This window comes from Streptomyces sp. NPDC058665 (assembly GCF_042714995.1).
In the GTDB taxonomy this organism is placed as follows: Bacteria; Actinomycetota; Actinomycetes; order Streptomycetales; family Streptomycetaceae; genus Streptomyces.
The window spans coordinates 1-56,518 of record NZ_JBHXRX010000039.1; the positions used below are offsets into that span (position 1 = coordinate 1).

The following is a 56,518-nucleotide window of genomic DNA, read 5'->3' on the forward strand; positions in this document are numbered from 1 at the left end:
CACCTAGGCCGTGTCTTCGAAGTCCCGCCTGGCCTGCGACGTCTGGCACGGCACCTCGCCGCGTTGTCGGAGTCGTGCGAGTACGTCCAGTACGAGCACGATCCTCCGCCTTGCGATGCACCGCACCAGACGCCGCGGGCCCCGCCTCGCAGGCGGACGGCGCTACTTCGAAGGCACGGCCGCGCCCGTCCCGCGCGCCGCCGTGCGATACGCCCGGAACTGGCTGTTCCTGGAACGGACCGCTCAACTGACCGTTGTCCGCCCCGTGCTGGCCCTGGCCAGGGCACTCGCCGTCTTCGACGACCGCGTCATCGACGGCGCCGTACGGCAGACCGCCCGGGGCGGCCTCGCGGCGGCGCGCCTCGCCCGCCGCCTGGACGACGGCGGCGTCGACGCGGCCGTACGCGCGATCGCGTCCGGCGCCCGGAGCCTGGGCCGCGCGGCGCGCCGCCCGCAGACCGGACTGCTGCACCAGTACTACGCGCAGGCCGCCGCCGGCTTCGCCGTGCTCGTCCTGATCATCCTGTCGGTGAGGTAACCCCTGTGCTGAGCGTCGTCACGTTCCTGCCACTGCTGGTGTGCGCGGTGCTGCTGCTCCTGCCGCGCACCCTTCCCGACAGGGCGTACCTCTGGATCTGGACCGTCACCGCAGCCGCCGATCTGGCCCTGGTCGTCGCGGTGTGGGCGGGGTTCGAGGCCGGCGCGGGGATGCGGTACGAGGAACGGGTGCGCTGGATCCCCGGTGCCGGTGTCGGCTACCACGTGGGCGTGGACGGCCTGTCGCTGCCCCTGGTGGCGCTGACCTGTCTGCTGTTCCTGGCGGTCGCCGTCTTCTCGCTGCGCGAGCGGCGCCGGGTGCGCGCCTACGTCTGCCTCTTCCTCTTCCTGCAGACCGTCTGTGTGGGCCTGTTCGTCGCCCTCGACCTGATCCTGTTCTTCGTCTTCTTCGACCTGTCGATCGTCGGCATGTTCTTCGTGATCGCCGGCTGGGGCCACGGCGAACGCGCCCGCGCCGCCGCGCTGAAGTTCTTCCTCTACACCTTCACCGGCTCCCTGGCCCTGCTGCTCGGTTTCATCGGCCTGTATCTGGCAGCGGACCCGCACACCTTCGACATCGTCGACCTCACCAGGAGCAACCCACTGGCCGGCCGCGGGACTTACGCGGGTCTGGTGCTGCTGGCCATCGGCGCCGGGCTCGCGGTCAAGACCCCGACCGTGCCGTTCCACACCTGGCTGCCCCCGGCCCACACCGATGCCCCCGCCACCGGCTCGGCGATCCTGGCAGGGGTGCTGCTGAAGATGGGCACCTACGGGTTCGTACGTATCGCGATGCCGTTGCTGCCGGGGAGCTGGCGCCACTACGCGCTGGTCGTCGTGGTCGTCGGAGCGGTCTCGGTGGTGTACGGGGCCCTGGTGGCGCTGGCTCAGACCGACTTCAAGCGCATGATCGCGTACACCTCCGTCAACCACATGGGTTATGTCGTCCTGGCCGTCGGCGCCGCCGGGACACTCGCCGGCACGGACGCCCAGGCCCGCTCGCTCGCGGTGACCGGGGCGGTCACCCAGATGGTCAGCCACGGCCTGATCACCGGCGCGCTGTTCCTGCTCACCGGGGTGCTGTACGACCGCGGCCGTACGTACGCGATGGACGCGTACTCGGGTCTGGCCGCCCACACACCCCGTTTCGCGGCGGTCACGGCCGTCGCCGCGTTCGCCGCGCTCGGTATCCCCGGTTTCTCCGGATTCATCGCCGAGTTCCAGATCTTCACCGGCAGCCTGGCCTCCCAGACGATCGCCACCGCCGTCGCCCTGACCGGCATCGTGATCACCGCGGCCCTGTTCCTGACCGCGCTGCGGCGCGTGTTCCTCGGTACGCCGCGACTGCCCGGGGCCATGCCCGCCGGCGGCGTCGCGGACCTCAGAGGCACCGAGGCGTGGCCGACGGTGATCCTGCTCGCCGTCGCCCTGGTGATCGGCGTCGCGCCGCGCTGGCTGCTGGACGTCATCGAACCGGCCGGCCGCACCCTGACCGGACTGGTCGCGCGGTGAACCAGAACCTCACCGCCCTCATCCCCGAACTCGCCCTCCTGGGCGCCGCCGTCATCGGCCTCCTCACCGGCTCCTGGCTGCCCCGCCGGCGCCAGTGGATCGTCGCCGCGCTCGCCGCCACCGCGTGTACGGCCGGTCTGACCGCCACCGCCGTCACCATGGCCACCGGCCGTGAACAGACCGTCTTCTCCGCCGCGTTCGCGGTCGACACCGCCACCGGCATCGGACGGCTGACCGTCCTCACCGCCCTGCTGCTGGTCATCGGCATGTCCGTGGAGACCGTACGGAACCACCCGCGCGAAACCGAGTACTGGGTCCTGCTGCTGATGTCGGGCGCGGGCACGCTCGCCATGACGGGCGCCAACGACCTGCTCATGCTGTTCGCCGGCTATCTGCTGGCCAGTGTGCCCGCGTACGCGCTCGCCGCCTTCGCCAAGGACGCGCGGGGTACCGAAGCCGCCCTGAAGTACTACCTGTTGGGCGCCCTGCTCGGTACCACCATGCTCGCCGGTACGGCGCTGCTGTACGGCGCCGGCCACGCGACCGGCTACGGCGAGCTCAACAGGGCCCTGCCCGGGGCCGGTTACGGACTCGTCGCCGTCGGTCTCGTCGGCGTCCTGGCCGGTCTCTTCTTCAAGATCGGTGCCGTACCCGCCCACTTCTGGGTGCCCGACGTCAGCGACGGAGCTCTCGCGCCGGTCGCCGCCTATGTCACCACCCTCCCCAAGATCGGCGGGCTGATCGCCGCGTACCGCCTGCTCCATCAGGCACTGGCCGGCACCGACGTCAACTGGCCGCTGCTGCTGGCGGTTGTCGCCGCCGCCACCATGACCCTGGGAAACCTGGCGGCGTTCTTCCAGACCTCCGTCAAACGGCTGCTCGCCTACTCCACCATCAGCCAGGTCGGCTACCTTCTGATGGCTCCCGCCGTCGCCACCCGCAGTGAACTCGCCCAGCAGAGCCTGCTGTTCTATCTGGCCGCGTACACCGTCACCAACCTCGGCGCCTTCGCCGTCGTCACCGAACTTCCCCGGGCCCGTTCAATCGGCGACTACCGCGGTCTGGCCCGCTCGCGCCCCGGACTCGCGGCCGTACTCGTCGTCTGCCTCCTCGGTCTGGCCGGCACCCCGCCCACCGGCGTCTTCCTCGGCAAACTGGAGGTCTTCAGCGCGAGTGTCGACGGCGGGCACACCTGGCTCGCCGCACTGGCCGTCGCCAACACCGTGGCGTCGCTCTTCTACTATCTGCGCTGGCTCGGCCCGCTGTTCGTCACCGCCGACGCCGCGCCCGCCGCCGCGCACGCGGTACTGGGACGGTCGGCGGCCGTCACCGCCTATGTGGCAGCCGCGCTCTCCCTGGCGCTCGGCCTCGCGGGGCAGGCTGTCCTCATGCTCGCCGACGACCCACTGCTGCCGTGAAGTCCCCCGCGCGCCAGGCCACTTGAGCGGGGCGACCGATCCGGGCCGGGTGGACCCATTGACCTGTCCTGTTCATGGTTCTAACCTGAGTTCTCATACATGGACAGCATTCATAAGAGAAAGCGGGACCGGACTGATGGCAGGGCTGAGCGTGGAGACCGGGGACGCGACGAGGCGGTTGCGTGACGCGATGGCGGGCGGCGTCCTGTCCTTCCCCCTCACGAGCTTCCAGGAGGACGGCGCTCTCGACCTGCCGGCCTACCGGGCGTACCTGACCGCCCAGTTGGCCGCCGGGCCCGGCGGGGTCTTCGCCGCCTGCGGTACCGGTGAGTTCAGCGGGCTGGCTGAGGACGAGTACCGCGCGGTGGTCACGGCCACCGTCGAGGTGGCCGACGGCCGGCTCCCCGTGGTGGTCGGCGTCGGCTACGGCTGGGCACAGGCGGTGCGGTTCGCCCGGATCGCCGAAGAGGCGGGCGCCGACGCCCTGTTGGTGATGCCGCACTATCTGGTCGAGGCCACCCAGGACGGTCTGGTGGAGCAGCTGCGCCGGATAGCCGCCGGCACCCGGCTGCCGCTCATCGCCTACCAGCGCGGCCCGGTCACCTTCACCCCCGAGGGCCTTCGCCGGATCGCGGACATCCCCACGGTCATCGGCCTCAAGGACGGCCACAGCGATCTCGACCGGCTCCAGCGACTGACCCTCGCGGCACCCGACGGGTTCCTCTTCTTCAACGGCGCGGCGACCGCCGAACTCCAGGCGCGCGCGTACGCGACGGTCGGCGTCCCCGCCTACTCCTCCGCCGTCCACGCCTTCGCGCCCGAGATCGCCGACGCCTTCTTCGCGGCGCTGCGCGACGGCGACGAGGCGACCATGCACAGGCTCCTGCGCGGCTTCTACGTCCCGTTCGTCGAACTGCGCGACCGGGTGCCGGGCTACGCCGTCGCCCTGGTCAAGGCCGCCGCCCGGCTGCGCGGTCTGCCCGTCGGTCCCGTACGCGCCCCGCTCATGGACCCCGGCCCGGCGGACCTCGCCGACCTGGAGAAGATCCTCGACGACGGCCTGAGCCTGGTCGGCGCCGTACGACGACGAGGCTGAACGCCCCCCCCGAAGAGGACGCGCCCGAACGCCCCCCGTCCGTAAGGATTTCTTGACCATGAGCACGAGCACGAGTTCGCGGAACCGGCCGACCGTCACCGCGTTCTCCGTCTATCCGGTGGCCGGCCGGGACAGCATGGAGCTGAACCTCTCCGGCGCGCACGGGCCCTACTTCACCCGTAACGTCGTGATCATCGAGGACTCCGAGGGACGGACGGGGCTCGGCGAGGTGCCAGGCGGGGAGAAGATCACGCGGACGCTGCGGGACGCCGAATCCCTCGTGGTCGGCGCGAAGGTCGGCGACTTCAAGCGGGTCCTGAGGGAGATCGGGGACCGGTTCGCCGGCCGGGACTCAGGAGGCAGGGGCGGTCAGACCTTCGACCTGCGTACGACGGTGCACGCCGTCACGGCCGTCGAGTCGGCGCTCCTCGATCTCCTGGGGCAGCACCTGGACGTGCCCGTCGCGGCACTGCTCGGCGACGGGCAGCAGCGCGACTCCGTGCGGGTGCTGGGCTACCTCTTCTACGTCGGGGACCCCGGCCTGACCGACCTGGAGTACGTGCGTGAGCCCGGCGCGGCCGAGGACTGGTACCGCATCCGGCACGAGGAGGCCCTGACCCCGGAGGCGATCGTCCGCCAGGCCGAGGCCACCCACGACCTGTACGGCTTCCGGGACTTCAAGCTCAAGGGCGGTGTGCTGCCGGGCGCGGAGGAGGTCAGGGCCGTACGCGCGCTCAAGGAGCGCTTCCCGGAGGCCCGGATCACCCTCGATCCGAACGGCGCGTGGTCGCTGCGCGAGGCGGTCGCGCTGTGCTCGCCGCTGGTCGGCACGCTCGCCTACGCGGAGGACCCCTGCGGGGCCGAGGACGGCTACTCCGGGCGGGAGATCCTGGCGGAGTTCCGCCGCGCCACCGGTCTGCCGACGGCGACGAACATGGTCGCGACCGACTGGCGCCAGCTCACCCAGGCCCTGGCGCTGCAATCGGTGTCCATACCCCTCGCCGATCCGCACTTCTGGACCATGCAGGGGTCGGTCCGCGTCGCGCAGCTCTGTGAGGCGAGCGGTCTGACCTGGGGCTGTCACTCCAACAACCACTTCGACATCTCCCTCGCCATGGTGACCCACTGCGGGGCCGCCGCGCCCGGCGAGTACAACGCCCTTGACACGCACTGGATCTGGCAGGAGGGCCTGGAGCGGCTCACCACGGCGCCGCCGCGCATCGTCGGAGGCGAGATCGCCGTCCCCGACGCGCCGGGCCTCGGCGTGCGGATCGACATGGACCGACTCCTCGCGGCCCACGAGCTCTACCGGGAGAAGGCGCTGGGCGCGCGCGACGACGCCATCGGGATGCGGTATCTCGTCCCCGCCTGGGAGTTCGACGCGAAGCGGCCCTGCCTGGTGCGCTGAGACCGCGTGGGCGGGGCTCCTGCCGCCGCCGATGGGCGCCGTCGCCCCGCCGGTGCCGGGGGAAGGGGGAGGGGGAAGGAGGACACGGCCCGCGACAGCGCCGCCGCGGGCCGTGCCCGGTTCAGACGCCGACGCCGAAGTCGGAGGCGATGCCGGAGAGACCGGAGGCGTAACCCTGGCCCACCGCGCGGAACTTCCACTCCGCGCCGTTGCGGTACAGCTCGCCGAAGACCATCGCGGTCTCCGTCGAGGCGTCCTCCGTGAGGTCGTAGCGCGCGAGTTCGGCGCCGCCGTCCTGGTTCACCACGCGGATGAACGCGTTGCGGACCTGGCCGAAGCTCTGGCCGCGCGACTCCGCCTCATGGATGGAGACCGGGAAGACGATCTTGTCGACCTCGGCCGGGACACCCGCCAGGTTGACCTTCACCGACTCGTCGTCGCCCTCGCCCTCACCGGTGAGGTTGTCACCAGTGTGCTCGACCGAACCGTCGGGGCTCTTCAGGTTGTTGTAGAAGATGAAGTGCTGGTCCGAGGGGACCTTGCCGTCCGCCTTGACCAGCAGCGCGCTCGCGTCGAGGTCGAAGTCGGCGCCGGTCGTGCTGCGTGCGTCCCAGCCCAGGCCGATGAGCACCGCCGTCAGGCCCGGGGCCTCCTTGCTGAGCGAAACGTTGCCGCCTTTGGAGAGGGAAACTCCCACGATCTTCTCCTGGTGCTCGATGGTGTGCTCACACATGTGGACCCTTCGAAATCTACAACACTGTAGAAGTTGGCGGGGTGTTGCCTCAGGCATCCACATGGCCCGCCGCGGACCGACCCGGGAGCCCAACTCGCTTGCCCCGCAGGGGAGAAAGGGCTTGCTTCCGGTGTACTGCGAGCGGCCTAAGGGCAACTTCGTCATGAAACTCGACAGCGTTGTCGGGTTTATGGCGTCCGCTGTCACGTCCGTCTCAATAAATTGCGCCTGCCGCCCCGCTCTCCGATGGGGCGGCGGGGGTGGGGACTGACATGACGGACACCGGTGGCATGGACGGTGGCGACAGACCGGACGCGGGCGGGGCCCGTTGCCGGATAGACGTCGATGCGGACGGGGCGTACAGCTGGCGGGTGGTCGCGCAGAACGGCCGGGTGGTCGCGGTCTCCGCGGAGCCGTTCGGCGAGTACGGCCAGTGCCGCAGCGCCTTCGAGACGCTGTGCCGCAGCCGCGCGGAACTCGCGGGCGCCGTTCAGCACACGGCGGGGGGCAACGGCTGGATGTGGTTATTACGTGACGCCGGCGGCGGCGTGGTTGCCGTCTCGGCGCGCCCCTACGAACGGCACTCGACCTGCCGTGCAGCTTGGCAGAGATTCCACGCGTTGCTGAGGGAGATGGAGGAAGTTACCGGAAGTTGCCCTTAGGGCACACCTCGTTCACATCTCGGTGCGCGCTCGTCAATCGCGTATCGAGAGCGTCGGCCGCGTGACGAGAAAAGCGAGTGGGGCGGAAGCCGATGTGCCCCGGAAGCTCTACGCGGACCCGGGCCTGCCCGACCGCGTCTTCCGGGGCGTCGCCCGTGGCGGGGGCGGTTTCGTTCTCGCCGTCATGCTCATGGTGGGCGGATTCCTGCTCTACCGCGCCTGGCAGGCGCTCTCCAAGGCCGGCTGGTCGTTCCTGACGACCGAGACCTGGGAACCGGAGGCCGGCCGCTTCGGGATCGCGGCGGTGCTGGTCGGGACCGTGCTGATCGCACTGGTCGCGATCGTCGTCGCGGTACCGCTGGCGGTCGGCGGGGCGCTCTACATCTCGGAGTACGCGCCGCCCCGGCTGCGGCAGACGCTGATCGGTGTGGTCGACCTGATGGCGGCCGTGCCGTCCGTCGTCTACGGCCTGTGGGGGCTGTTCTTCTTCGAGGGCCAGATCCTGCCCACCGCCCGCTGGATCGCCACCTATCTGGGCTGGATACCGGTCTTCAGCGTGCCCGGGGCCGATCCGGCCGACCCGCTCGCGCCGGAGACCGTCTACACGTCCTCGACCCTCATCGCGGGCGTCGTCGTCGCCCTGATGGTGGCTCCGATCGCGTGCTCCGTGATGCGCGAGGTGTTCTCGCAGGCGCCGGTCGGCGAGCGCGAGGGCGCGTTCGCGCTGGGGGCCACCCGCTGGGGAATGATCTCCAGCGTCGTCCTGCCGTTCGGCAAGGGCGGCATGATCGGCGGCACGATGCTCGGGCTCGGCCGCGCGCTGGGCGAGACCATCGGGGTGTACCTGATCATCTCGCCGGTCTTCGAGATCCAGTGGCATGTGCTCCAGAGCGGCTCCAGTTCGGTCGCCGCGCTGATCGCCCTGCGCTACGGCGAGGCAAGCGAGTTCGGCATGTCGGCGCTGATGGCCGCGGGCTTCGCGCTCTTCCTGATGACTCTCGTCGTCAACTTCGCCGCCTCCTCGATCGTCGCCCGCAGCCGCTCCGGAGCGGCGAGCGAATGAGGCCGGGGCGAGCGGTGCCGGAGCGAATCAGGCCCACGTGAATGAGGCCGGGGCGAGTGACAGAAGTCCACAAGTCGACGAGGGGACACCGCAGATGACCATCGCGCCGGAGAGACCGGCCGCGCCGGGCACCCCCGGTCCGCCCCCGCGCGCCCCGTCGGTGGGGGAGGAGCGGCGCTCGCCGAGCCAGCTGCGCGCCACCGACGTGTACGCGCTGCTCGGCGCCGCTGCCGCCGCCCTGTCCTTCACCGGGCTGCTCTTCACCCGGCTGCTGCCGTTCAGCGGCGCCGTCGGCTTCCTGGTCGTCGCGTACCTCCTGTTCCTGCTGCTCTACGGCCTGTTGGTCTCCTTCGACGAGGCGGGGCCGGCGGTACGCGACCGGCTCGCGGCCGTCGTCGTACAGAGCCTCGGCCTGGTGATGGTCGGCGCGCTCGCGTGCGTCGTCGTCTACACGCTGTGGGAGGGCCGCAAGGCGCTGCCGCACCTGAACTTCTTCACCCAGGACATGGCCGAGGCCGGCCCGCTGGATCCGCTGACGACCGGCGGCATCGTGCACGCGATCCTCGGCACCCTCGAACAGATCACCATCGCGCTCGCCATCACGGTCCCGACCGGGCTGCTCTGCGCGGTCTTCCTCAACGAGGTCCCGGGCCGCTTCGCCCGGTTCGTACGGACCGTCGTCGAGGCGATGACCGCGCTGCCGTCGATCGTCGCGGGTCTGTTCATCTACGCGACGATCATCCTCGCGCTCGGCTTCGACCGGTCCGGCTTCGCGGCATCCCTCGCGCTCGCCGTGATGATGCTGCCGATCATCATCAGGGCCGCCGACGTGGTGATCCGGCTGGTGCCGGGCAATCTGCGCGAGGCGGCGTACGCGCTCGGCACCTCGCGCTGGCGCACCGTCTGGCACGTGGTGCTGCCGACCGCGCGCTCCGGTCTGACGACCTCCGTGATCCTCGGTACCGCGCGCGGGGTCGGTGAGACCTCGCCGGTGCTGCTCACAGCCGGATTCACCGCCGAGATCAACGCCAACCCGATCGAGGGGCCGCAGCTCTCCCTGCCGCTGGCCACCTTCGAGTTCGTCAAGTCGCCCGAACCCACCATGATCGCGCGCGGTTTCGGTACGGCGGCGGTGCTGATGGCCCTGGTGCTGCTGCTGTTCGTGATCGCCCGGGTCATCGGCGGGCGCGGCCCCGGTCAGCTGACGCGCCGTCAGGAACACCGCAGGGTACGGGCGTCGCGGCAGGACGCCGAACGGATGGCGGCCCGCGCCGCGGCCCGTCCCGCAGGCGCCGGTCCCGCAGGCGCCGTGCCGCCCCCGGGCCCCGGCCCGGTTCCCCTCACCAAGCAGCCGAGTCCACCCCGTACACCCAGAAGGAGTGCCCCGTGAGACCGGCCACCGTCTCCCGACTGACCATGGCGGTAGCCGCGTTGCTCTGCGCGCTGCTCGCCTTCCACCCGCCGGCCGCCGAGGCGGCCTCGTACACCAAGATCAGCGGCGCGGGCTCCACCTGGAGCTCCAACGCGCTCGACCAGTGGCGCCGCAACGTCTCCTCCAACAGCGGTATGACGGTCAACTACGCGGCGCTGGGCTCCTCGGTCGGCCGTGAGCAGTTCAAGAACGGCACCGCCGACTTCGCCGTCTCCGAGATCCCGTACGGGCTGACCGAGGCCGGTGCGACGGACGCCCCGCCCAAGCGCGGCTACGCCTACATGCCGATCGTCGCGGGCGGCACCGCCTTCATGTACAACCTCAAGATCGGTGGCAAGAAGGTCACCAATCTGCGGCTCTCCGGCGACGTCGTCACCAAGATCTTCACCGGGAAGATCACCATGTGGAACGCGGCGGAGATCCGGGCCGACAACCCCGGGCTCAACCTGCCCGCGCGCCGCGTCGTCCCGGTCGTGCGTTCCGACGGCTCCGGTACGACGGCCCAGCTCACCACCTGGATGGCCAAGGAACACGGCAGCCTGTGGAACGACTACTGCCGCCGTGCGGGCAGGTCCACGCCGTGCGGAATGACCTCGTACTTCCCCGTCGTGCCCGGGTCCTCGCACATCGCCAAGTCCGGTTCGCTCGGCGTCTCCGGCTTCACCAAGCAGGGGCACGCCGACGGGGCGATCACCTACGTCGAGTACTCGTACGCGATCACGACCGGCTTCCCGGTGGCGAAACTGCTCAACGCGTCCGGGTACTACGTCGAGCCGACCGCGTCGAGCGTCGCCGTGGCCCTGATGCGGGCCCGCATCAACGAGGACAAGAGCTCGCCGAACTATCTGACGCAGATCCTCGACAACGTCTACCGGTCGCCCGACCGCCGCACGTACGCGCTCTCCAGCTACAGCTACATGATCATCCCGACCAAGGCCGAACAGCCCTTCACCACCGCCAAGGGCAAGACACTCGGCACCTTCGCCAACTACTTCCTCTGCGACGGCCAGCAACAGGCCGAGGAGCTGGGGTACTCGCCCCTCCCCAGGAACCTGGTCGAGGCCGGATTCGCGCAGGTCAAGAAGATCCCGGGAGCGCCGTCCGGCAGCACCGACATCTCGAAGTGCCGTAACCCCACCTTCTCCGCCGACGGCTCCAACACCCTTGCCAAGAACGCCCCTTACCCGAAGGCGTGCGACAAGCGCGGACCGACGCAGTGCGCGGACGGCACGGCAGGCGCCAAGGAGAAGACACCCGTGAAGCCCGGTGCGACGGGCGGCGGCTCCGGCGGCGGGACCGGCGGCGCGGCCACCGGCGGCACCGGGGGCGGTGGCACGGGCGGCGCCTCGGGCGGCGCGGCCACGGCCGGCACGGGCGGCGCCTCCACCGAGGGCGCCACGGGCGCCGGCGGAACCTCCGGCGAGACGGCGGGCAGCGCGGCCGGCGGTGCCATCGACCCGGACACCGGCGAACTGATCGCCGACGAATCCCTCGGGGACTCCTCGGTCGCGGCCAACCCCGTCACGCTCGCCTCCGGCGACTCCGGTGGTCTGCGCGGCGTCCTCATGGCCCTGTCCGCAGTGCTGCTGCTCGGCGTCGTCGTCGGGCCGCCGCTCACCGCACGCGCCCTGGCCGCGCGCACCCGACGCAAGGAAGGCTTCCGATGAGCAGGCCCACGGCCGTACGCGTACGGCTGACGACAGGCATCGCCGCGCTGTTCGCCGCCCTCGTGGTGGCACTGCTCCCGCTGCCCGCCGCGACCACCCCCGCCGAGGCGGCGCCCGCCGGCTCGGCGGTGACCGTGAGCGGTAAGAAGGGGAAGTACGACGACTTCTCCGGCCTCAAGGTCACCGTCCACCAGACCAGGCAGCTCCGCGCCCAGGGCGTCCGCGTGAGCTGGACCGGCGCCAAGCCCACCGAGAGCGGCTTCAGGCACAACTACCTCCAGATCATGCAGTGCTGGGGCGGCTCCGGGGGACCCCGGCGCGAGCAGTGCCAGTTCGGCGGCAGCGGCGTACGGCAGGGCGGCTCCTGGACGTCGCTCAGGCAGATCGGCGCGGTGCCCGACCCGGCGGAGACGGAGTACGTCGACAACGGGGAGCGCGAGTCGTACGTCCCCTTCGAGCCCGCCAACGGCCAGCCGAAGACCACCGGGTCCCGGGACTGGACCTACTTCGGCACCCTGAACACCAACGAGGAGCCGTACGCGGTCACTCACGCGGACGGCACCGGCGAGTTCACCTTCCCGATGCTCACCGATCAGGAGGCCGACCAGCTCGGCTGCGGCGCCCCGGTGACGCAGGGCGGCGTCGTCAAGGGCCGCTCCTGCTTCCTGGTGATCGTCCCGCGCGGTGAACACGACGTCGACGGCACGACGGGCGCGGGCAACCCGCTCCAGTCGTCCCCGCTCTCCGCCTCCAACTGGGCGCAGCGCATGGTCGTTCCGCTGGAATTCCTGCCTGTCGGCAACACCTGCCCGGCCGACCGGGAGGAGCGCCGGGTCACCGGCTCGGAGCTGGTCACCGACGCGATCTCGTCGTGGCAGCCCGCGGTCTGCTCGGCGCCCGGCGGCGCCAAGTTCGCCTTCAGCCAGAGTGGTGAGGCCGGGGCCAGGGACACGATCTCCCGCCCGGCCGCCGGATCGCCGGGACTCGCCTTCACCGTCGACCCGGTCGAGGCACCGGCGGACGGTCCCGACGTCGTGCACGCGCCCGTGGCCGTCAGCGGTCTCGCGGTGGGCTACTTCGTCGAACTGCCCGGGGCCGGACAGCTCACCTCGATGAAACTCACCCCCAGACTGCTCGCGAAGCTGCTCACCTCCTCGTACCAGAAGGATGTGACCCGCAGCAGGCGTGAAATACCCGAGCATGTCAAGGACAATCCGCTCAGCCTGTTCCACGACCCGGAATTCAAAGAGCTGAACCCTGAATTCAAGGACTGGAAAGCGACCTCGCAGCCGCCCATGAGTCTCATGGTCCAGCTCGCGAATACGGACACCACGAGAATGGCCTGGCAGTGGCTCAGGTCGGACCGCGAGGCGAAGGAATTCCTCTCGGGCACCGCGGACCCCTGGGGAGCGAAGATCAATCCCTTCTTCGCCGACCTCGGTCTCGCCACGGACGAGTCGCTGTCCGACTTCCCCAAGGCGGACCCCACCAAGACCGAGGTGACGATCGGCGAGGAGACCCTGGAGTACAGCACCACCGAGGTCGCCCCGTACGTCCAGGACATGCACGACGGCGCGCTGCGCACCCGGCGCGGCAACAACGGCGCCACCACCACGGCCGACGCGGGCAGCAACGGCTCGCCCGCCAAGCTGATCAACACCCCGCCGCTGCCCGGTCAGCGGATGGTCCTCGCCCTCGTCGACGCCGCGTCCGCCTCGCGCTACGGCCTTCAGACGGCCGAACTGCGCAACGCCGGCGGGAAATTCGTTCCGCCCACCGAGGACTCGCTGCTCGCCGGGGTGGCCGCGATGAAGAAGTCCCCGGTGGCGGGGGTGCTCGGGACCGACCCGGGCGCGGCGAAGGGCGGCGCCTACCCCCTCGCCTCGGTCGTGTACGCGGCCGGATTCACCAACACCGCCGCCGCCGACCGCAAGGACTACGCTTCCCTGATCCGCTACGCGGCCGGTGCGGGTCAGGCCCCCGGAGTCTCGCGGGGACAGCTTCCGCCCGGATACGCCCCGCTGCCCAAGGCGATGCGCACCCAGGCGCTGGCCGCGGCCGACCGGCTGCAGAACGCCAACGAGGCCGGCGGGGAAGGCGATTCCGGCGGCGGCAGCGGTGGCGGCGAGGGCTCTGGCGGAGCCGCCGGGGGCTCCCTGGCGGACGACGGGTCCGCCGGCGGCGGCGCGGCCGGCGGAACCGGCGGTTCCGGCGGGGCGTCGGGCTCCGGCGATCCGTCCGCCGACGCGGACGCGGCGGCGCCCAAGGTCTCCGCGACCTCACCGGACCCGGAGAAGCAGAACGTGGCCGAATCCGGCGGTCTGACTCCCTCCACCATTCTCGGGATCATCCGCTGGGTGCTGCTCGGTGTGCTGGTCGCGGGCGGAATCGCCGCTCTGTCGGGTCCTGTTCTGCTACGGCTTTCGGCCCGGAAATCGGTGGGTGGCTGATGTCTTTCGCCGGGTTCTCCAGGAGTCGTCCAGTCAATCGATTCGTAACCTGATCAACGGTACGAGTTGGTGGCCGCCCGTAACCGGATGCGGAAAGGTGATGCACATCCGGTCGACGGGCCGGTGGTCGAAAGAATCCGGAATTCTGAATTTCGCGTTTCCGCTTGAACGTCCATTCCTCATATCCGTAATCACGGAGGAGAACAGAAGTGAACGTCAAGTCCCGCGTACGTATCGGTGCCCTGGTCGGCGCCACCGCTCTCGCCATCGGCGCCCTGGCCGTTCCGGCCCAGGCCGACCCGCCGCCCGGCGAGTACCGCGTGCTGGCCGGTGTCGGCTCGGACACCACCCAGGACGTGTTCAACGGTCTCGGCAACGCCGTCGCCTCCGGTGACCTGATCGCCTCGTACAACGCCACCGGCCCCGCCATCAAGACGCGCGAGGTGAACTGTGACCTCACGCGACCGAACGGCTCGTCGGCCGGTATCAACGCGCTGCGCAACGCGGTCGACAACAACACGGGTTGCCTGGACTTCGCGCGCTCCTCGCGCGGTGTCAACAACGACTCGACGACCGACCTGACCTGGATCCCGTTCGCCAAGGACGCGGTGACCTTCGCGGTCCGCGGCGACAGCGACCTGCCCACCGCGCTCACCACGCAGCAGCTCACGGACATCTACACCTGCGACCTCGATGAGCTCAACGGTGTCGCGCTCACCCCGCTGCTGCCGCAGGCCGGCTCCGGCACCCGCTCCTTCTTCCTGGGCGCCCTGGGTCTGACCGAGGACACCTTCGGCCCGTGTGTCGACGACACGGTCCAGGAGCACAACGGTGAGGAGCTGGACAGCGAGGGCGACATCGCCCCGTACTCCATCGCCCAGTACATCGCTCAGGGCAACCAGCCCGGCGATGTCATCGACCGTCGCGGCTTCTCCGTGCTCGGCTCGGTGGACGGCGCCCAGCCGACGCTGGCCGACGGCAAGCTGAACACCGCGTTCCCGTTCAACCGTGACGTCTACAACGTCGTCCCGACCGAGAACCTGGACCTCCCGAACATCGAGGCGGCCTTCGTGACCGGCGACTCCCTGGTCTGCGACCAGGACGCCGTCATCGAGGAGTACGGCTTCGGCACCGTCGCCAACTGCGGCAGCACCGTCCTGAAGGGCGAAAGCTGATCACCACCGACTGACCGGCACGACGGCCGGACACCCCTCGGGGTGTCCGGCCACCCGGCGTACCCGGCGACGGGCACGCCACCGACCACGCTCAACTCAACTGACCCGACAGACAGTCCTACTGGGGGGCAACCCACCATGAGTAACACCGCACCGCCCGGCTCGTCGTCCAGAACACCCACGCTCCTGCTGATCGGCTCGCTGCTGCTGGCAGTGGCCGCCGCCGTGCTCGGTATCGCCCCCCAGGCCCGAGCGGCCGGGGACATCGGTGAGCTGACGTTCCCGGCGACCTCGGGCAAGATCGCCGACAACCCGACCTTCCCCAAAGTCGCCACCGAGGCCGCGTGCCCCACCGCCACAGCGGCGCAGCTCGACCTGACCCTCGTCCGCGCCTCGGGCGGCACGCTCCTGCTCGGCAGGACGAAGGAGGGCGCGCCGTACGACCAGGGGCCGGTCACGGCGGACATCCCCGTGGGGACCGCACTGGAGACGCGACTGCGCACCGTGACCCCCACCGGTTCGCTCGACGGCACCTACGAGATCCGGCTCTTCTGCCGCAACGCCACCAACGTCGGATTCGACTACTTCAGCGCCCAGATCCAGGTCACCGGTGACTCCTGGGCGGTCAAGGCCGCCGCGGCCGAACCGACCACGACGACCCTCACCGCGACCCCGGCGAACACCTCACCGGCGGGTACGGAGGTCAAACTGACGGCCGCCGTCACGCCCGCCGGAGCGGCGGGCAAGGTGACGTTCCTCGACGGCGCCACCGAACTGGGCGCCGTCGATGTCGCCGCGGGCGCCGCCGAGTTGAAGACGAAGACGCTCGCGGCGGGACCGCACACCCTGACGGCGAAGTACGTTCCGACGGACCCGGCCGCGTACGCCCCCTCGGACTCGGCGGCCGTCTCGTACACGGTCACCCCGGCAGGCTCATCGCCGCCGCCGAGCTCCGACCCGGACCCGGACCCCGACCCGGACCCGAGCGAGACCGAGCCCGCCGACCTCGACGTCACCGACCAGGACGGCAACACGCTGGACGTGAACCCGACCCTCACCGCCGGGCAGACCGTTCTGATCACCGCCCGCGGCTACACCGATGACGCCAAGGTCAAGGTCGCGCTCGCCGACAGCGAGGAGCCCTTCCCGGACGCCACGGCCGACGGTGAAGGCACCGTGAGCGACTACGAGTTCAAGGTCCCCGACGCGCTGGCGGACGGCTCGTACACCCTCACGCTCACCGAGGACAAGGCGGACGGCCACAGCGTCGAGTTCGTCTTCACCCTCGGCGAGGCACCGGATCCCGACCCCAGCCCGAGTGACACGGCGGGTGCCGACGGCGGCACCGCAGACGGCGGCTCGACGGACGGAGCGAGCGGGGGGTCCGACAGCGGCGGTTCCGGTGGCGACGGCGGCGGCTCGGGTGGGCTCGCTTCGACCGGCGGCAGCGCCCTGTCGCTGGCTCTGGCCGCGCTCTCCCTGTGCGGTCTCGGCGCGGCGTTCGTGCTGCGCGCCCGCCGCGGGGGACTGCTCAGGTTCTGACGTACGGGGGGAGGGGCGGCCGGGACCGCACCCGACCCCGGCCGCCCCGCCCCGTACCGAAGCCCCGGCCTGATCCACAAGACACCCCCCTTGGGGGCGCCTTGTGGCTCAGGCCGGGCTCGCTGCGACCGCACGCACCAGCCCCTGCTCCCTCATCCCGCCTGATCCACAGCACACCCCCATCCCAGTCCCGCCCCGCGAGGAGCGCATCCGACGTGACGACCGTGTTGACACCGCCACCGTCTCCGCCACCGCCTTCATCGGCCGTCCCGCCGCCGCCCGCCCCGGCGACCGCGCCCCCGCCGGGCCCCGGGGGCGGGCGGCCCCCGGCCCGCCCCGGGCTCGCGTTCGCCGGGGCGGCGCTGTGCGTGCTCGCCGCCGTCCTGCTCGGCTTCGCCGCCAACCTCACCGTCGTCGGGCATCTCCAGCACGCCCGCGACCAGCAGACCGCCTACGACGAGCTGCGCAAGCAACTCGCCCTCGGCACCGCCCCGGTGGGCCAGCGGACCTATGACGGAAAGACCCTCGCCATGGGCGCGCCCGTCGCGCTCCTGCGTATCCCCTCCCTCGGGCTGCGTGAGGTGGTCGGCGAGGGCACCACGTCCGGCGTACTCATGTCGGGGCCCGGCCACCGCCGCGACACGGCGCTGCCCGGCCAGGAGGGCACCAGCGTGATCATGGGCCGCCAGTGGGGTTACGGCAGCCCGTTCAACGCGCTCGGCAAGCTCCTCCCCGGCACACCCATCGAGGTGACGACCGGTCAGGGCAAGGCCGTGTACGAGGTGTTGGGGGTACGGCGCCCCGGCGACAAGCTGCCCGCCCCGCTCGCCCAGGGCCGGGGCCGGCTCACCCTCATGACCGCGTCCGGCGCCCCGTACACCCCCGCCGGGGTGCTCCGGGTCGACGCCGCGCTCACCACCCCGGTCCAGCCCAGCCCGCCCCGGCCGCTGCGCAGCGGCTGGATCGGCCCCGCCGAGGAGGCGCTCGCCGGCGACAACGGCGCCTGGCTCGCGGTCTTCCTCTGGTCGCAGGGCCTGCTGATCGCCGCCCTCCTCACCGTCTGGCTGCACCGGGTGTGGGGGACCTGGCAGACCTGGATCGCCGCCGGCCCCGTGCTGGTCGCGCTCGGTATCGCCGTCTCCGGCGCCGCCACCCGGATCCTGCCCAACCTGCTCTGAACAGCCTGCTCTGAACAACCTGCCTTGAAAGAACGGGAGTTGGTCACCATGACCGCCGTCACCACAGCCCTGTCCACGGCTGCCACGAGCAGCCGCGCGGCGTCCCCCGCGACGCTCGAAGCCGAGGAGATCTCCGCCTGGTTCGCCGACCACAAGGTCCTCGACCGGGTCTCGCTCACCATGCCCGCGCTGGAGGTCACCGCCCTCATCGGCCCGTCCGGCTGCGGCAAATCGACCTTCCTGCGCATCCTCAACCGGATGCACGAACTGATCGGCTCCGCCTCGCTCGCCGGCCGGGTGCTGCTCGACGGCGAGGACATCTACGACCGGGGCCGCCGCATCACCCGCGCCCGCCGCGAGATCGGCATGGTCTTCCAGAAGCCCAACCCGTTCCCCGCGATGTCGCTGTACGACAACGTCCTCGCGGGCCTGAAGCTCAACGGCATCCGCGCCAACAGCTCAGGCAAGGACGACCTCGTCGAGGAGTGCCTGACCAAGGCCGGCCTCTGGCGCGAGGTCAAGGACCGGCTCCGCCAGCCCGGCGGCGCGCTCTCCGGCGGCCAGCAGCAACGCCTGTGCATCGCACGGTCGTTGGCGGTACGCCCCCGGGTGCTGCTGATGGACGAGCCCTGCTCCGCGCTCGACCCGACCTCCACACGCCGTATCGAGGAGACCATCGCCGACCTCAAGGAGGAGGTCACCATCGTCATCGTCACCCACAACATGCAGCAGGCGGCCCGCGTCTCGGACAACTGCGCGTTCTTCCTCGCAGAACAGGGCGCACCCGGCGTGATCGTCGAGCACGGGACGACTGACGCCATGTTCAACTTCCCCCAGGACAGCCGGACTTCGGACTACGTGAACGGCCGCTTCGGATGACGGCACGCGGGCGCCGACGCCGGCGCGCAGCGGCCCTGTGCACGCTGCTCCTCGCGCTCACCGCGTGCGGTACGGCCCCGGGCCCCGGCCCCTCGGACTACGAGGCCGCGCGCCACGCCACGTCGTCCACCGCGCCGCCGGCCGTGGAGCCGCCCCGGCCGGAGCCGCCCGCGCCCCGCCCGACAACGCCGCCGCCTCCCTCCCCGCGTACGACGGCCGCGCTCCCCGGCACACCGCGCGTCCCCTCCCGCACGCGCGAGCCGTCGGCGCCCCGCGCCCCGGCCCGCCCGACCCTCGGCCCGAGCACCCCGAAGTCCCCGCCCCCCAAGTCCCCCTCCGCGAAGCCGTCCGCCAGGCCGAGCACGACCGCCCGGCCCACCGGCACCACGCTGCGGATCGGATCATGGTCGGCCAGGATCGTCCGCGGGGGCCAGGAAGCCGTCGACGCCTGCCGCGACGCCGTCCAGTGGACGGGCCCGGACCTCGGCACGGAGGACGGCTACGCGATGCGTACAGCGGTCGTCGTCGGCCATGACTTCTGCGGCTTCGGACAGCTCGCGACACTGGCGATCGGCACCGTGGTCACCGTGGAGACCCCACGCGAGTTACTGCGCTACCGCGTCTACGCCCGCCACCTCACCCCCGGCCGCGGCGCCCCGGCCCACGGCCTCTACTGGGGCGATCTCACCCTCCAGTCCTGCGTGGGCCCTGACACGGGCTTCACCTATCTGGAACGGCTCTGAGGACGGCGCCCCCCCGGGCCGTCCGATTCGTTCAAGACCCGCCCCGGGCGCCCCGCCTACGGTGGCCGCATGAGCAGAGAAACGGACCAGTGGCAGGAGGGGCCCCGATGACCTCGTACGACGGATCCGACCTCACCCGGCTGGCCAACGTCGGCCGCTCCGTGGCCGGTCACTTCGCAACCATCGGCATCACCAGGGTCGCCCAGCTGGTGGACCAGGACCCGGTCGAGCTGTACGAGCGGATGTCGGCCGCCGCCGGCCGCAGGCACGACCCGTGCCTGCTCGACACGGTGATGTCCGCGGTGGACCAGGCGGAAGGCCGCCCCGCCCGCCCGTGGTGGCACTACACCCCGGAACGCAAGCGCCTCCAGGCGGGACAGGAAGCGGGGCAGCGAGGCTGACCCGGCGACGGGGCGCTCACGCTCACGGCGCGAACGCGCGCCGCACGACGAGCGTCAGTGCCGTCCGGCGGCGGTCGTGGTCCGACTCCGGGTCGTCCCCGCTCGCGGTGAACATCACGCTGGCCGGTGACCAGGTCATCGACATGGCCGTGACCATGGCGAGCACCTCCGGCGCCGGGATCGTCGCGTCGACGAGGCCCGCCTCCTGGGCGTCGGTGATCGAGCGCAGCTTCTCGGTGTCGTGCCCCGGCATGAAGTGGTACAGATCCCCGGTGGGGGTGCGTTCCAGCCGGGCCCAGGTGGCCAGCCGGACGAGCTCGGGATGGACGAGGTGCGCGTCGTAGAGCCGTACCGCGTAGCCGGGGAGATCGTCGCCGGTGACGGGGACCGTACCGACGATCATCTCCAGATGCTCCGCGAAGACGGCGTCGAACAGCTTGTCCTTGCTGCCGAAGTACGCGTACAGCTGCGCCTTGTTGACCTGCGCGGCGGCGGAGATCCGGTCCACACGGGCACCCGCGATGCCGTACGCGGCGAACTCCGCCGTCGCGGCGTCGAGCAGCCGCCGCCGGGACGCCTGCCCCGCGCTGGTGATCTGTCCCGTCTTCATGACCTCAGGCTAAACCAACTGGTTTGTCGCATCACCGGCGCCGTCGCCCGCCGTCATGTCCAGGACGAAGCGGTACCGGACGTCGTTACGTGCCAGCCGGTCCAGAGCCACGTTGACCTCGTCGGCGCGCATGACCTCCACATCGGCGACGATCCCGTGCTCGGCGCAGAAGTCGAGCATCTCCCGCGTCTCGACGGTCCCGCCGCTCCCCGCGCCCGCCAGGGTCTTCGCACCCTGGATCAGGCTGAGCGGGCTGACCGCGAAGTCCTCCGGCGGTATGCCCACGACGCACAGCGTGCCGTCCACCGCGAGCGCGGACAGGTACGGCTCCAGCGAGTGCGCGGAGCCGACGGTGTCGAGGATGAGATCGAAACGGCCCTCCTGCTCCGCCATCTGCTTCTCGTCCGTGGACAGCACCACCTCGTCCGCACCGAGCGCACGCGCCTCGTCCGCCTTGCCGGCCGTCCGCGTGAACTGGACGACCTCGGCGCCGAGATGATGCGCGATCTTCAGCGCGAGATGCCCGAGCCCGCCCATCCCGACGATGCCGACCCTGCGGCCGGGCGCGGCGCCCCACCGCTTCAGCGGCACGTACGTGGTGATGCCCGCGCACATCAGCGGCGCGACACCGGCCGGGTCGAGCCCCTCGGGCAGGTGGTACGTGAACTTCTCGGGCAGTACGTACTCCGAGGAGTAGCCGCCCCGCGTCGTCATGCCGTCCTTCGGGTCGGTGTTGCCGTAGGTCAGCGTGGGGAACCGCAGACACCAGTTCTCCCGGCCCGCCAGACACGGCGGGCACTCGCCGCACGAGTCGATGATGTTGCCCACCGCCACCTTGTCGCCGACGGAGAACCGGGTCACGGCCTCGCCGACGGCGGTGATCTCACCGACCATCTCGTGGCCGGGCACGACGGGGTACTCGCCGCCGTGGGCGACCGCGGAGTTGTCGGTGGCGCAGACGCCGCAGTAGTCCACCCGTACGGCCACGTCGTCGCCGCGCAGGTCACGGCGGGTGAAGTTCCAGGGCTCCAGCGGTCCGCCCTGTCGGTGCGCGGCCCATCCGGTGACGTTCCTCATGCCAGAGGTTCCTTTCGTGCCGTCTGCCGCCCGCCGCCCGAAAGCTGGACGGATCGCGGGCGGGCATGGGCAACTAACCAGTTTGTTGTCGCATGGGGAAACGTACCTACACGGACCCTCGATAGTCAAACAAACTAGTTTGTTTATCCGTGCCCACCGCGGAGACGGGCCCCGGATCTCAGCGCAGGATCCCCGCCTGCCTCGCTTCCCTCAGCCACGACGGGAACTCCGACAGAAGCCGGTCGTACAGCTCCGGATCGGAGACGCTCTCGATGTCGTCCACGGCGAAGAAGCCCACGTTGTCGACGCGGCGGCCCGCCATCGTGTCGAAGCGTTGCAGCACCCCGTAGTTGGCGCGGCCCAGCCCGACGAACTGCCAGAAGATCGGCTCCTCGACGGCCGCGCGCAGCTGCTGCTCGATCTCGCCGTCGCGGTACACGCCGCCGTCGGAGAAGAACAGGACCAGCGTCGGCGCGGGCACGGGATTCGCGCCCACATACGCGCGGACCTCCGCGATGACCTTCTGCTCCTCGTTCTGGAAGCCGACCGCCCGCATGTCGACCTGCCCCGCCACCAGCCCCTTCGGTGGCTTCTTCCGGCCGAAGAGGCTCATCTGCCCCACCCGTACATGCAAGTTCAGCCACTCGGGCAGATCGCCGATCACCAGGTCGGGCAGCCGGGCCGGATTGGTGGCGAACGTCCACGCCTGCATCTCGCCGTCGTCGTCGAGCTGCGCCGCCACGGCCGCCATCCGCTCGGCGACGTTCTTCACCACGCCGCGCGAGTAGAGGGCGGACATCGAGCCCGACGCGTCGAGGACGAGGATGACGCGCGCGACGACTCCGGTGACGCCGTGCTTGTCCAGGCTGACCGCGACCTGCTCCTTGCGCAGTGAGAGGCGCTTGCGCATGTCGACGGGAAGCCGCTCCTCACCCTTGGTGAGCCTGGCCGCGGGCCGGCCGGCGGGGGCCGGCTGAACCCTGGGCGGCGCCGGCGCCGGAGCGGGGGGCCGTACGGGCGCCGCCACCGGCGCGGGCGCCGGCTCAGCGTCCACCGTGATGCCGAAGTCCGTCGCCAGCCCCGCCAGCCCGCTCGCGTACCCCTGCCCGACCGCCCGGAACTTCCAGCCGCCGGCCCGCCGGTACAGCTCCCCGCTGACGTACGCAGTCTCCGTACCCGCCGCCATGTCGAAGCGGGCCAGCTCCCGCCCCGACGCCACGTCCAGCACCAGCAGCCGCAGACCGGGCACCTGCCCGAACGTGCCCCCGTCGGCGGACGCGCACAGCGCCACGCGGTCGATGCCCGGCTCAAGACCGGCCAGGTTCACCTCCACCGAGTCCGCGCCTGGCTGCTTGCCGAGATGGCGTACGGCGTCGGAGGCGTGGCGCGGCTGGTTGTAGAAGACGAAGTCGCCGTCGGAGCGGACCTGTCCGGCGGGGGTCAGCAGCAGCGCGGAGGCGTCCACGTCCGGGACGCCCGGCCCTGCCGACCAGCTCAGGACGGCCCGGACAGCGGGGACCGTTATCGGAAGATTGGCGCCTTTGCTCAGTGTCGTCACGGCAGCCAGTGTGCCCGCCGCCGCACCGGAAGTCTGCCGTCTTCACGGACTTCGTGGACTCCGGGCCCGCCCGCCCGGCGGAGCCCGTAAGGCTTCCGTACATCCCCTCTTCACCGTGCTGACGGCGGCCCCGCGCAGTACCCTCGGCGGCATGGGTACATGTACAGATCTCGCCAACGCGAATGCTGACGTGGCGCCCCTCTCGCCCGCGGACGAGTGCGTCGACTGCGTCGCGCTCGACCGCAGGGACTGGGTGCATCTGCGCCTCTGCCTGACCTGCGGTCATGTCGGATGCTGCGACAGCTCGCCGCTTCGGCACGCTTCCGAGCACTTCACACAGACAGGTCACCCCGTCATGCGCTCCCTGGAGCCCGGCGAGGACTGGCGCTGGTGCTTCACCCATCAGCTGCTGGGCTGACCGCCCCCGGACGTCCGGCCTCCCGAGTCGCGCTCGGTCGACGGCCCCTGCTCGGACACCTGGCCGGTCGGCTCCTGCTGGATCGGCAGGCAGACCTGGAAGCGGGTGTCTCCCGGGCGTGAGCTGACCCTGAGATCACCGTGGTGCTTGTTGACCACGATCCGGTAGGAGATGTCCAAGCCGAGCCCCGTCCCCTCACCCACCTGCTTCGTGGTGAAGAACGGCTCGAAGATCCGTGGCCGCACCTCGTCCGAGATCCCCACCCCCGTGTCCGCGATCTCCACCAGCAGCCGCTCGTCCTCGCGCCAGGTGCGCAGCGTGAGCGTGCCGCCGTCGGGCATCGCGTCCAGCGCGTTGACGATCAGATTCGTCCACACCTGGTTCAGCTCCGCGCCGTACGCGGGGATCGACGGCAGGTCCCGGTCGAACTCCCGCACCACCCGCACCGACTTGGGGATCTTGGCCTGGAGCATCGTCAGCGTGGCGTCGAGCAGGGCGTGCACATCGACGATCTGCAACGGTGTCCGGTCGAGCTGCGAGTACTGCCTGGCCGCCCCGACCAGCTCCGAGATCCGCTCCACGGAGTCGTCGATCTCGCCCATCATCAGCTCGGTGTCGATGGTGTACGTGATCCAGCGCACCGCCGCGTCGAGATGCTCGGAGCCGACCGTCCTGGCCGCACCCTCCAGCCACTTCACCTCGATGCCCGCGGCCACCAGCGACGGCGCCAGGTCCCAGGCCCGCGCGACATCGTGCTCCTCCAGCCAGTCGCTGACGGTGTCCTCGGCGTCGGCCGCCTCCATCGCGGTCATGCTCACCCCCGCCGCCGCCTGCTGCACCGCGTCGTCCTGGAGCCCCACCAGACGGTGCAGTCCTGCTCCGTCGACCCGGCCGTCGGCGATCATGGCCAGTTTGTGCCGCATACCGGTGACCCGCTCGCGCAGCCCGGCCGTCGCCCGCAGCGCCGCCGCCGCGGGATTGTTCAGCTCATGGGTGAGACCGGCGGAGAGCGACGCCAGGGCCAGCAGCCGCTCCCGCTCGCTGACGATCGCGTTGGCCGCGCGCGTACCGAAGAACAGGCCCTCCAGCAGATGCAGCGCCATCGGGAACCAGGTGCGGATCGCCCACGCGAACTCCTCGGCGGGCAGGACGAAGAACTCGGCGTCGCTGACGGCCCGCATGGTGTGCTGATAGGTCTGCTCGACCCGCTCGCCCAGATACGAGCGCGTGGCGCCGCTGTAGACGCCCCGCTGGTCTGTCCTGTTGACCTCGACGTCGTCGCCGTGCAGGACGCGGTGGAGCGAGAGGGCCCCGCCGAGCAGGACGTAGAAGCAGATGGCCTGCTCGCCCTCCCGGTAGACCACCTCACCGGCGTCGAACCGCTCGACCCGGCCGCGGTCGGCCAGCCAGTCGAGCTGTTCGAGGCTGAGCGCCTCGAACAGGAAGAGGGTGCGCAGCTGGTCCGGTGTCAGCCGGCCCTCCGGGGGTGTGGTCACTGTGCCTCCAGATATCGGTGCACCAGGGAGACGGCCATGGCGCCTTCGCCGACGGCCGAGGCGACGCGCTTGACCGAGGCCGCGCGCACGTCGCCGGCGGCGAAGACGCCCGGGACGCTCGTCTCCAGGTGGTACGGGTCGCGTGGCAGCCGCCAGCCCGGTGGGCGCTGCCCACTCGTCATGAGGTCCGTCCCGGTCAGGACGAATCCGCGCTCGTCGCGCGTGACACAGCCGTCCAGCCAGTCCGTACGGGGCTCGGCGCCGATGAAGACGAACAGCCACGACGTGGGCACGTCCCAGCTCTCCCCGGAGCGGCTGTCGCGCAGGGTCAGGCTCTGCAGATGGCCCTCGCCCTCCGCGCAGGTCACCTCGGTCCACGGGTGGACCTCGATGGCGGGGATGTCATGGATCTGGTCGATCAGATAGCTCGACATGGAACGCGTCAGATCGCCCTGACGGATCAGCATGTGGACGCGGCGCGCGTAGCGGGAGAAGTAGACGGCCGCCTGGCCCGCCGAGTTGGCGCCGCCGACGATGTAGACGTCCTGGTCGGAGCAGTTGATCGCCTCGGTGACGGTCGACCCGTAGAAGACCCCCGTGCCGGTCAGCTCCTCCACACCGTCCGCGCCCAGCCGCCGGTAGGAGACACCGGTGGCGAGGACCACGGTGTGTGCGGTGACGGAGTTCGACTCGCCCAGCCGCAGCACCCGGCCGGAGCCCGCCGCGGCCAGCGAGACGGCCCGCTGGGTGCTGAGGATCTCCGCCCCGAACTTGAGCGCCTGCCGCCGGGCCCGCTCCGTGAGCTGCTGCCCGGAAACGCCGTCGGGGAAGCCCAGATAGTTCTCGATCCTGCTGCTCTGGCCGGCCTGCCCGCCCGTGGCCTGCTGCTCCACCAGCAGCGTACGGAGCCCTTCGGACGCGCCGTAGACGGCCGCGCCGAGCCCGGCGGGGCCGCCACCGACGACGACCAGGTCGTAGAAGTCGGAGGCCGGTACGGTGCTCAGCCCGACGTGCGCGGCGAGTTCCCGCTCGGAGGGGTTCACCAGCGTCTTGCCTTCGGAGGTGACCACCATCGGCACGTCCGCCCCGCTGAGCCCGGCGGCGCTCAGCAGCTGGGTGCCCTCCGGCTCGTCGGAGAGCAGCCACCGGAAAGGCACCAGATTGCGGGCCAGGAAGTCGCGCACGGCGAAGGACGGCGCCGACCACCGGTGGCCGACCACACGGGTCTCGGTGGCGACCGGGTCCGGGGTGGCGAGCCACAGTTCCAAAAGCGAGTCGATCACGGGGTAGAGGTTCTGCTCCGGCGGGCTCCACGGCTTGAGCAGATAGTGGTCGAGGTCCACGACGTTGATGGCGTCGATCGCGGCCTCGGTGTCCGCGTACGCGGTGAGCAGCACCCGGCGGGCCAGCGGGAAGAGGTCCATCGCGGCCTCCAGGAACTCCAGGCCGTTCATATGGGGCATCCGGTAGTCGGCCAGCATGACCGCGAGCTGGTCCCCACGCAGTTTGATCTCCCGCAGTGCCTCCAGGGCCTCCTCGCCCGACACGGCGCGTACCACGCGGTAGCTCTCGCCGTAATGCCGCCGGATGTCGCGGGCGACGGCTCGTGAGACGGCCGGATCGTCGTCGACGGTCAGGATTGTCGGATTCGCCATACCTCCATCATCGCCCCTGACGGCGCGGGGTGCGGGGTCTTCGCGCGTACGCCGGTCCCGCGTCCGGCGGGGCCCCGCGCCAAGTCCGCGTCCGACGCGGACTGTTGACAAACCCGTGACATGCTTGAAAACTCTCACTGCCTGATCGCAGGACCTGAACTGCCCAGCTCAATTATTTGCGGTTCTCTTGCAATATGCCGTCTACCCCCACCCCGGACCGGCATTTCTCACTCTGTCGACCCCACGGAAACAGAGGACATCATGAAGTCGAAGCACCTGAGACGACGACTGATCACTGGCATGTCCATGACTGGCTTGCTCGTCGTCGGACTCCTGCCCGCCGCCTCAGCCTCAGCCCCCGCGCAGGCGCAGGCACAGGCACAAGCCCAGGCCCAGACCCAGGCCCAGGCGCCCGCGCCGGTGGCCGAGCGCGGGGCGACCCTCCCGTACGTCGAGTACGAGGCCGAAGCCGCCGACTACGAGGGCACGTTGCTGGAGGCGGACCCCCAACGCACCTTCGGGCACACCAACTTCGGCAGCGAGTCGTCCGGCCGTAAATCGGTGCGCCTGGACAACCCCGGGCAGTTCGTGGAGTTCACCTCCACCAACGACGCCAACTCGATCGTCGTACGCAACTCCATACCCGACGCGCCGGGCGGCGGTGGCATCGACGCCACCCTCAGCCTGTACGCCGACGGTGCCTTCGTGCAGAAGCTGGACCTCTCCTCCAAGCACAGCTGGCTGTACGGCAACACCGACGACCCCGAGTCGCTGACCAACACACCCCAGGCGGACGCCCGCAGGCTCTTCGACGAGTCGCACGCGCTGCTGGGGAAGAGCTATCCGGCGGGCACGAAGTTCAGGCTGCAGCGCGACGCGGACGACTCCGCGCCGTTCTACATCGTCGATCTGATCGACCTGGAGCAGGTGGCGCCGCCGGCGGCCAAGCCGGCCGAGTGCACCTCGATCACCGAGTACGGGGCGGTCCCGGACGACGGCAACGACGACACCAAGGCCCTCCAGGACGCGGTGACCGCCGACCAGAACGGCGACATCGACTGTGTCTGGATCCCGGCGGGCCAGTGGCGCCAGGAACAGAAGATCCTGACCGACGACCCGCAGAACCAGGGCCAGTACAACCAGATCGGGATCAGCGACGTCACCGTCCGCGGCGCCGGTATGTGGCACTCACAGCTCTACACGCTCACCGAGCCGCAGAACGCGGGCGGGATCAACCACCCGCACGAGGGCAACTTCGGCTTCGACATCGACGACAACACCCAGATCTCCGACATCGCGATCTTCGGCTCCGGCCGGATCCGCGGCGGCGGGGGAGCCGAGGGCGGCGTGGGCCTGAACGGCCGCTTCGGGCAGAACACCAAGATCTCGAACGTCTGGATCGAGCACGCCAACGTCGGTGTCTGGGTCGGCCGCGACTACGACAACATCCCGGCGCTCTGGGGTCCCGCCGACGGCCTTCAGTTCAGTGGCATGCGGATCCGGAACACGTACGCCGACGGCATCAACTTCACCAACGGCACCCGCAATTCGTCGGTGGACAACTCGTCCTTCCGCACCACGGGCGACGATTCGCTCGCCGTCTGGGCCAACCGGTACGTCAAGGACCCGGCCGTGGACATCGCGCACGACAACTCGTTCACCGACAACACCATCCAGCTGCCGTGGCGGGCCAACGGCGTCGCGATATACGGCGGTTACGGCAACAAGGTGCAGAACAACCTGATCGCCGACACGGCCAACTATCCCGGCATCATGCTGGCGACCGACCACGACCCGCTGCCGTTCTCGGGCGAGACCCTGCTCACCGGAAACGCCCTCCACCGCACGGGTGGCGCTTTCTGGAACGAGGACCAGGAATTCGGCGCGATCACCATCTTCCCGGCGAGCCGGGATATCACCGGCGTGAAGATCAGGGACACCGAGATCTCCGACTCCACGTATGACGGCATTCAGTTCAAGAACGGTGGCGGCAACGTACCGGACGTCGAGATCAGCGACGTGACCATCGACAAGTCCAACAACGGCTCCGGAATCCTGGCGATGGGCGGTGCCCGCGGCAGCGCGACGCTGACGGGAGTGACCATCACGAACTCGGCCGAGGGTGATGTCCTCGTGGAGCCGGGATCGGCCTTTGTCATCAACGGCGGCCCCGGCACGCGGCGGACCGCCAACTGACCGGCGAGACCGGCCCGTTCGACGCCTTCCGTACCGCTCCTGAGTAAGGAGCCCGCGGAAGGCGTCGAGTCTTTTTGGGACAGAACGAGCGACTCATAAAACAGATTGGTCGGTTTTATTTGTCCTGGAGGGCTTCGATCTCCGCGTAAATCCGCTCACCCCGGTCCGGCGCCATGTCCAGCTTCGCCAGCACCGCGGGCACGGCGATGCTCGGCAGCACATGGTTGAGAAGCACCGAGATCCGGTGGTCGAGATCCGCGCGGTCGCACAGGACATGGGACATCGTCTGCACGCCGGCGAAGGCGCCGGTGAACAGCTCGGCGGTCTCCCTGAGGTTCACATGGGGCAGGAGTTCGCCCTGCTCCTTCGCCTGGCGCAGCATGTCCTCGTTCTGCGCCACCCACGACTCGAACGGTGTGCCGCGGTTGATGCCGAGTGCGCTCTGGTCGAGCGCCAGGCCCGTACTGGCTCTGACCAGCGGGTCGTGGCGCAGCCGGTGTGCGAGGACCATGCCCTGGTCCACGAGCAGCTGTAGTTTGCTGCTCTGCTCGGGGAACGGTCCGATCGCCAGTTGGGCGTCGAGGACCCCGAGCGCGAGGTCTTCCTTCGAGGTGAAGTGGAAGTACAGGGCGCCCTTGGTCACCCCCGCCCGCGTGAGGATCTCGCCGACGGTGGCCGAGTTGTAGCCGCGCTCGTCGAAGACGGCCGCCGCCGCTTCGAGGATCGACCGGCGGGTCCGGATTGCACGGTCTTGCTGCGCCATCGGGCTCCCTCCTGCCTTGCATAGATTCGTAGTCGGGCTGTGACGACAGGTATTGAAAAACAAACCGCGTAGTACGTATCTTACCGAAGCAGTCCAGGCGGATCGGAAGACGGTCCTCGTAGCCAAGGAGTGGGCGCACCGGTCCGAGGCGGCCGATGTCCTCCCCACGGGATGAACACGGCTCGCCGGCAACCGATTCTCCATCCTCTCCGTTTCCGTGGAATCCGAATTCTGGCGGGACCTGACCATTCCCTGACACGGGGGCCTCGTGAAAGCAACTCCCGGAGTGTAGGCGCTTGTTCGGCACGTTCCGAAGGTTCCGCACCTTGCGCGCTCGGTGCTCTGCTGCCCAGCTCCTGGGCGGTCGACCAGCCCGCGTACAAGGGCGGAGCGGGGCCGGGAAACCACCCCACCCCGCCCTATTGGAAAGCGCACATTTGTCCATTTTGCGGTGCGGTCGTTATGGGTATTTCAAGCCTAACTTGTCCCTTTTTGGGTGGTGTTGGGTGCGAGTGGTTGCACCGAAAGCTCGTGATGTGTGTCACAGGTTTGAAGGACCGCGCTTCTCGCCGCCCCGCCCCACCTCCCGTGCCGCAAAAGAAAGTTGAGGCCCGAATCGCCTCGCCCGAATTCGAATTGACCGGCGCCGGATCCGTGAATGGCATGGCCCTGTGAATTCAGGACTTGTTTCGCCCGGACCTTCTCGCTTACGTTCTCGTCATTCCGGGCGGAACGCCGAATCCTGCCGCTGTCCGGAAACCGCACCCAACAACTCATGGACGGCAGGAGCGGGGGACCCAGGTAAGTCGCCGATCCGTTGCACCGGACCGGCTCGGGGTGAAGTCGCGCACTATCGCGGCCGGGCATCTCCCGCTCGAACCCGACAGCTCACCTCGCAGGCGACGGAGAGGATTTCGTCATGCCCGCAGAGGGTAAGCACCGCCGTTCCCGCACCAGCCCGCTCGCCCGCCGCCTCATCGCGGTCGGCACGGGCGGCGCAGCACTCGCCCTTCCCCTGGTGACCGCTACCACGGCGGGCGCGGCCCCCGCCCCGCAGCACGTCAAGACGGCCCCGGCCGCTTCGACCGCCGTCCAGAAGGTGACCCACACCGTCATCAAGGGCGAGTCGCTGGCCAAGATCGCCAAGGCCCGCTCCGTGAGCGGTGGCTGGCAGGCGATCTACAAGACCAACCGCGCCGCCGTCGGCGACAACCCCTCGCTCATCCACCCCGGCCTGAAGCTGAAGCTCGCCGGGAAGGCCAAGTCCGAGGGGGCCGCGCCGACCGGGACCGCGTCGGAGAGCGAGGCCACCGAGGCCGTCGAGACCGCCGCCAAGACCTACACCAACAACCTCGACGGCTGGATCCGGGAGGCGCTGGACGTCATGGCGCAGAACGGCATACCCGGCTCGTACGACGGCATCCACCGCAACATCATGCGCGAGTCCGGTGGTAACCCCCGCGCCATCAACAACTGGGACTCCAACGCCGCGGCCGGCACCCCGTCGAAGGGCCTGCTCCAGGTCATCGCCCCGACGTTCGAGGCGTACCACGTGCCCGGCACGTCGACCGACAGCTACGACCCGGTCGCCAACATCACCGCGGCCTGCAACTACGCGGCCGACCGCTACGGCTCCATCGACAACGTCAACGGTCCCTACTAGACCCTGCGGCGTCCGTCACCTCACCGACCGCCGGCCGGACCGCACCAGCGGCCCGGCCGGCGGCCTTCACGCGCTCACACCCGCGCCCCGTTGTCCGCCGGGCGTCCGCGACGCGGCACCGTCCGTGAACGGCCCGCGCCACGCCGCCCCCGCGGCGCCCCCGGACCCCCCTTGCGGGACGTCTCCATCGCCAGCGCGACCGGCACGGCGGTGAACACGGACGAGTACGTGCCCACGCAGATACCGATGAGCAGGGCCAGCGCGAAGTCCCTGAGCGAGTCCCCGCCGAGTACCGCCAGCGCCGTGAGGATGAACAGCGCGCCCATGCCGGTGTTCACGGTTCTGGGCACCATCTGTAGTACAGCGGTTCGCGCGGTCGGCACCAGGGAAGCGCGGGGCGCCCTCGCCCACAGCTCACGGACCCGGTCGAAGACCACCACGGAGTCGTTCACCGAGTAACCGATGACGGTGAGCAGCGCGGCGAGGAAGATCCCGTCGACGGGACGGCCCAGCCACGCGAAGACCCCGATCAGGATCACCACGTCGTGCACCAGCGCGGCCACCGACGCCACCGCGAACGACCATCTGAACCGCACGGCCAGATACAGGAGTTGGACCCCGACGGCGATCCCCAGCGCGATCAGCGCGTGGCGCCTCAGCTCATCGCCGAGGCTGGGGCCGATCAGGTCGTCCCGTACCTTCGTCGTCGGTCCGCCCTCCTCGCTCAGGGCGCCGCGGATGGCCGCCTCGGCCCGCTCGCTCGTGTCCCCGGTGCGCACCGAGAGCTCCTGCCGGCCCGCCGTGGTGACCTCGGCATCGGCGAAGCCCGCGTCGGCCAGGGCCGTGCGAGCCGTGTCGACATCGACGGGCCGGGTCGTCGCGTACTCCATGAGCCGCCCGCCGGTGAACTCCACGCCGAGGTTCACCCCGCGCAGGGCGACACCCAGCACCGCGACGGCCATCACCGCGGCCGAGACGACCAGCCACCGCCGCGACCTGCGGAACAGATCAGGGGCGCGGCGGGTCAGATACGTACGTACGCGGCCCGGCAGGCCGATTCCGTTGACGCCGGGGAAATCGGCGACGAAGCGGGAGCGTGCCGCCACATCGGTCAGTGCCCGCGCGATGACGAGGGCGGAGAACATCGACACGAGCACGCCGATCCCCAGGGTGACGCCGAACCCCTTCACAGGACCCGATCCGAGGGCGAAGAGAAGGCCGGCGGCGAGCAGAGTCGTCACGTTCGAGTCGACAACCGCGGTGCGGGCGTTACGGAATCCGGCGGCCGTCGCGGACCGCAGGGTGCGGCCGGACCGTGGAGCACCGCCGGAGCGGCCCGCGTACTCCTCCCGCGCCCGTTCGAAGGCCAGCACGTTCGCGTCGACCGCCATCCCGATGGCGAGCACGAATCCGGCCAGGCCTGGGAGCGTCAGCGTGACGCCGAGCGCGACCAGGGCGGCGTACGAGATCAGCGCGTACCCGGCCAGGGCCAGCGAGGCGAGGCCGCCGAAGAGGCGGTACACGAAGGTGATGAACAGGGCGGTGAGGCTCGCGCCGATCACCGCGGCCCGCGCGCTGGCGCCGATCGCCTCGGCGCCCAGCGTCGGGCCCACGGTGCGCTGTTCGACGACGTCGACCGGCACCGGCAGGGCCCCGCCCTTGATCAGCAGCGCCAGGTTCCTGGCCTCATCGGCGGAGAAGGAGCCGCTGATCTGGGTCGTACCCGACGGAAGTCCGGCACCGCAGGCCACGGAGGGGCTCACCTGCGGCGCGGAGATCACCTTGTCGTCCAGCACGATCGCGACCCGGCGCCGCTCGTCCTGCGGCGGATGGCAGGCGGCTTCCCCCGTCAGCCGTGTCCACGCGCGGGACGCCTCGTCACGGAAGTCGAGGGAGACGAACCAGCCGGCTCCCCGCTGGCCGTCGAACTCCGCGCGGGCGTCCTTCACTCCCGCGCCCGACAGATCCGACGCGCCGAGCCTGAGCCGGCTGCCGTTCTCGTCGGGGAGGACCAGCTCTCCGGGTGTATCGGTCTTTTCGGGCTTTTCAGTCCTTTCGGGAGGCTCGTCGCCGGCGACGCCGTTGACGGGATGGAAAGACAGCTGGGCGGTCCGGCCCAGCACCTCGGCGGCCTTCCGCGGATCGGTGACGTCGGGGAGTTCGACGAGGACGCGGTCCTCGCCGGAACGTGTGACGGTCGGCTCCGCGACCCCCAGCGCGTCGATCCGCTGACGAAGGACCTCGACCGTACGGTCGGTGCTCTCCCGGTCGGCGGTCGCGGTCGCGGAGTCGCGGGCCTGGAGAACGAGCCGGGTGCCGCCTTGCAGATCGAGCCCCAGTCTGGGGCTCATGGTGAGTGTGACGAAGAGCGATACGAGCAGGACGGCCACAGCCAGAACTGCCCGCACCGTGGTGGCGCGAGTCATGGGATTCCTCCGGGAGGGTGCCGGAACGCGCCACCCCCGCGAGGGAGACGGGCCTGGCTTCAGGCCCGCCCGGCTCTACCGGGGGCGGTGCGTCGGCGCGGAAAGGGGACAGTGCGGATGACTGCTCCCGGAGGGAGGCCCGCGGACGTCGGGCAGTCCGGAGGGCTGGGCCGCCGGTGCGGTGACACCGGGCCGTACGCCGCGGTCCACGACGGCGCGGGGGAGGGGAAGTCCCGTGGTGAACGGCAGGACGCCCGTGTCGGGCTGCGGCGCGTGCTGCTGCCGGGTGTGCTCGGGTGTCCGGAGACCGGTGGAGGCGGCCCGGGTCGGCGCGCCCGCGTAACTGTGGGCGGCGCGGGGGGAGTCCCGCCGGAAGTCGCGGGACCGCTCGGAGCGCGTCGGCCGGTCGGCCTGCTGGGGGAGTGTCCGCTGGACGGGAGTTGCCGCGGCGGCGCCGGCGCTCGTGGCGCCCACCGCTGCGGCCGGTGCGGGAGATACCAGCGTGACGACGCCGAGGAGCAGCGCCGACAGCACCCCCGCGGCACGCTGCCGAACTCCCCAACCCGTCCGCCGCACCGGTGAGTTCGCCGACGCCGGCTCCACGCGGCCACCGCGCGACTTCCGTGCCTGGACAATCACGGTCTCAAGGTACCCGCCGCGAGCCGACAGCCGGGCACCACACAAGAACTCCTGCGCGGACCCCGCCCGTCGGCCCTTGCCGCGCCCGCCCGGATGCCGGTTCAGACGAGGGCGACGCGTACCTGGACGACGACCGTCCGGCCCCTGCGTGCGGACGAGGCTCCCTTGCGGGCCCGCCCTAGGTTCTGTCCGGCGGGTCTTCGCGGGCCCGGAACACCGCAGTGACATCAGCCGCTGCCGCGGCGGGCGCTCCCTGATCCTGCCTGATCCAAACGACAGACCCTAGGCGCGGGCCCCGCCCCCGGCCCCGGTCTGCGGTGTCTTCATCAGTTCCGCCGCCAGTTCCTCCACGCGTACCCGCCACGCCGCCAGCGCCGCGTCCGTGGCGAAGCCGTGCGGTCCGGTCTGCGTGAGTACCAGCCGGGGACCGTGGCCCGTCCCCGGGCGCAGCTCCCAGCGGACCTCGCCCTCGGGACTCCAGGCGTACGCGAGGAGTTCCGGTGCGTGTACGGCCGTGACCGGGCCTGCCGGGACCTTGTCCGCGGTGAAGCCCGGAGGCACGGGCGACCCCGTCAACGGCTCGGCTCCGCCCGTCAGTTGGGCCCAGACCGCCTCGGCGGGCCGTACGAGCTGGCGCACGAAGCGGACCTGTCGCCCGCCGTCCGCGGTCTCCTCGGCCCGGCCCCGGGTCAGCTCGTCGAACCGGGCCAGATACGCCTCGTGCAGCGCCCCGCGCGCGTCCTGCTCGACGTCGACGGGGCGGCCGTCCAGCACCTGCCCCAGCGCCGCGATACAGATCTGCCAGCCGGACGCGAAGCTCGCCGCCCCGAACCGGTCGCCGAAGGTGTGGACGAGGAGAAGCCGCGATCCGTCCCCGTCAGGGATGATCTCCCAGCTCAGATGGTCCTCGCCCCAGGTGAAGGCGAAGAGGCGCGGCTCGTCGGCGTCGGTGACCTTCCCTGTCATGCCGGGGCCGGAGTCGCCGGGGAAGTGGAAGCCGATCTCGCCGCCCGGCCGCGGATCGACGCTCACCTCGGAGGGAAACCACCGCGCGAGGTGCTCGGGCCGTGTGATCGCGTCCCAGACCCGCTGCGGCGGATGCGCGAGCCGCCGCTCCATGCGCAGCGCGGTCCGCCCGTCGCCCGCGCGCGAGAGGGAGGAGAAGCCATCGAGGCCATCCGGACGGTCCGGACCGTCGTTGTGCGGGGTCATGAGGAATCGTCCTCCATCGCGTCGAGATGCCGTTCGAGCGCGTCGAGACTCCCGGTCCACAGATGCCGGTAGTGCGCGAGCCAGGCGTCGAGTTCCGCTAGCGGTTCCGGCGTCAGTTCGTACCACCGGCGCTGGGCCTCCTGCCGGACCCGCACCAGCCCCGCGTCCCTCAGTACCCGCAGATGCTTGGACGTCCCGGGCTGACTCAGGCCGAGCCGGTCGGTCAGCTCACCGACCAGATGCGGGCGCTCCAGGAGCAGATCGAGGATCTTGCGCCTGCTCGGCTCCGCGAGCACGTCGAACGGTATGGGCATACCCCGACCATACCCACCCAGTTATATAACCGCAAGGCTATGTAAGCGACGTACCCAGCGCCATCAGCCAGTCCATCGCCGCCGGACACGCGTCGAGGACCGAGACGTGCCCGTCCTCGGGCCGTACCCACATCTCCGCCCGGGGCAGCCCGGCGAGCATCCACCCGGCGTGCGCGGACGGGACGACCCGGTCGAGGCCGCCCTGCACAAGCAGTACGGGCGCGGCCACCTCCCCCAGGTCGAAGCCCCACGCGGTCGCGAAGGCCACGTCGTCGTCGATCAGCCCGTCCGCCCCGGCCTGCCCCGCCTTCACCGCGTCGGCGCCCAGCGACGCCCACTCGCCCTCCAGCGCGGCGATGTCGGCCGAGGTGAAGCTCGCCGGGTCGAACTCCTCGGTCGCCGCGTACAGTTCACGCGCCTCGCGCCCGTCGGCGGCGGCCCGCAGACCGCCGGGCGACACCATGCCCTCGTACCAGTCGAAGTCGTCCGTGTACGGCGCCAGCCCTGCGAAGCAGACGGCTCCCGTCACCCGGTCCGGCAGCAGCGCGGCGCACGCCAGCGCGTGCGGCCCGCCCCCGGACGCCCCCATCACCGCGAACGGCCCCAGGCCGAGCGCGTCCGCGATCCCAGCCACGTCGTCCGCCGCCGCTGCCACGTTCCGCCCCGGCTGCGGGCTCGAACCCCCGTAGCTGGGGCGGCCGTACGACACCAGCCGGATACCGCGCGCCGCGGCGGCGGTGAGCAGCGGCTCCAGCGGGGCGCCGGTCTGCGGCGAGCCGTGATGCCAGACGAGGGTCGGCACGTGCCCGTCGGCACCCCCACCGCTGTCGTACGTCCGCAGGGTGCGCCCGTCGCTCAGGTTCACGTTCTGTTCGATGACCACGGTCTCAGCCTACGGCGCGGGGCCCGGCCGGCTCAGCAGATCCCGTCCCCGGGCTTGGGGTTGCCCAGCGCGAACAGCGGGCGCGAGGTAGGCGCCGATGTCGCAGACGCCCGCCGACGCCGCGAAGTCGGCGGACACGAATCTCGCGGGGTCGAACTCGCCCGTCGCCGCGCGGAGTTCACGCGCCTCGCGCCCGTCGGCGGCGGGCCAGGTCAGACGCTGCCGGCCCGGCACAGCCGGCTTCATCGGCATGTTCTGGATCCGGTGGTGAACCGATCCGTCGCCGAGTCCGTTGATGTCTGCGAAGTCGCCTGCGGAAGCGGCTTCCTCGCAGAGTGATTCACGCCGAGAGCGCGACTGGTATCGGATGCGGACCGGCAGGCAATGATCGCATGAAGTGCGATCAGAAGGAGGAGAAATGCCAAAAGAGCCTTTCGATGAAAATGATTTCATTAGAGACCGTGCTGCGACGATACGCACCTTCGAAAAAGAATACAACATGGGGAGTAATAAGCGCCTCATGGGCGCGCTCGAAACTTATTTCGAGGTGTTGGAGAAGACCGGGCGTGACCTAAATAAGGGGATTTCTGCTGACGAGGCGACGAGTAAATGGGCAGCCGACGAGCTTATTGATGAATTCAACGCTATGCGAATGCTGGACATTCCAGCGAAGTGGCTCAGGGAAAATGCGAAATATTATAGTAACCGCCCAAATTCCTCCTATCAAAGGGCCCTGGACAAGGCTGCTGACAAGGCCAGGCACCGTAAGGCTCTGTGGAGTAAGACGGACACCGAGTGGGCGGGGGAAGAAGCTGAGAGGAGAGACCTGGTTATTCTGGAGAGAACCGGGGCCGGTAAGGCCTTTAATAAAAAGCCTAGTGGCTACAGTAAGTGGTCTGATGCTCTGGTGATGGGCAATCTCTGGACGGGTATGTCCACTGGGTTTGTGAGAGGCGCGCTGTCGAGTGTGGAAGCGTTTGTGCTTGAAGGGAAGACCAATGGAAGTGTAATGGCAAATCATGAGGTACCCACTTTGGCGGGAATGATCAGACAGGGGCTGGTTGAGGAACTGCATATCCAAATTGAGAACATCGATGACCCAAGCAAGCCACCGGAAAGGTGGACTCTAGTGGCCGGCCAAACTTTTCACGTTCACTCCCGGGCTTCTTTCGATCAACTTCCCTCTCCGGCCACTGGTTTTCCGGAACGCCAGCAAATTTGGTACGAGAAAGAGAATAGGAAGGCGTCGATCGACGAGTTCGTGGCTGCCGTCGGCGATAAAAATGTTGCCATCCTGCTGCCGCGCAGGGATGCGATTGTCCCGAGTAACGTAGATGTTTTGGTAGAAATCAAAAAGAACGAAAGGGATAGATTGGCCCATGGAGATCACTGGCACCTGAGGAGGTTGTCCATTAAAGAGAAGAAGGGTATCCACAAGATCTACAAGAATGAAGAGTACCAGCGGGTTCTGAGTGCGTCTCTGGGCGGCAGATTGGAGTTCATGCAAGCTCTTGGTGATAGCTATGTACCGCGGAGTAAAAGTGTTTCCGGTGCTTCGGAGTCGACGGATCAGGCGTATTACGCTGCTTCGGGGTCGACGGGGCGGGCGTATTCTGCCCCTTCGGGGTCGACGGGTCAGGCGTATTACGCTGATTCGGGGTCGAGGGGTCAGGCGTATTACGCTGCTTCGGGCGTCCAGTTTGCAAACGTCGCGTTTTCACAGGAGAGGACAGCCCTGAATCATCATGACACCGAACGGATATCTCCCTTGGAGGGAGATTTTGCCGACTTGACGGTGACTGATGAGGCGCATGCGGGTGAGGCGCATGCGGGTGAGGAGTATGCGAGTGAGCAGTATGAGGGTGAGGGGTATTCGGGTGAGGTGTATGCGGGTGAGGGGTATACCGCTGTTTCGGGGTCGACGGGTCAGGCGTATTACGCCAACTTCGGGACGGGTGAGCATCGGACCGATGAGAGGCGTGAAAGTAGAAGCGGCACAAAAAACCATCGGAGCAATGCGGGGTATGGAAGTACAAGCAGTAGCAAGAAGAGGAAATAGCGGTTACTCCGGGAGAAGCCGATTCGGCCGCTGCTGCCGCGCGACGCGCGGTCGAATCCGCAAGATCGTGCACGCCGTCCGGGGCGAAGACGTTGCGCGTGGCGGGCGAGTTCGGTATCGACCGCAGGCTGGTGCTCTCGTCGGCGTTGCCGCTCCAGGGTGAGGACGGTTGCGGCTACTGACGTCATTCGATTTGGGCTGCACAGCGATCTGCGGAAGTTGGCCCAGGCCCCCCGGACGGACAATGCCCCTTCCACTGGCGCCCGCCCTGCCGAGAGCGCGTGGTTGACCGTTTGTTGGGTGGGCGTGAGGTGTGCTCTCGTTTGCTGAGCTTCACCTCCTGTTCGATGGTCACTCACCACAGTCGTTCCAAATCCGCATGGATGGGTCAATGCTGAGCCTCCCTGCCATCCGGTCCAAGAGGCGTAGCGGCATCGGATCCGGCGGGACGACTCGTCCCCGCGCTGGTTTGACTGGGCGTAGTTGCCGCCAGGCACACAAGCGAGATTCGGGATCCCGGCGGGCTTTTCGCCGGCCGTCGACCCGCGCACCGTGCCAAGACGCCCCCTACGCCGACCCGTTCCCCTCCTGAACGGCGTGTGCTGCCCCTGCTGTCAGCAGATCCCGTCCCCCGGCTTGGGGTTGCCCAGCGCGAACAGCGGGCGCAGCCGTATCCCGGCCCAGGTGCCGAGCAGCGCGGTCGCGCCCCAGATCCAGCCGTGGAGGCTGCCCGACGCGATGCCCGCGAGGTACGCGCCGATGTTGCAGCCGCCCGCCAGCCGCGCGCCGATCCCCATCAGTACGCCGCCGAGCACCGCGGCCACGGCGGTGCGGCCGGGAATGCCCCGGTGCAGCGCCCAGGTCCCGCCGAGCGAGGCGGCGACCGCCGCGCCGATCATGATGCCGATGTCGGTGAGGCTGTTCTTGTCCTTCAGTACGGGCCCGGCGAACATCTCGGCGTTGCCCGGCTGCCGCCAGAACGACCAGTTGGCGGGGTTCCCGCCGAGCGCGTCGACGACCCGCGATCCCCACAGGCTGAACGCACTCGTGACACCCCAGGGACCGCCGGACACCAGCAGCACCCCCGCGCCCAGCACGGCCAGCGCCAGCGCGCCGGCGACCAGCGGCCATGACCCCCGCAGCACGCGCGCCGCGCCCTTGGCGCTGGGCGGGGTGCTGATCGGCGGCGGGTTGCGGTGGGCCTGTACGCGGCGGCTGACCAGCACGATGAGGCCCAGCACGGCGATGGTCACCGCCCACGAACCGAACCAGCCGACGTGGTCGGACAGAAGGACCGGGTCGAGCGCGGGCAGGTCCTTCCAGAGGTCGAACTGCCAGGCGGCGACGGTCGATCCGATGATGAAGCCGCCGAGCGTCAGCACGATGGACGACTGCCCCGACCCCACGGCGAACAGCGTGCCTGACGCGCACGCGCCACCGAGCTGCATCCCGACGGCGAAGACGAACGCCCCGACGAGCAACCCGACGCCCAGCGGGCCCGCCGACGGAGCGGGCACGGAGCCGAACAGCCCCGTCCCGCTGCCGATGATCAGCGCGAAGAGCGTGGCGGTGGTGCCGAGGAGCAGGGCATGGGCGCGCAGCCCCTGCCCGTTGCCGACGGCCACCAACTGCCGCCAGGCGGAGGTGAATCCGAAGCGCGAGTGGAAGAGCGCGAGCCCGAGCCCCAGCCCGAGCAGCAGCAGCGAACCGGCCTTGGCGCCGTGCGTCGACCACACGTACGCGGTCAGTGCGACGGCCAGCACCCCGGATATGACGAGCGGCACGCGCCGCACGGGAGGCGCGGGCTCGGCTTCCGGGGCGGGCGAGGACGTCGGGGAGGGAACGAGCAGCGCGGCGGGGCTGGTCCGGCGCGGGGGAGCGGTGGTGGTCACGACTGTTCTCCGAAGTCGGGTGGTCGGCGGTGGCGGGGCGCGGGGGCTCGACTCAGGAACAACAGAGGTTGTCGTCGACGCACCACACCGAGTTCGCGAAGCACGCGAGACAGAGGAGGCGGGCGGGTGCGGACATGTCGGGGAGACTAGCGCGGGCATTCGATTCCGTGCACACGTATCTCACGGACCGGACGGTGCGTCCATGATCCGGCCCGCCGGGGGTGTTGGTCCGGGTAAAGTCATCGGGCTGCTGGCGGGCAGTCTTTGAGGCGTTCACCACTCGGGAGGGGACCTGATGCGGCGCACGGAAGCAGCCCGGCAACTGGGCGGATTCGTCCGCGAACACCGTACCGACGGCGGCAGACGCCTGCGCCAGGCCGGCGCCCTGCTGGTCACGGGCGCCGTGGGTACGGCCTTCGGAATACCCGTCGCCGTCGCCTCCATCGGCACCACCGACGGCGCCCCCCAACTGGCGGGTCTGCTGCTCGGAGTTGGCCTGGTGGGCCTGAGCCTGGGGATCTGGCGACTGATACAAGCACTTCGCACCCGGGACCAGAGCTTCGACGTCCACGAGCGAGGTCTGACTCACCGGATCGCCGGCACCGCCACGCTGATCCCCTGGACAGACATCGAGCAGGTGAGCGCCAACGGCGACGACGGACGGCTGCTGGCCGAGGCGCGAGGCATGGGCTTCACCTTCGGCATCCATCTGCGCGGCGGCGACAAGATACGCGTCGACACGTTCACCGAGGACACCCGGGAGCTGGCACTGGTCATCCACCGAGCGGTGAGTCTGGGGCAGTTCCCGCAGGGCCGCGGCCGAAGACCGTAACGACGAATCCGTCCCTACCGGCCGGGTAGTGCGCCGGCTACCCCAAGCTCGGCGGCACGGGGGCGAGCAGCCATCTGCACATCCCACACATGCTGTGGGGCGGCGCGGTGGCCGTCCTCGCCTGGCACACCGACCGCGGTACCGGCACGCCACCGAGCGGCACGCTGTACGCGTCCACGGACCGCGTCGCCCGGAGCCGTCCCCTGCTCACCGCCGTCGTCGCCTACACCGCCGTGCACGGCTGCCGCGGTTGCGCTGAGTACACGGGGCCTGCTCCTGTGGCGCCGTGACTGCCTTGCCGCACTGCGGGTGCTGCGGGGCTCGGTGCTGGTGGACCTGCTGCTCGGGCAGGCGTTCCTGTTCACCGTGAACCAGTTCTCCGCCGTAACCGGATGGCTCATCGCTCTGGTGCAGTTCTGGGTGCTTTCGGCTGCGATCAGGTCCTTCGACGCCACTGCGGGAAGAAGCCGTTACGGAGATCAACGCCCGCCCCGTAGCGACAGCCACCGCAGCGACGCGAGCCCCAGCTCCGTCATCGGGCGCTCCAGCCTCGGATCCGCCCCCGCATCCGCCGAGTCCATCCCGCACGCCGCCGCCAGCAGAAACCCCGCCTGCGCCGAGATGAGCACGTCCACCGCCGCCGGATCGACACCCCGCAGTAGCGGATGCCGCGCGGCGTACCGCTCCGGGTCGACCCCGCTCAGCGCCACGCTGCCGAGCAGCATCACCAGATCCGCGTAGGCGGGCCCCGTCCAGGCATGCGGCCAGTCCACGACCACGACGTGCTCTTTTGTAAGGAGGACGTTGAACGGATACAGATCGCCGTGCGTCAGCGTCTCCCCGGCGACCGCCTCCGGCAGCTCCGCCTCAAGAGCGAGGTGGCGGTCCAACTCGCGCGCCGCACCCGCCGCGACCACACCCAACTTCGCCAGCGACCGAGGGCTGTCCGCCAGCCGCCCCCAACCGCCCAACCGGGGAGACACGTCGGGGCAGTTGAGACCCGGTGAAGGGGTCAGAGACTCCGAAAGACCGGTCAATGCGTCGAGCACCCGCCGCAACTCGTCCTCCCGCCACGGCTGTACGGGCAACATCCCTGCCACATCCTCGAAGACGAGCGCCACCCACCCCCGGTCGTCGTACGACCCGAGCAAACTCGGTACGGGAGCCCCGTACGGCAGCGCCCCGTTCACCACGGCCTCCCGCCGATGAAACGCCGCCACACCCGGCGCCGCCCCCGCGTCCACGGCCTTGGCGAACGCCCTGCGCCCGTCCGCCAGTTCCAGCCGCGCCGCGAGCCCGTCGGAGAACCCGCCCGGCTGGCTCCTGGCCCCCACCACCCGCCCTCCGAGCACCTCCTCGATGCCCGCCCGCACGGAGGAAGGGAGCACGTGCCACGGCCGGCGTCGGCTGCCGGTGAACGCGTTGTTGTCGGTCGTCATGTGTCTCCTGAGGTTGAAATGGAGCCGAGGCGTGAATTCCGTTTACCCGTCCGAAATGAAACCGGGGAATCGTGCAACCCTCGGTCAAGATCCGTTGTCTGCCTAGGTGTTCGGAAGTAATTCCAGCAGCCGGCATCGGGCCCGATAACCGAGCGGTAGCCGCCATTGGCGGGCCCGTGGGTTTACCGCGCCCTTTCGCCCAGATTAGGACTGCGGTTAAATCGGGGACGGACTACGAGGCTCTGACCTGTGCTGTAGTCCCTAAAGGGCCAGGTCAGAATGGTGTCGGCCGCCCTGTTGCTCGACGGTACGACTTCTTAGGCACCGATGACACCCCTTCCTATCCCTTCTCGCTCCTTCAAGGTCACACCCACTTCACACCCAGATTCGGCAGAAGTGCCCGAGAGGTAGCCGCAGCTCAGAGCCGATGCAACACAACCGCCCTGTCTCATTTGATGCCGTCAGTGATCGCGGCGGACTGGTCGTACGAGGTGATCGGCCGGGAGGTTGCGACGGTGGCCACCCGCGACCGTGCCGTGCTGGATGAAATCACCGAGCCTCGCCTGCTGACCGGAGATTCGTGGACCGTTCACTAGGCGAGTCGGTTGTCGGGTTCGGCGGGGTGGCCTACGGCGCGGGTCTACTTCACGCGCTGAGTACTTCGGTGAGCTGATCGCGTGGCTTCCCGGTGAGGCCGCCTCGCAGCGTCTCGGCGCGGGTGCGGACGAGCCCGGTACGGAAACCTTTGGGGAGGTGCTTCCACACTTCGGTGGCCGTGTCGGCGGCGCCTTGCGGGTCGCGGTCGGCGAGCAGGCATTGGGCGTTGTCCAGTGCCAGCAGGGCCCGGGTCATGACCGAGGGCGAGCTGGTCAGTGCGAGCGCCGCTTCTTGCTCGGCGTGCGCCTGCTTGGTCTCGCCGAGCAGGGTGAATGCCTGGGAGAGGTGCACGCTGTGCTTCTGGGGCGGGTAGCCGAACCACGTGTCGGCCAGCCCGGTTCGATCGAGTTGTTCGAGCGTTCCTCGAACTCGCGTGACGGCGTTCAGGGCGCCTCGTCTGTCGCCGGTGGCGGCAAGGGCTCTTGAGCTGACGGCCGCTGCGAGCGCGGCGGCGGCACTGGGCGTTTTCCCGGCAATGCGGCGGGCGCGGGCGGCGAGTTCGGCGGCGGCGCGTGGGGCGCCATAGTTCAGCGGGACCATGGCGTGGCGGGCGAGGACCCAGGCCATCATCTGGCGGTCGCCGGACTCGGCGGCGGCGCGGGCCGCTGTGGCGAACCAGTGCCGTGCGTCCTGTTGGTTGCCCCGGTCGTGCTGGATGATCGCGACCAGTCCGGTGAGGCCGGCGGCGGTGCGTACGACGGTGGCGCGGTCGCGCGCGGTGTGGGGCCGTTCCAGTACGCTCCGCAAGACCTGGAGGTCTTCGTGCATCTCGGAGAGGACGGCTTGCGGGTCGCGGCCGTGGTAGCCGCCGGTGTTCCGTTCGAACACCGATTCCAGGTAGGCGATGTCGGCAGCATCCGAGCCTTGCAGGGCCGTGTCGATGCCCTCGTGCGCCTCGGTGAGCTCGGGTAAGGCCCCTACGCCAGCCACCGCGAGGGTGCCGGTGATGAATGCGCGTCGTTTCATGGCCGTCGCCTCCTCTCCATCCATCCTGGCCGTCTTGCGGCGTAATCGGAATGCCTGCGAGACGGCCCGCGCCCGGACGATCTCCTCCAGGGGGATTCCGAGTACTGCCTCAATACTGCGGTGCCACCGAGGGGTTGGGAGGCGAGTCTCGCGTTCCCATCGTTTGAAGTTCTCCGCGTCGAAGGGCTCGCCGAGCGCCTGCGCCATGAGGAGCGCCGCGTCCTCGCGGGTCAGTCCGGCCTGTTCGCGCCGGGTGCGCAGAAGAACCCCTATGCCGTCCGATGCCATCATCCGCCCGCTCCCAAACGTGGTCAGCGAAGGTGCGCAGTGTGGCCCTGCAAATGGCCCTGGGGGGCCAGGAATTGAACCCCTGTGTGGCACTGGGGACATACCACGCCGCGGCGTTGACTACACATCAGGCGGTGCCCAGTCCGCCGTGTCGATCGGGCCGAGGCCGAAAGGGCCGGCTCCTGGACGGAAGGAGGTCTCCTCGTGGTGCAGAACACCGAACCTCAGAGCGAGCAGAGTCCGGCGCGTGCTGCATGGGCCCGGATCGGAACCGTGATCATCCCCGGTGTCCTCTCGACGGACCGGTTCGCCGCGATCAAGTCGGAGGCCGCCGAGCGCCTGGACCAGGCGGTCCCGCACGTGCACGACCACACGGCCGCGCACCGCGACGGATCCTTCGCGACGCCGGTGCACTGCGCGTTCATCAAGCCCGGACCGGCCCTGGAGACGCTGGCGTACGACAAAGAGCTGCTGTCGGCCGTGCGCGAGCACACCGGGATTCCTCGGCTGGTGCCCCGGGGCGGCGCGGTCGTCCGCTACCGGGAGGGAGACTTCCAGGGTCTGCACCTGGACTCCATCAAGTCGACGGTCACCGTGGCGTTCACGGTCACCGAGGACCTGCCGGCGATGGGGTGGGCGCCGCACCTGTACAACGCGAGCGTCGACGTGCTGGGCAAGGTGGTCGCCGATCACGGGGTGTTCCCCGAGGGCGGCGAGTTCACCTCGCTCCAGCACCCGTACGGCGAGGAGGGGGCAGTGCGGGCGTTCGCCGGGTACGGCGTCCCGCACTGGCGCCGTCCGATGACCAGTGAGGGACTGCTGGTCACGATGGAATTCTTCGACCTGTGAGCGGGGGCGGCATGCTGCGGAAGCAGTGGCTGGCGACCGGGCGGGTGGACGTGCCGCCGGAGGTCATCGAGACGGACCGGTGGGACGAAGTCGCCGCGGAGGCCGAGCAGTACGAGCGGTACGCGGTGGTGCGCCACAACCAGCGGCCTGGCCTGCTGGCGATGCGGGACGGTTCTATCACCTCCCCCCAGCGGTGCCGGGTCCATCCTGGCGGGCCGGCCGTCAACGCCCTGGCGCGCTCGAAGGGGCTCGCCGACATGGCGGCCGAGGCGACCGGAAACGCCACGATGACGGCGATCCGGATGGGGCTGAAGTACTACAGCCCCGGCGACTACATGCATGTGCACCGCGACGACGGCAAGTGCGAGATCACGTTCTCGTGCGGGCTGACGCCGAACCTGGGCCCCATGGGCTGGCTGCCGAACCTGCGCTTCCTCAGCACCGACCAGGTCGTCGAACGGCTCGCGGGCACCCCCTACCCCGACGGGGGCGAGCCGTTCCCGATCGGCTACCGCACCCTGGCCGGGTTCGACGGAAGTCGGGCCCCTCACTGGCGTACCCCGCTCGACACCAGCTCGCGCGAGGTGCTGCTCACCATCTGCTTCACCGACCTCACGGTGTAGCAGTCCGTTCGAGTACAGGAGGAACACGCTCATGGCCCCTCAGATCACGAAGTCCTCGACCGCGCAGGCGGTTGACCCCGCGGACTTCATCACCGAACTCCACACGGAAGGCCAGCTGCCGCAGAACGCGGGCGGCGACCCGGCCGTGCCGGACAGCGCCTTCCCCGACACCCACACCTACGAGGTCCCGGCGGTCTGATCCGGCCCGCCTTCCCGTACGACGGGCCGCCGCTCTTCTGCACCTGCCCGGGGCACGGGGCGGCGGCCCTCGTGCGCGTCAGCCACAGATCCGGAGAGGGAACGCATGCGTACGCACTGCTTCGACGGCAGCCACCGCACCCGCCCACCCGAGCAGACGTGGCAGGACATCAAGCCGCTGCTGGCCGGCTTCGGCATCACCCGCGTCGCCGACGTCACCGGCCTCGACGATCTCGGCATCCCCGTCACGATGGCCGTACGACCGCTCGCGCGGACGCTGTCGGTTGCCCAAGGCAAGGGCACCACCTTGGACGCGGCCCGCGTCTCCGCCGCCATGGAGGCCATCGAGGTCTGGCACGCCGAGCGTGCCCTCCCGCCCGTCTCTCTCGCGCAGGCTCCTGCGGCAGACCTTGATCTTCCATACCCGATCACGGACTTGGAGCAGCATCCCGGCAGCCTCCTCACCAACGGCGTGCGACTGGACTGGGTCACCGCGCGCTCCGCTGTCGACCACGCCGAGACCCTTGTGCCCCAGGCCGCGGTGCGGCTGGGCCGCACGATCCACAACGACTGGCGCCAGCACCTGCCCAGCGCCTCCACGAACGGCCTCGCGTCCGGGAACACCCGGGCCGAGGCGATCGTGCACGGCCTGTGCGAGGTGATCGAGCGCGACGCCCTGTCCGGCCTCACCGACACCAGCGCGGGTCAGGCCGAGGTGGTGGACTCCTCGACGGTGAACACCCCGTACTGCGCCGCCCTGCTGGAGCGGCTCTCCCAGCGAGGATGCTGGTGGGAGCTGCGGCACGTACCCAACCGGTACGGAGTTCCGGTGATGTGCTGCTACCTGTGGCGCGAGGACCAGTCCGCAGCCGTCGTCGCTGGTTCCGGCGCCCACCCGGACCCGGGCATCGCACTGTGGCGGGCGATCACCGAGGCCGCGCAGACCCGGCTCACGCTGATCAGCGGCAGCCGCGAGGACAACCAGCCGCTCGCCTACCGGCCCGCACCGCACCGTGCCCCCACGCCCTCCGCCGAGAACCCGGTGCCGTGGCCGACGATCGAGAACCGCTATGGCGCCCCCGCCGCCAGCGACACCGAGCTCGCGCACGATCTGGCGACCGCCGTAGCCACCGCTACGGGACAGGCACCGCTGGTGGTGGATCTGACGTGGGGGCCGTATGAGCGCGCGGAGTTCGCCGTGGTCAAGGTGTGTGCACCCGCCCTGCGCTACACCGTCCGGCACACCGTGCCCCGCCCCCGGAAGGCAGCCTCATGAGCACGCATGTCTTCGCCGGGCCGACCATCACCTCGGCCCGCATCACGAGCATCCTGCCGGGCGCGGTCGTGCACCCGCCCGTCCAGCACGGAGACCTCCTCCGCCTTCGGCTGAAGGCTATTGACCGCGTTCTGATCATCGACGGGCTGTGGCACCAGAGCGCACCCGTGCGGCACAAGGAGATCCTGATGCTCCTGGCCAAGGGAGTCGCCGTCTACGGGGCCTCCAGCATGGGCGCGCTGCGCGCCGCCGAACTGGCCCCGTACGGGATGGTCGGCATCGGCCGGATCTACCACGCCTTCCGCAGCGGGCTGCTGGACGCCGACGACGACGTCGCGGTCCTCCAGGAGCCGGCCGGCCGGCCGCTGACGCAGGCCCTGGTGAACCTCCGTGCCGCCTTCGAACACGCCACAGATGCCGGCCGCATCACCAAGCCCGAGGCGCAGGGCCTGACCGAGACCGCGCGCCAGCTGCCTTATAGCCAGCGGACCTGCACCGCGCTGGGGCGCCTCATGACCGACCGCAGCCTCGGCGAGGTCTACACGAGGGCCGACATCTGGGGATGCGGCACCCCGCACGACCTCAAGCGGGAGGACGCGGAGAGAGCCCTTCGCGTCCTGGCCAAAGACCGGCCCACCACCGTGGAGTTGACGGCGCCGGGGTGGGTGGAGGAGCCGTGGCAGACCAGCTTCGTCCGCTACTGGAACGCCGCCTTCACTCCCTCCACGGACAGCGGTCTTCCGTTCCTGCCGCTCCTCCAGCACCAGCAGCTCTACGACCCCGCATTTCCCCGGCGCTGGCGCACCCACGTCCTGTCCCGCCTCCTCGCCCCCGACGGCCAACGCACCGTCCATGAGTGCGCCGTTGAGGACTTCGCGGCCCACCGCGGCCTGGCGCTGACCGATCTCACAGACGAGCAGCTCTCCTACTGGCTCACCGCCAACGAGCGATCCCATGCCGATCCGGGCGAGCAGCTGACACGTCTCGCAGTGCGCTCGGCGCGCCTCGACGACGCCTGGCCCATTTACCCGGTGTCGCGCGCTGAAGCAGGCCCTCTGCTCAACGCCGAGCTGCCCACGGAAGAACTCGTCCTGCACGCTCTGCGGACGAACGCCGCCCTCGCCGAGCACCCCGGACACAGCACCGCCCATCTCGCCCCTGCCCGGATCGCCGCCCACCTGCTCAACCACTGGGGCCTGCCCGGGGACACCGATGCCGATGAACGCGACGCCGCCGCCCGCGACCGCGGCCTGCGCAGCTTCACCGCGGCCGTCGAAACCGACCGCACCTTCTACCTCGGCGCGCTCACCAGTGTCTCCTCCGCCACCTTAACCGGGGCGAGGGCCAGTGCCCGGACCTGACGCAACAGCAACGGCACGATCATGGCGGCCACGATGGCGCCGGCCCCGGCGGCGAGCGTCGGCCGCACCCCGAAGTACGCGCTCGCCGGCCCGGCCGCCAGATACCCCAGCGGGACCGGCAGCACCTGCCCGAGCGTGGAGTACGACATGATCCGGCTCAGCTTCTCCTTCGGGATGCGCTCCTGGACCAGGCTCGCCCAGACCGTCATGCTCAGGGACAACCCGGTGCCAGCCGTGCACGCGGCGAACGCCACCAGCACGAGCGGCAGACCGGCGGCCATCGCCGCCAGCGGCAGCGACATCGCACCCGTCCCCACGCACACCACCACGCCGACGCGCCGCACCCTCCACATCAAGGCCGCAGCGGCACCGAGCACCAAGCCGCCGGTGAAGGCGCTGACCACCAGCCCCCACCCCGCAGCACCGCCGAGGTAGTCCTTGCCGTATACCGGGCCGAGCATCTGGTAACCGACCAGCCACACCGGCACGACAACCGCGCCCTGGACCACCATCACCCACAGCCAGCGCCGCGCCCAGAAGTCGTCCCACCCCTCCCGCAGATCAGTCACGAACCCGGTACGCACCTTCGCCTTCACGGGCGCCAGGTCGAGACGGGCGCACAGAACGGCCGCCGCGACGAAGGTGAGTGCGTCCCAGCCGATCACCCAGCTCGACCCGACGGCGGCGACCAGCACGCCGCCGACCGCGGGGCCCGCGACCTTGACCGTGTTCTGGCCAATCTTGAGCAGCGCGTTCGCCGCGTACCGCAGCTCGGCCGGCACCACTTCCACGACGATGCCGCCAGCGGCCGGTGTGAAGAAGCTGCTCGCCGCGCCGCACAGCGCGGACACTGCTACCAGATGCCACACCTGCGCCGCGCCGGACCACAGAAGGACGGCCGCTACGCCCTGTGTCCCGGCGCTGAGGATGTTCGTCCACACCATCACGGTGGCGCGCGACCACCGGTCGGCGACCACACCGCCGATCAGCAGGAGAAGGATCTGCGGCGCCATGTTGGCCGCGAGCACCAGACCGAGCCCGGACGCTCCTCCGCCGAGGTGCAGCACCGCGAAAGCCATGCCGATCGGAGCCACGGCCGACCCGGTCCAGGACAGCATCCGCGCCGTGAAGTGCAGCCGGAACGAGCGAACGGCGAGCGGCGCGCTCGCCTCCCTGAGCCTGGTCCGAAGTGGTATGCGCGGGACCGGAGATGAGCTGCTCCGACTCGGCCACCACGACATGCGCATGATCCAACTCCGCCCAGTAAGCACGAAGACCCGGCGCCAGACCGGCACCGGGACAGGCGCCAACCCTAGAGCACCGGGAAGATCACGTGTCCCTGATGCACCACAAAGCCCGTCCGTCTTCGGCAGTCGTCAGCAATCCGCCACGTCTCGATCAACATCCGCCTCGCTGCCGGGGGGGGGGGGGGGGCGGTCAGGTCCGGTGGTGGGCGGCGATCAGGGCTTCGATTCGGCGGATACACGGCAGACAGCAGTAGAGAGGGGCCTCTCCGTACTCGAGGCTGCGAGCGGGCCCCAGCCACAGCACTGGAATGTCGGGCGTCTCGCAGCGCCAGCACAGGCCAGTGGCCCATGTCCTTTCCACGATCCGGCTAGCTGTTCTTGATGCCGAGGAACAGGATGGCGAGCAGCGAGGCGAGGCTCACCATGTAGAGGACCTGACCGGTGCGCTCACTCACCGGGCTCATCCTCCGGAGCGCGCACGCCAGCAGTCAGTCCGTTCACGATCTCCAGGCGCCGCCCGGACTCCTCGGTCGGACCGGCGAGCCGCAGTCGGCACAGCCGAGTGGGCTTCTTCTTGGCATTCCGTCGTACGGGCAAGTTCCTCTCCTGCTGCCTGGTGGTGGGGTGCGACTCTGGCCCGGTTAGGTCGCCTTGGGTTTGGGGCGTGTCTGGCTGCCGATAGTCCCCGCAGACAGGGTCCACCGGGGCGGGCTTGTTGGTCCGGCCCCGCCCGACCGTGCTGACGCCCTTCCTGCATCAGCACGGCGGGCGGGGCCGGGGCTACGGGGTGCGCCGCCGAGCTGGGCCGGCGTGGTGGGGGTGGGAGCGCAGCTCGTTGTTGCAGTCCTCGACCGTTGGCGCGCTGCCCAGGCTGCGGGCGTCTTCGCGTTGTCTGGCCAACGCCCCGCACACGTCGCATCCCTCGGTGGCCACGGGCTCCAGGGCCGGTGCGCTGGGACCCTCTATCGCCGTCCTCACGCCAGCCGCCGCAAACAGGTCTCGACGTGCTTCAGAAGCGGCCGGTCGACCGGGGCGTACACGCGAGGTACGGACTCAGGCACGAGCCGCCAGAAGCCACCTTTGTGGATGGTCTCTTCGAGTTCAACCAGCCCCTTCTCTGGTCCTGGTTGTGCTGCTGTGGGTGCGGCCATGGGGGCGCCTTTCGACAGCTGGATCACTGAGTGAGGTCGTGCACGGCCGCGAGGAGGAGCAGCGTGCCGATGAACGCGAGGAAGCCGAAGCAGCTCGGTATCGAGAGCGTGTGGAGACACCCCCGGCCTTCGCCCTGAGGCGGCGCGGCAAGGGCGTCCGACGACTCGCAGGCTTCGGTGGTGGCGCTGAACATGCGGGGGGTGGGCGGTTCATGTCATCAACTCAGGTAGCCCGAAGCGAGGCATCCGCCTGCTCGGCGTACGGGTTGCCGGGGGCCGGCGTCACGCGGAAGAACGTCGTCGTGATGCCCCGGTAGCCGCGGTGGTCCGGGTTTCTGCCGGTGTGGTTGAGCGCCCATTCCTCAGAACTGGTCCGCCCCTCGGGCGCGTCCGACGACTCGCCGCACGTCGTGCACTCGATCTCGTGCACAGGGCCGGACGCACCCGGCTCGGTGTCGACACCGAGCGTCCATTCAGCGAGCCTGATTACCCTGTTCATCAAGGCTCCTCCTCGATGGATGACAGCGCGACGAACAGTCCAGGAAGGACGTGGGACAGCGACGCACGTAGCGCACGTGTACAGGTGACGCTGATAGCCCCTCGCCGTGGCGGCACCAGCCAGTAGGTGCCGGGCGGCCTGCAACGCTCCTCGGGCGGTAATTCCAGTTCCGTCGTCACCCCCAGAGGACCGTCGGCAGGCATCGTCGGCCATGTAGCTGTGGCAGCGGACTTGATGAAGAAGTAGACGCCGCGCACCGCAGGGTCTACCGCCACAGTGCCCGGGACGTTGATCCGGGCGAGGGCCTGGAGGCCGCAGTACCTACCAACCCGCAGCACCTGCCGGCTCGGGAGCACCAGCGCCCTGCCGGGGTGCGGAAGAACACTCGGCGGTTCAGTCATCACGTGAAACTCATCTCGTAGACCACTGCTGCGAGCAGGAAGCTACGGCGAGTACGCGGCGACGACCCGAACTCTCAGTTCGGGTGAACTCTGAGTTCAGGTCGGCTAAGAGCTCCTATCGAAATACCTTCAGGCGGCAGCGGCCTGTCGAGCAGCAGTTCACCGAGAGTGTCGCGACGGCGCGGCGAGGGCCGGGCGAGCAGGTTCGTGGATGAGCCCTGGGCACTGGCCCGGATCGGCTGGGTGACCGTTGAGGTGAACGGCGTCGTCCTGTGCAAGACATGCCGGGATGTCACTTGTCCACACGTCGCTCGTCGTAGTGATAGCGGGCGGTTTCGACCGCGTCGAGGTGATCGACGGCCCATTCCAGCATGGCGTGCACAGGGGACCGAAGGGTCCGGCCCAGGGGGGTGATGCGGTATTCGATCGCCACCGGTTCCGTGGACACGACCGTTCGCTCGACCATGCCGTTGCGCTCCAGTCGCCGCAGGCATGTGGTCAGTGACTTCGGGGTGACAGTGGGCATGTGTTGCCGGAGTTCGTTGAAGCGCCGGGGGCGGTCGCACAATGCGGCCAGTACCAGCAAGGACCACTTGTCGAAGAGTTGGTCGAGTAGATTCCGGCCGTCGCCGTTGAGCTTCACTTCGGGCACGTCGGTCTCCCTCGCGATACCTGATTTCGTTGAAGTGTATCCGTACTACTAGGTATAGATAAGATACCTAGTGGCCGGACGCGAAGACGGGAATCATGACTGACGCATACCCGACCCTCAAGATCTCTCTCAGCAGCGGCGTGGCGCACGTCGTGATCGACAACTCTCCCATCAATCTGCTCGACGCCGCTCTGATGACGGACCTGGACCGGTTCGCGGACGCCATGTCCGGCGACCACGACATCCGGGTGATTGTTTTCGACAGCGCGGACCCGGACTTCTTCGTCGCGCACGGCGACATGACGACCGCCGACGACCCCGCGACATTCGTTGCCCTCCCCATTGCGCCCGAACAAGACCAGTCCCTCAACCCGATGATGCGGCTCCACGAACGCATCCGGTCGCTGCCGCAGATCACCATCGCCAAGCTGCGCGGACTGGCACGCGGCGGCGGTGCGGAACTGCTGTCCGCGATGGACATGCGGTTCGCATCGCTCGAGCGCGCCGGAATGGCCCAGATGGAGTGCCGGCTGGGCATCATCCCGGGCGCAGGAGGCACTGCATACCTGCCCGGTCTCGTGGGTCGCGCACGCGCCCTGGAGATCATCCTTGGCGGGCAGCTGATCGATGCCGGAACCGCGGAACGGATCGGATGGGTGAACCGGGCCGTGCCGGACACCGAGCTCGACCACGTCGTCGACACCCTCGCCGCCCGCATCGCCGCTCTGCCGCCCGGCGTCGCCCGCGCTGCGACCGAAGCGGTCGACACCGCGGTCGAGTCGACCACTCACGGCCTGCGGAAGGCCAACGAGCTTCTCAGCGGACTCTTCAGTGAGCCCGCTGCAGCCCGTCTTGCCAAGGCTGCACTGGCCGCCGGCGCACACACCCGCGACGGAGAGCGCCACCTTGAGGCTCTTGTCGATGACATCACCTGAGAACTCCTACCGGGATGCCTTCAGGCGTCGCCAGCAGATGAGTGCGCATCCCAAGGTGAGCAAGGCTTCGTGGATATCGTCACGTATCTTCCAACGGATCCGCAGGCGACGGAACCAGTGCAGGTGGGCGAACGCGCGCTCCACGACCCAGCGTTGGGTGCCCAGACCGGAGCCGTGCTCGGCTCCCCGGCGGGCGATCAGCGGCTTCACACCGAGATCCCAGACCAGGCGGCGGTACTTGTCGTGGTCGTAGCCGCGGTCGGCCGGCACCACGTCGGGGCGGCGCCGGGGCCGGCCGCGCTTGCCACGCACGGGCGGCACGGCCTGGAGGAGTGGGACGAGTTACGTGACGTCGTTGCGGTTGCCGCCGGTCAAGGTGGCCGCGAGCGGGATGCCCGTGGCGTCCGTAATCAGGTGGTGCTTGCTGCCCGTCCCGTCCCGGTCAACGGGGCTTCGTCCGGTCTCGGATGCCCCTTTAACGCCCGGATGTGGGAGCCGTCGACCGCAGCACGGGAGAAGCCCAGGGCGTTCGCGCCGCCGAGCTTGGCAAGGAGGACTTCGTGGAGCCGCGGCCCTGCGCATGCCACGGCCTCGCGTATGTATATGCCGGGCGCGGTTTCGGCGGAACCCGGCAGCCGGGGCCGACGCTCCGTCAAGTTGGCGAGCTGGCCAGCGTGTCGATCGCCACCGTATCTAACGTGCTCAAGCGGCCCGACAGGGTGACCGAGAACACCCGCGCCCGCGTCGAGAAAGCGATCGCCGAACTCGGCTTCGTCCGACAGATCGGACCGTCGCGCGCAGCCGCCCACTGGAGGCGGTCCGGCCACGCCACGTGGATCTTCACCCCGGCCGCGACCGGCTGGTACCCGAGGAAGGCCCCCCAGGAGGCGCACCCCGTTCCCCTGACCGGTGGTCCGTTCCCCGGGGTGCGCGTGCGGGGCCCAGGCGCCTCTAGCCGCGCAGAGGCGTGCTGGATGCCGATCAAGGACCGGCTGACCCGTCACGGCCTCCGACACGGCCACCGAACGTTGATGGAAGAGCTGGGCACGCCCAAGGTCCTCATGGACGAGCGGATAGGCCACGAGGACCGATCGGTCAGCGCACGCTACAGCCACGTCACCGACTCGATGCGTCTGACGCTCATGGAGCAGCTGACCGAGGTCTGGCACGAATCGCTGGGCGCCCGATTGCTGTTACACCCGCGTTCGCCGATTCCGGTGCTGGACAGGCTGTTGCAGGAGCGTGCCGCGTCCCGATAGTGCGCGGACCAAGATCACACCCAGTTGACACCCAGAAGTCCCCAGGAACGCAATCAGGGCTGGTCTCCCGTGAGGGAAACCAGCCCTGACCCGCCCGAAACAAAACCCGGGAATCCGTGCAACCCTCGGTCAAGATCCGTTGTCTGCCTAGGTGTTCGGAAGTAATTCCAGCAGCCGGCATCGGGCCCGATAGCCGAGCGGTAGCCGCCATTGGCGGGCCCGTGGGTTTACTGCGCCCTTTTGCTCGGAGAAAGTTGTTCCCATGCGCTACACCAAGCGCGCAGTCACCGCCGCGGCCTGCGCATTCGCCCTGATCCCGGCGGGCGCGGCGGTCGCGGGCGACGGCCCGGCACCGGCCCCTTCGAAGTCCGCCAAGGCGAAGTCGACCGCGCCGAGCGAGGCGGGAAACCCGGCAAGCGCGAAAGCGCGGGTGGCGGGAATCTGTGCCGACGCGTACCAGGTCGGAAAAACAGCCTACATCGACAGGGCCGGTGCGCACATCGCGTCGGTCAAGCAGTTCTACTCGAAGACGTGCAACGAGAATTACGGATATCTCTGGGTCTGGGATTCATTCCGTAACGTCAACAAGGACTACGACGTGAGCGTCGCCGTCTACAGCTACAGCCAGGACGACTTCTTCGGCGGGAAGGCGTGGATCGACCACAACGGCCAGGAGTTCTGGTCGGGCGGCGCGGACACGGTGGAGGACTGCACGGCGGCGGTCGGCTCCCTGCGCAGGGCGGGCGACCCGCTCGGGGGCCAGGCGGCCAGCCAGAAGATGTGCTGAACGCGCGTCCGACGCGGGTGGGGTGGCCCGAGAACGCTCGGGCCGCCCCGTCAGCGTGGCCGCGTCAGTGCGCGGCGACGTGGGCGGTGAACGCGGCCCAGGCGGTGGGGGTGAGGGTGAGCCGGCCTATGCGGGGGTCTTTGGAGTCCCGCACGAGGACGGCGTGGGGTTGGGTGGCGACCTCGACGCAGTTGTCGCCGCCGCTGCCGCTGTAACTGCTCTTGAACCAAGTCAGTTCAGTCGTGCTCATTACGCTCCTCGCATCTGCTCCAGCAGGCTCACGGTGGCCTGACGGCTCAGGGCCTGTGAGCGCATCTTGCCATAGCGCTGGAGCATCGAAC

53 protein-coding genes, 1 pseudogene and 1 riboswitch (1 of these 55 cut by a window edge) are annotated in these 56,518 nt (G+C 69.7%); of the genes and pseudogenes, 31 read left to right on the top strand and 23 right to left on the bottom strand.

The genetic code is table 11. From position 1 onward, the window contains the following. Positions 1–115 precede the first annotated feature (115 nt). From ACFWV8_RS24335 to ACFWV8_RS24355, 5 genes are all read left to right on the top strand, one after another. Positions 116–538 carry a hypothetical protein gene (locus tag ACFWV8_RS24335; protein WP_384206739.1) on the top strand — a complete coding sequence of 141 codons (423 nt, stop codon included), beginning with the start codon at positions 116–118 and terminating at the stop codon, positions 536–538. 5 nt (positions 539–543) lie between these two features. Further along, positions 544–2,049 carry a NuoM family protein gene (locus ACFWV8_RS24340; protein ID WP_384206745.1) on the top strand — a complete coding sequence of 502 codons (1,506 nt, stop codon included), beginning with the start codon at positions 544–546 and terminating at the stop codon, positions 2,047–2,049. Further along, the gene (locus ACFWV8_RS24345; protein ID WP_384206751.1) at positions 2,046–3,467 is read left to right on the top strand and encodes an NADH-quinone oxidoreductase subunit N; all 1,422 of its coding nucleotides are present in this window, start codon (positions 2,046–2,048) and stop codon (positions 3,465–3,467) included. The genes ACFWV8_RS24340 and ACFWV8_RS24345 overlap by 4 nt, the downstream gene beginning before the upstream one ends. 136 nt (positions 3,468–3,603) lie before the next feature. Then, a complete protein-coding gene (locus tag ACFWV8_RS24350) occupies positions 3,604–4,563 on the top strand; it encodes a 5-dehydro-4-deoxyglucarate dehydratase (protein WP_384206756.1) in 960 nt (319 codons plus the stop codon). Positions 4,564–4,621: 58 nt separating this feature from the next. Next, positions 4,622–5,971, top strand: coding sequence for an enolase C-terminal domain-like protein (locus ACFWV8_RS24355; protein WP_384206760.1), 1,350 nt, complete (start codon positions 4,622–4,624; stop codon positions 5,969–5,971). Between the two features lie 121 nt (positions 5,972–6,092). Here ACFWV8_RS24355 and ACFWV8_RS24360 read toward each other — a convergent pair whose 3' ends face one another. After that, positions 6,093–6,668, bottom strand: coding sequence for a TerD family protein (locus tag ACFWV8_RS24360; RefSeq protein WP_329392212.1), 576 nt, complete (start codon positions 6,666–6,668; stop codon positions 6,093–6,095). A gap of 308 nt (positions 6,669–6,976) precedes the next feature. Between ACFWV8_RS24360 and ACFWV8_RS24365 the strand changes: the two genes are divergently transcribed. The 11 genes from ACFWV8_RS24365 (at position 6,977) to ACFWV8_RS24415 (ending at position 19,896) form a co-directional block, all read left to right on the top strand. Further along, positions 6,977–7,366, top strand: a complete 390-nt coding sequence (locus ACFWV8_RS24365) for a hypothetical protein (protein ID WP_384206766.1) — start codon at positions 6,977–6,979, stop codon at positions 7,364–7,366. Positions 7,367–7,427: 61 nt separating this feature from the next. Continuing rightward, the gene (gene pstC / locus ACFWV8_RS24370; RefSeq protein ID WP_384206769.1) at positions 7,428–8,429 is read left to right on the top strand and encodes a phosphate ABC transporter permease subunit PstC; all 1,002 of its coding nucleotides are present in this window, start codon (positions 7,428–7,430) and stop codon (positions 8,427–8,429) included. Positions 8,430–8,523: 94 nt separating this feature from the next. Next, the gene (pstA, locus tag ACFWV8_RS24375) at positions 8,524–9,819 is read left to right on the top strand and encodes a phosphate ABC transporter permease PstA (RefSeq protein ID WP_384206776.1); all 1,296 of its coding nucleotides are present in this window, start codon (positions 8,524–8,526) and stop codon (positions 9,817–9,819) included. After that, positions 9,816–11,528: a phosphate ABC transporter substrate-binding protein PstS gene (pstS, locus tag ACFWV8_RS24380; protein ID WP_384206785.1), complete on the top strand. Its 1,713-nt coding sequence runs from the start codon at positions 9,816–9,818 to the stop codon at positions 11,526–11,528. Before pstA ends, pstS begins: the two co-directional genes overlap by 4 nt. Next, complete coding sequence (locus ACFWV8_RS24385; protein ID WP_384206789.1) at positions 11,525–13,978, top strand: hypothetical protein; 2,454 nt, start codon at positions 11,525–11,527, stop codon at positions 13,976–13,978. Before pstS ends, ACFWV8_RS24385 begins: the two co-directional genes overlap by 4 nt. A gap of 209 nt (positions 13,979–14,187) precedes the next feature. Next, positions 14,188–15,153 carry a substrate-binding domain-containing protein gene (locus ACFWV8_RS24390; RefSeq protein ID WP_384206794.1) on the top strand — a complete coding sequence of 322 codons (966 nt, stop codon included), beginning with the start codon at positions 14,188–14,190 and terminating at the stop codon, positions 15,151–15,153. 138 nt (positions 15,154–15,291) lie between these two features. Continuing rightward, positions 15,292–16,695, top strand: a complete 1,404-nt coding sequence (locus ACFWV8_RS24395; protein WP_384206801.1) for an Ig-like domain-containing protein — start codon at positions 15,292–15,294, stop codon at positions 16,693–16,695. Positions 16,696–16,910: 215 nt separating this feature from the next. Then, entirely contained in the window at positions 16,911–17,873 is a 963-nt protein-coding gene (locus tag ACFWV8_RS24400) for a sortase (RefSeq protein ID WP_384206806.1), read from the top strand. A 48-nt stretch (positions 17,874–17,921) separates the two neighbouring features. Further along, on the top strand, positions 17,922–18,752 hold the full coding sequence (locus tag ACFWV8_RS24405) for a phosphate ABC transporter ATP-binding protein (RefSeq protein WP_384206814.1): 831 nt from the start codon (positions 17,922–17,924) through the stop codon (positions 18,750–18,752). Beyond that, positions 18,749–19,495, top strand: a complete 747-nt coding sequence (locus ACFWV8_RS24410; protein WP_384206821.1) for a hypothetical protein — start codon at positions 18,749–18,751, stop codon at positions 19,493–19,495. The genes ACFWV8_RS24405 and ACFWV8_RS24410 overlap by 4 nt, the downstream gene beginning before the upstream one ends. A gap of 107 nt (positions 19,496–19,602) precedes the next feature. After that, positions 19,603–19,896, top strand: a complete 294-nt coding sequence (locus tag ACFWV8_RS24415; protein WP_384206827.1) for a helix-hairpin-helix domain-containing protein — start codon at positions 19,603–19,605, stop codon at positions 19,894–19,896. 22 nt (positions 19,897–19,918) lie between these two features. Here ACFWV8_RS24415 and ACFWV8_RS24420 read toward each other — a convergent pair whose 3' ends face one another. The 3 genes from ACFWV8_RS24420 to ACFWV8_RS24430 all read right to left on the bottom strand — a co-directional run bounded on the left by ACFWV8_RS24420 (position 19,919) and on the right by ACFWV8_RS24430 (position 23,141). Then, positions 19,919–20,506 carry a TetR family transcriptional regulator gene (locus ACFWV8_RS24420; protein ID WP_384206832.1) on the bottom strand — a complete coding sequence of 196 codons (588 nt, stop codon included), beginning with the start codon at positions 20,504–20,506 and terminating at the stop codon, positions 19,919–19,921. 9 nt (positions 20,507–20,515) lie between these two features. Further along, complete coding sequence (locus ACFWV8_RS24425; RefSeq protein WP_384206837.1) at positions 20,516–21,583, bottom strand: NAD(P)-dependent alcohol dehydrogenase; 1,068 nt, start codon at positions 21,581–21,583, stop codon at positions 20,516–20,518. Between the two features lie 178 nt (positions 21,584–21,761). Then, complete coding sequence (locus ACFWV8_RS24430; RefSeq protein WP_384206843.1) at positions 21,762–23,141, bottom strand: VWA domain-containing protein; 1,380 nt, start codon at positions 23,139–23,141, stop codon at positions 21,762–21,764. A gap of 151 nt (positions 23,142–23,292) precedes the next feature. Here ACFWV8_RS24430 and ACFWV8_RS24435 point away from each other — a divergent pair, with 151 nt between their 5' ends. Beyond that, a complete protein-coding gene (locus ACFWV8_RS24435) occupies positions 23,293–23,559 on the top strand; it encodes a UBP-type zinc finger domain-containing protein (RefSeq protein ID WP_189109110.1) in 267 nt (88 codons plus the stop codon). Here ACFWV8_RS24435 and ACFWV8_RS24440 read toward each other — a convergent pair. Next, the gene (locus ACFWV8_RS24440; RefSeq protein ID WP_384206853.1) at positions 23,544–25,055 is read right to left on the bottom strand and encodes an ATP-binding protein; all 1,512 of its coding nucleotides are present in this window, start codon (positions 25,053–25,055) and stop codon (positions 23,544–23,546) included. The two genes, ACFWV8_RS24435 and ACFWV8_RS24440, sit on opposite strands and share 16 nt — an antisense overlap. After that, positions 25,052–26,710 (bottom strand): FAD-dependent oxidoreductase, encoded by a 1,659-nt coding sequence (locus ACFWV8_RS24445; protein ID WP_384206858.1) that lies wholly within the window; start codon positions 26,708–26,710, stop codon positions 25,052–25,054. Before ACFWV8_RS24445 ends, ACFWV8_RS24440 begins: the two co-directional genes overlap by 4 nt. Before the next feature lie 261 nt (positions 26,711–26,971). Here ACFWV8_RS24445 and ACFWV8_RS24450 point away from each other — a divergent pair, with 261 nt between their 5' ends. Next, on the top strand, positions 26,972–28,906 hold the full coding sequence (locus ACFWV8_RS24450) for a glycosyl hydrolase family 28-related protein (RefSeq protein WP_384206863.1): 1,935 nt from the start codon (positions 26,972–26,974) through the stop codon (positions 28,904–28,906). A 115-nt stretch (positions 28,907–29,021) separates the two neighbouring features. On the opposite strand, the gene ACFWV8_RS24455 is transcribed toward ACFWV8_RS24450, so the two are convergent. Beyond that, positions 29,022–29,669 carry a ScbR family autoregulator-binding transcription factor gene (locus ACFWV8_RS24455; RefSeq protein ID WP_384206870.1) on the bottom strand — a complete coding sequence of 216 codons (648 nt, stop codon included), beginning with the start codon at positions 29,667–29,669 and terminating at the stop codon, positions 29,022–29,024. Positions 29,670–30,392: 723 nt separating this feature from the next. After that, positions 30,393–30,584, top strand: a riboswitch (cyclic di-AMP (ydaO/yuaA leader). 4 nt (positions 30,585–30,588) lie between these two features. Here ACFWV8_RS24455 and ACFWV8_RS24460 point away from each other — a divergent pair. Beyond that, on the top strand, positions 30,589–31,332 hold the full coding sequence (locus tag ACFWV8_RS24460; protein WP_384206876.1) for a transglycosylase SLT domain-containing protein: 744 nt from the start codon (positions 30,589–30,591) through the stop codon (positions 31,330–31,332). A gap of 74 nt (positions 31,333–31,406) precedes the next feature. On the opposite strand, the gene secD is transcribed toward ACFWV8_RS24460, so the two are convergent. The 6 genes from secD to ACFWV8_RS24490 form a co-directional block, all read right to left on the bottom strand. After that, positions 31,407–33,758, bottom strand: a complete 2,352-nt coding sequence (gene secD / locus ACFWV8_RS24465; protein WP_384206881.1) for a protein translocase subunit SecD — start codon at positions 33,756–33,758, stop codon at positions 31,407–31,409. Positions 33,759–33,833: 75 nt separating this feature from the next. After that, a complete protein-coding gene (locus ACFWV8_RS24470; RefSeq protein WP_384206886.1) occupies positions 33,834–34,397 on the bottom strand; it encodes a hypothetical protein in 564 nt (187 codons plus the stop codon). Between the two features lie 282 nt (positions 34,398–34,679). After that, positions 34,680–35,609: an SRPBCC family protein gene (locus tag ACFWV8_RS24475; RefSeq protein ID WP_384206889.1), complete on the bottom strand. Its 930-nt coding sequence runs from the start codon at positions 35,607–35,609 to the stop codon at positions 34,680–34,682. Next, positions 35,606–35,923 carry a metalloregulator ArsR/SmtB family transcription factor gene (locus ACFWV8_RS24480; protein ID WP_329380283.1) on the bottom strand — a complete coding sequence of 106 codons (318 nt, stop codon included), beginning with the start codon at positions 35,921–35,923 and terminating at the stop codon, positions 35,606–35,608. Before ACFWV8_RS24480 ends, ACFWV8_RS24475 begins: the two co-directional genes overlap by 4 nt. Positions 35,924–35,960: 37 nt before the next feature. Beyond that, the gene (locus tag ACFWV8_RS24485) at positions 35,961–36,806 is read right to left on the bottom strand and encodes an alpha/beta fold hydrolase (protein WP_384206896.1); all 846 of its coding nucleotides are present in this window, start codon (positions 36,804–36,806) and stop codon (positions 35,961–35,963) included. 9 nt (positions 36,807–36,815) lie between these two features. Continuing rightward, positions 36,816–37,052 carry a hypothetical protein gene (locus ACFWV8_RS24490; protein ID WP_384206901.1) on the bottom strand — a complete coding sequence of 79 codons (237 nt, stop codon included), beginning with the start codon at positions 37,050–37,052 and terminating at the stop codon, positions 36,816–36,818. Between the two features lie 172 nt (positions 37,053–37,224). Between ACFWV8_RS24490 and ACFWV8_RS24495 the strand changes: the two genes are divergently transcribed. Further along, positions 37,225–38,865: a hypothetical protein gene (locus tag ACFWV8_RS24495; RefSeq protein WP_384206907.1), complete on the top strand. Its 1,641-nt coding sequence runs from the start codon at positions 37,225–37,227 to the stop codon at positions 38,863–38,865. A 614-nt stretch (positions 38,866–39,479) separates the two neighbouring features. Here the strand turns inward: ACFWV8_RS24495 and ACFWV8_RS24500 are convergent. Next, entirely contained in the window at positions 39,480–40,757 is a 1,278-nt protein-coding gene (locus ACFWV8_RS24500) for a YeeE/YedE family protein (protein ID WP_384206910.1), read from the bottom strand. 295 nt (positions 40,758–41,052) lie between these two features. On the opposite strand from ACFWV8_RS24500, the gene ACFWV8_RS24505 reads away from it, so the two are divergent. Both ACFWV8_RS24505 and ACFWV8_RS24510 read left to right on the top strand, forming a co-directional pair. Then, on the top strand, positions 41,053–41,589 hold the full coding sequence (locus tag ACFWV8_RS24505) for a hypothetical protein (RefSeq protein ID WP_384206913.1): 537 nt from the start codon (positions 41,053–41,055) through the stop codon (positions 41,587–41,589). Between the two features lie 89 nt (positions 41,590–41,678). Continuing rightward, positions 41,679–41,879 carry a hypothetical protein gene (locus ACFWV8_RS24510; protein ID WP_384206917.1) on the top strand — a complete coding sequence of 67 codons (201 nt, stop codon included), beginning with the start codon at positions 41,679–41,681 and terminating at the stop codon, positions 41,877–41,879. A gap of 189 nt (positions 41,880–42,068) precedes the next feature. On the opposite strand, the gene ACFWV8_RS24515 is transcribed toward ACFWV8_RS24510, so the two are convergent. Beyond that, the gene (locus ACFWV8_RS24515; RefSeq protein ID WP_384206919.1) at positions 42,069–43,028 is read right to left on the bottom strand and encodes an aminoglycoside phosphotransferase family protein; all 960 of its coding nucleotides are present in this window, start codon (positions 43,026–43,028) and stop codon (positions 42,069–42,071) included. A gap of 464 nt (positions 43,029–43,492) precedes the next feature. Here ACFWV8_RS24515 and ACFWV8_RS24520 point away from each other — a divergent pair, with 464 nt between their 5' ends. After that, a complete protein-coding gene (locus ACFWV8_RS24520) occupies positions 43,493–43,624 on the top strand; it encodes a hypothetical protein (protein WP_384206924.1) in 132 nt (43 codons plus the stop codon). 49 nt (positions 43,625–43,673) lie between these two features. On the opposite strand, the gene ACFWV8_RS24525 is transcribed toward ACFWV8_RS24520, so the two are convergent. Then, entirely contained in the window at positions 43,674–44,858 is a 1,185-nt protein-coding gene (locus tag ACFWV8_RS24525) for a transcriptional regulator (protein ID WP_384206929.1), read from the bottom strand. A gap of 285 nt (positions 44,859–45,143) precedes the next feature. On the opposite strand from ACFWV8_RS24525, the gene ACFWV8_RS24530 reads away from it, so the two are divergent. From ACFWV8_RS24530 to ACFWV8_RS24550, 5 genes are all read left to right on the top strand, one after another. After that, entirely contained in the window at positions 45,144–45,788 is a 645-nt protein-coding gene (locus ACFWV8_RS24530; protein ID WP_384206933.1) for a hypothetical protein, read from the top strand. Next, positions 45,785–46,411 carry a hypothetical protein gene (locus ACFWV8_RS24535; RefSeq protein WP_384206936.1) on the top strand — a complete coding sequence of 209 codons (627 nt, stop codon included), beginning with the start codon at positions 45,785–45,787 and terminating at the stop codon, positions 46,409–46,411. The genes ACFWV8_RS24530 and ACFWV8_RS24535 overlap by 4 nt, the downstream gene beginning before the upstream one ends. Positions 46,412–46,442: 31 nt before the next feature. Continuing rightward, a complete protein-coding gene (locus ACFWV8_RS24540; RefSeq protein WP_384206939.1) occupies positions 46,443–46,610 on the top strand; it encodes a hypothetical protein in 168 nt (55 codons plus the stop codon). A gap of 105 nt (positions 46,611–46,715) precedes the next feature. Next, positions 46,716–47,885, top strand: a complete 1,170-nt coding sequence (locus tag ACFWV8_RS24545; RefSeq protein WP_384206941.1) for a YcaO-like family protein — start codon at positions 46,716–46,718, stop codon at positions 47,883–47,885. Continuing rightward, complete coding sequence (locus ACFWV8_RS24550) at positions 47,882–49,246, top strand: TfuA-like protein (RefSeq protein ID WP_384206944.1); 1,365 nt, start codon at positions 47,882–47,884, stop codon at positions 49,244–49,246. Before ACFWV8_RS24545 ends, ACFWV8_RS24550 begins: the two co-directional genes overlap by 4 nt. Here the strand turns inward: ACFWV8_RS24550 and ACFWV8_RS24555 are convergent. The 4 genes from ACFWV8_RS24555 to ACFWV8_RS24570 form a co-directional block, all read right to left on the bottom strand. After that, positions 49,177–50,493, bottom strand: a complete 1,317-nt coding sequence (locus ACFWV8_RS24555; RefSeq protein WP_384206947.1) for an MFS transporter — start codon at positions 50,491–50,493, stop codon at positions 49,177–49,179. The genes ACFWV8_RS24550 and ACFWV8_RS24555 overlap by 70 nt on opposite strands. A gap of 1,174 nt (positions 50,494–51,667) precedes the next feature. After that, entirely contained in the window at positions 51,668–51,838 is a 171-nt protein-coding gene (locus ACFWV8_RS24560) for a hypothetical protein (RefSeq protein WP_384206950.1), read from the bottom strand. 29 nt (positions 51,839–51,867) lie between these two features. Next, complete coding sequence (locus tag ACFWV8_RS24565; RefSeq protein WP_384206953.1) at positions 51,868–52,143, bottom strand: hypothetical protein; 276 nt, start codon at positions 52,141–52,143, stop codon at positions 51,868–51,870. A 693-nt stretch (positions 52,144–52,836) separates the two neighbouring features. Beyond that, entirely contained in the window at positions 52,837–53,196 is a 360-nt protein-coding gene (locus ACFWV8_RS24570) for a winged helix-turn-helix transcriptional regulator (protein WP_384206959.1), read from the bottom strand. A 95-nt stretch (positions 53,197–53,291) separates the two neighbouring features. On the opposite strand from ACFWV8_RS24570, the gene ACFWV8_RS24575 reads away from it, so the two are divergent. Then, positions 53,292–54,131: an enoyl-CoA hydratase/isomerase family protein gene (locus ACFWV8_RS24575; protein WP_384206964.1), complete on the top strand. Its 840-nt coding sequence runs from the start codon at positions 53,292–53,294 to the stop codon at positions 54,129–54,131. 6 nt (positions 54,132–54,137) lie between these two features. Here the strand turns inward: ACFWV8_RS24575 and ACFWV8_RS24580 are convergent. Further along, positions 54,138–54,700, bottom strand: a pseudogene (locus tag ACFWV8_RS24580) (IS5 family transposase); the annotation flags it as partial. Between ACFWV8_RS24580 and ACFWV8_RS24585 the strand changes: the two are divergent. Beyond that, complete coding sequence (locus ACFWV8_RS24585) at positions 54,692–55,390, top strand: LacI family DNA-binding transcriptional regulator (RefSeq protein WP_384206971.1); 699 nt, start codon at positions 54,692–54,694, stop codon at positions 55,388–55,390. The pseudogene ACFWV8_RS24580 and the gene ACFWV8_RS24585 overlap by 9 nt on opposite strands. A gap of 262 nt (positions 55,391–55,652) precedes the next feature. Next, complete coding sequence (locus ACFWV8_RS24590) at positions 55,653–56,177, top strand: hypothetical protein (protein WP_384206978.1); 525 nt, start codon at positions 55,653–55,655, stop codon at positions 56,175–56,177. 64 nt (positions 56,178–56,241) lie between these two features. On the opposite strand, the gene ACFWV8_RS24595 is transcribed toward ACFWV8_RS24590, so the two are convergent. Next, positions 56,242–56,427, bottom strand: coding sequence for a DUF397 domain-containing protein (locus tag ACFWV8_RS24595; protein WP_384206985.1), 186 nt, complete (start codon positions 56,425–56,427; stop codon positions 56,242–56,244). Continuing rightward, positions 56,427–56,518, bottom strand: partial view of a Scr1 family TA system antitoxin-like transcriptional regulator gene (locus ACFWV8_RS24600; protein WP_384206993.1) — the 3' portion only. It continues 727 nt past the right edge of the window; the window shows 92 of its 819 coding nt (coding positions 728–819); the start codon falls outside the window, past its right edge; its stop codon occupies positions 56,427–56,429. Before ACFWV8_RS24600 ends, ACFWV8_RS24595 begins: the two co-directional genes overlap by 1 nt.

Coding starts and splice junctions, on each gene's coding strand:
- ACFWV8_RS24490 (WP_384206901.1), bottom strand. CDS start 37,052: ATGAAGCCGGCTGTGCCGGGCCGGCAGCGTCTGACCTGGCCCGCCGCC.
- ACFWV8_RS24505 (WP_384206913.1), top strand. CDS start 41,053: ATGCGGCGCACGGAAGCAGCCCGGCAACTGGGCGGATTCGTCCGCGAA.
- ACFWV8_RS24525 (WP_384206929.1), bottom strand. CDS start 44,858: ATGGCGCAGGCGCTCGGCGAGCCCTTCGACGCGGAGAACTTCAAACGA.
- ACFWV8_RS24510 (WP_384206917.1), top strand. CDS start 41,679: ATGCTGTGGGGCGGCGCGGTGGCCGTCCTCGCCTGGCACACCGACCGC.
- ACFWV8_RS24350 (WP_384206756.1), top strand. CDS start 3,604: ATGGCAGGGCTGAGCGTGGAGACCGGGGACGCGACGAGGCGGTTGCGT.
- ACFWV8_RS24595 (WP_384206985.1), bottom strand. CDS start 56,427: ATGAGCACGACTGAACTGACTTGGTTCAAGAGCAGTTACAGCGGCAGC.
- ACFWV8_RS24560 (WP_384206950.1), bottom strand. CDS start 51,838: ATGTTCAGCGCCACCACCGAAGCCTGCGAGTCGTCGGACGCCCTTGCC.
- ACFWV8_RS24545 (WP_384206941.1), top strand. CDS start 46,716: ATGCGTACGCACTGCTTCGACGGCAGCCACCGCACCCGCCCACCCGAG.
- ACFWV8_RS24355 (WP_384206760.1), top strand. CDS start 4,622: ATGAGCACGAGCACGAGTTCGCGGAACCGGCCGACCGTCACCGCGTTC.
- ACFWV8_RS24495 (WP_384206907.1), top strand. CDS start 37,225: ATGCCAAAAGAGCCTTTCGATGAAAATGATTTCATTAGAGACCGTGCT.
- ACFWV8_RS24480 (WP_329380283.1), bottom strand. CDS start 35,923: ATGCCCATACCGTTCGACGTGCTCGCGGAGCCGAGCAGGCGCAAGATC.
- ACFWV8_RS24590 (WP_384206978.1), top strand. CDS start 55,653: ATGCGCTACACCAAGCGCGCAGTCACCGCCGCGGCCTGCGCATTCGCC.
- ACFWV8_RS24475 (WP_384206889.1), bottom strand. CDS start 35,609: ATGACCCCGCACAACGACGGTCCGGACCGTCCGGATGGCCTCGATGGC.
- ACFWV8_RS24420 (WP_384206832.1), bottom strand. CDS start 20,506: ATGAAGACGGGACAGATCACCAGCGCGGGGCAGGCGTCCCGGCGGCGG.
- ACFWV8_RS24425 (WP_384206837.1), bottom strand. CDS start 21,583: ATGAGGAACGTCACCGGATGGGCCGCGCACCGACAGGGCGGACCGCTG.
- ACFWV8_RS24450 (WP_384206863.1), top strand. CDS start 26,972: ATGAAGTCGAAGCACCTGAGACGACGACTGATCACTGGCATGTCCATG.
- ACFWV8_RS24445 (WP_384206858.1), bottom strand. CDS start 26,710: ATGGCGAATCCGACAATCCTGACCGTCGACGACGATCCGGCCGTCTCA.
- ACFWV8_RS24415 (WP_384206827.1), top strand. CDS start 19,603: ATGACCTCGTACGACGGATCCGACCTCACCCGGCTGGCCAACGTCGGC.
- ACFWV8_RS24455 (WP_384206870.1), bottom strand. CDS start 29,669: ATGGCGCAGCAAGACCGTGCAATCCGGACCCGCCGGTCGATCCTCGAA.
- ACFWV8_RS24395 (WP_384206801.1), top strand. CDS start 15,292: ATGAGTAACACCGCACCGCCCGGCTCGTCGTCCAGAACACCCACGCTC.
- ACFWV8_RS24460 (WP_384206876.1), top strand. CDS start 30,589: ATGCCCGCAGAGGGTAAGCACCGCCGTTCCCGCACCAGCCCGCTCGCC.
- ACFWV8_RS24550 (WP_384206944.1), top strand. CDS start 47,882: ATGAGCACGCATGTCTTCGCCGGGCCGACCATCACCTCGGCCCGCATC.
- ACFWV8_RS24575 (WP_384206964.1), top strand. CDS start 53,292: ATGACTGACGCATACCCGACCCTCAAGATCTCTCTCAGCAGCGGCGTG.
- ACFWV8_RS24435 (WP_189109110.1), top strand. CDS start 23,293: ATGGGTACATGTACAGATCTCGCCAACGCGAATGCTGACGTGGCGCCC.
- ACFWV8_RS24405 (WP_384206814.1), top strand. CDS start 17,922: ATGACCGCCGTCACCACAGCCCTGTCCACGGCTGCCACGAGCAGCCGC.
- ACFWV8_RS24335 (WP_384206739.1), top strand. CDS start 116: ATGCACCGCACCAGACGCCGCGGGCCCCGCCTCGCAGGCGGACGGCGC.
- pstA (WP_384206776.1), top strand. CDS start 8,524: ATGACCATCGCGCCGGAGAGACCGGCCGCGCCGGGCACCCCCGGTCCG.
- ACFWV8_RS24565 (WP_384206953.1), bottom strand. CDS start 52,143: ATGAACAGGGTAATCAGGCTCGCTGAATGGACGCTCGGTGTCGACACC.
- ACFWV8_RS24540 (WP_384206939.1), top strand. CDS start 46,443: ATGGCCCCTCAGATCACGAAGTCCTCGACCGCGCAGGCGGTTGACCCC.
- ACFWV8_RS24410 (WP_384206821.1), top strand. CDS start 18,749: ATGACGGCACGCGGGCGCCGACGCCGGCGCGCAGCGGCCCTGTGCACG.
- ACFWV8_RS24555 (WP_384206947.1), bottom strand. CDS start 50,493: ATGCGCATGTCGTGGTGGCCGAGTCGGAGCAGCTCATCTCCGGTCCCG.
- secD (WP_384206881.1), bottom strand. CDS start 33,758: ATGACTCGCGCCACCACGGTGCGGGCAGTTCTGGCTGTGGCCGTCCTG.
- ACFWV8_RS24365 (WP_384206766.1), top strand. CDS start 6,977: ATGACGGACACCGGTGGCATGGACGGTGGCGACAGACCGGACGCGGGC.
- ACFWV8_RS24385 (WP_384206789.1), top strand. CDS start 11,525: ATGAGCAGGCCCACGGCCGTACGCGTACGGCTGACGACAGGCATCGCC.
- ACFWV8_RS24515 (WP_384206919.1), bottom strand. CDS start 43,028: ATGACGACCGACAACAACGCGTTCACCGGCAGCCGACGCCGGCCGTGG.